48 protein-coding genes (1 of these 48 running past the window's edge) are annotated in these 57,671 nt (G+C 62.1%); 21 read left to right on the plus strand and 27 right to left on the minus strand.

Annotated elements, in window-relative coordinates; translation table 11 throughout:
* Positions 1 to 149: 149 nt before the first annotated feature.
* From VGL22_RS09240 to VGL22_RS09275, 8 genes are all read right to left on the minus strand, one after another.
* Complete coding sequence (locus VGL22_RS09240) at positions 150 to 581, minus strand: MerR family transcriptional regulator (RefSeq protein WP_465266619.1); 432 nt, start codon at positions 579 to 581, stop codon at positions 150 to 152.
* A gap of 46 nt (positions 582 to 627) precedes the next feature.
* Positions 628 to 1,809 (minus strand): DnaJ C-terminal domain-containing protein, encoded by a 1,182-nt coding sequence (locus VGL22_RS09245; RefSeq protein WP_465266620.1) that lies wholly within the window; start codon positions 1,807 to 1,809, stop codon positions 628 to 630.
* Between the two features lie 32 nt (positions 1,810 to 1,841).
* Positions 1,842 to 2,192 (minus strand): HigA family addiction module antitoxin, encoded by a 351-nt coding sequence (locus tag VGL22_RS09250; protein ID WP_465266621.1) that lies wholly within the window; start codon positions 2,190 to 2,192, stop codon positions 1,842 to 1,844.
* A gap of 12 nt (positions 2,193 to 2,204) precedes the next feature.
* On the minus strand, positions 2,205 to 2,483 hold the full coding sequence (locus tag VGL22_RS09255) for a type II toxin-antitoxin system RelE/ParE family toxin (RefSeq protein ID WP_465266622.1): 279 nt from the start codon (positions 2,481 to 2,483) through the stop codon (positions 2,205 to 2,207).
* Between the two features lie 132 nt (positions 2,484 to 2,615).
* Positions 2,616 to 4,529 carry a molecular chaperone DnaK gene (dnaK, locus tag VGL22_RS09260; protein WP_465266623.1) on the minus strand — a complete coding sequence of 638 codons (1,914 nt, stop codon included), beginning with the start codon at positions 4,527 to 4,529 and terminating at the stop codon, positions 2,616 to 2,618.
* Between the two features lie 200 nt (positions 4,530 to 4,729).
* Positions 4,730 to 7,030 (minus strand): DUF6600 domain-containing protein, encoded by a 2,301-nt coding sequence (locus VGL22_RS09265; protein WP_465266624.1) that lies wholly within the window; start codon positions 7,028 to 7,030, stop codon positions 4,730 to 4,732.
* A 391-nt stretch (positions 7,031 to 7,421) separates the two neighbouring features.
* A complete protein-coding gene (locus VGL22_RS09270; RefSeq protein ID WP_465266625.1) occupies positions 7,422 to 7,796 on the minus strand; it encodes a c-type cytochrome in 375 nt (124 codons plus the stop codon).
* A complete protein-coding gene (locus tag VGL22_RS09275; RefSeq protein ID WP_465266626.1) occupies positions 7,793 to 8,686 on the minus strand; it encodes a hypothetical protein in 894 nt (297 codons plus the stop codon). The genes VGL22_RS09270 and VGL22_RS09275 overlap by 4 nt, the downstream gene beginning before the upstream one ends.
* Positions 8,687 to 9,054: 368 nt before the next feature.
* On the opposite strand from VGL22_RS09275, the gene VGL22_RS09280 reads away from it, so the two are divergent.
* Positions 9,055 to 10,677, plus strand: a complete 1,623-nt coding sequence (locus tag VGL22_RS09280; RefSeq protein WP_465266627.1) for a DHA2 family efflux MFS transporter permease subunit — start codon at positions 9,055 to 9,057, stop codon at positions 10,675 to 10,677.
* A 120-nt stretch (positions 10,678 to 10,797) separates the two neighbouring features.
* On the opposite strand, the gene VGL22_RS09285 is transcribed toward VGL22_RS09280, so the two are convergent.
* Both VGL22_RS09285 and VGL22_RS09290 read right to left on the minus strand, forming a co-directional pair.
* Positions 10,798 to 11,148: a hypothetical protein gene (locus tag VGL22_RS09285; RefSeq protein WP_465266628.1), complete on the minus strand. Its 351-nt coding sequence runs from the start codon at positions 11,146 to 11,148 to the stop codon at positions 10,798 to 10,800.
* Positions 11,149 to 11,239: 91 nt separating this feature from the next.
* Positions 11,240 to 11,560, minus strand: a complete 321-nt coding sequence (locus VGL22_RS09290; protein ID WP_465266629.1) for a hypothetical protein — start codon at positions 11,558 to 11,560, stop codon at positions 11,240 to 11,242.
* Between the two features lie 324 nt (positions 11,561 to 11,884).
* Between VGL22_RS09290 and VGL22_RS09295 the strand changes: the two genes are divergently transcribed.
* Positions 11,885 to 12,340: a PA2169 family four-helix-bundle protein gene (locus VGL22_RS09295; protein ID WP_465266630.1), complete on the plus strand. Its 456-nt coding sequence runs from the start codon at positions 11,885 to 11,887 to the stop codon at positions 12,338 to 12,340.
* Between the two features lie 13 nt (positions 12,341 to 12,353).
* Here the strand turns inward: VGL22_RS09295 and VGL22_RS09300 are convergent, their stop codons facing one another.
* Positions 12,354 to 13,973, minus strand: coding sequence for an IPT/TIG domain-containing protein (locus tag VGL22_RS09300; RefSeq protein ID WP_465266631.1), 1,620 nt, complete (start codon positions 13,971 to 13,973; stop codon positions 12,354 to 12,356).
* The gene (locus VGL22_RS09305; RefSeq protein ID WP_465266632.1) at positions 13,960 to 15,261 is read right to left on the minus strand and encodes a hypothetical protein; all 1,302 of its coding nucleotides are present in this window, start codon (positions 15,259 to 15,261) and stop codon (positions 13,960 to 13,962) included. The genes VGL22_RS09300 and VGL22_RS09305 overlap by 14 nt, the downstream gene beginning before the upstream one ends.
* Positions 15,262 to 15,601: 340 nt before the next feature.
* Here VGL22_RS09305 and VGL22_RS09310 point away from each other — a divergent pair, with 340 nt between their 5' ends.
* Complete coding sequence (locus VGL22_RS09310) at positions 15,602 to 17,089, plus strand: ATP-binding protein (RefSeq protein ID WP_465266633.1); 1,488 nt, start codon at positions 15,602 to 15,604, stop codon at positions 17,087 to 17,089.
* Between the two features lie 66 nt (positions 17,090 to 17,155).
* Here VGL22_RS09310 and VGL22_RS09315 read toward each other — a convergent pair whose 3' ends face one another.
* Positions 17,156 to 17,356, minus strand: coding sequence for an allantoinase (locus tag VGL22_RS09315; RefSeq protein WP_465266634.1), 201 nt, complete (start codon positions 17,354 to 17,356; stop codon positions 17,156 to 17,158).
* 187 nt (positions 17,357 to 17,543) lie between these two features.
* Here VGL22_RS09315 and trxB point away from each other — a divergent pair, with 187 nt between their 5' ends.
* From trxB to VGL22_RS09330, 3 genes are all read left to right on the plus strand, one after another.
* The gene (gene trxB / locus VGL22_RS09320) at positions 17,544 to 18,491 is read left to right on the plus strand and encodes a thioredoxin-disulfide reductase (protein ID WP_465266635.1); all 948 of its coding nucleotides are present in this window, start codon (positions 17,544 to 17,546) and stop codon (positions 18,489 to 18,491) included.
* Between the two features lie 276 nt (positions 18,492 to 18,767).
* Positions 18,768 to 19,532, plus strand: coding sequence for a YggS family pyridoxal phosphate-dependent enzyme (locus tag VGL22_RS09325; protein ID WP_465266636.1), 765 nt, complete (start codon positions 18,768 to 18,770; stop codon positions 19,530 to 19,532).
* Positions 19,529 to 19,840, plus strand: a complete 312-nt coding sequence (locus VGL22_RS09330; protein ID WP_465266637.1) for a DUF167 domain-containing protein — start codon at positions 19,529 to 19,531, stop codon at positions 19,838 to 19,840. Before VGL22_RS09325 ends, VGL22_RS09330 begins: the two co-directional genes overlap by 4 nt.
* Here the strand turns inward: VGL22_RS09330 and VGL22_RS09335 are convergent.
* From VGL22_RS09335 to ffh, 3 genes are all read right to left on the minus strand, one after another.
* Positions 19,820 to 20,002, minus strand: coding sequence for a hypothetical protein (locus VGL22_RS09335; protein WP_465266638.1), 183 nt, complete (start codon positions 20,000 to 20,002; stop codon positions 19,820 to 19,822). The two genes, VGL22_RS09330 and VGL22_RS09335, sit on opposite strands and share 21 nt — an antisense overlap.
* Positions 20,003 to 20,128: 126 nt before the next feature.
* Positions 20,129 to 20,791, minus strand: a complete 663-nt coding sequence (locus tag VGL22_RS09340) for a peroxiredoxin-like family protein (protein ID WP_465266639.1) — start codon at positions 20,789 to 20,791, stop codon at positions 20,129 to 20,131.
* Between the two features lie 11 nt (positions 20,792 to 20,802).
* Positions 20,803 to 22,194 (minus strand): signal recognition particle protein, encoded by a 1,392-nt coding sequence (ffh, locus tag VGL22_RS09345; RefSeq protein ID WP_465266640.1) that lies wholly within the window; start codon positions 22,192 to 22,194, stop codon positions 20,803 to 20,805.
* 155 nt (positions 22,195 to 22,349) lie between these two features.
* On the opposite strand from ffh, the gene VGL22_RS09350 reads away from it, so the two are divergent.
* A complete protein-coding gene (locus VGL22_RS09350; RefSeq protein ID WP_465266641.1) occupies positions 22,350 to 23,870 on the plus strand; it encodes an FG-GAP repeat domain-containing protein in 1,521 nt (506 codons plus the stop codon).
* A 108-nt stretch (positions 23,871 to 23,978) separates the two neighbouring features.
* Here VGL22_RS09350 and VGL22_RS09355 read toward each other — a convergent pair whose 3' ends face one another.
* On the minus strand, positions 23,979 to 25,385 hold the full coding sequence (locus tag VGL22_RS09355) for a serine hydrolase domain-containing protein (protein ID WP_465266642.1): 1,407 nt from the start codon (positions 25,383 to 25,385) through the stop codon (positions 23,979 to 23,981).
* A gap of 219 nt (positions 25,386 to 25,604) precedes the next feature.
* On the opposite strand from VGL22_RS09355, the gene VGL22_RS09360 reads away from it, so the two are divergent.
* Positions 25,605 to 26,231, plus strand: a complete 627-nt coding sequence (locus VGL22_RS09360; protein ID WP_465266643.1) for a carbonic anhydrase — start codon at positions 25,605 to 25,607, stop codon at positions 26,229 to 26,231.
* Between the two features lie 19 nt (positions 26,232 to 26,250).
* On the opposite strand, the gene VGL22_RS09365 is transcribed toward VGL22_RS09360, so the two are convergent.
* Complete coding sequence (locus VGL22_RS09365; protein ID WP_465266644.1) at positions 26,251 to 27,882, minus strand: DHA2 family efflux MFS transporter permease subunit; 1,632 nt, start codon at positions 27,880 to 27,882, stop codon at positions 26,251 to 26,253.
* A 109-nt stretch (positions 27,883 to 27,991) separates the two neighbouring features.
* On the opposite strand from VGL22_RS09365, the gene VGL22_RS09370 reads away from it, so the two are divergent.
* The 7 genes from VGL22_RS09370 to VGL22_RS09400 all read left to right on the plus strand — a co-directional run bounded on the left by VGL22_RS09370 (position 27,992) and on the right by VGL22_RS09400 (position 38,730).
* Entirely contained in the window at positions 27,992 to 28,591 is a 600-nt protein-coding gene (locus VGL22_RS09370; RefSeq protein WP_465266645.1) for a TetR/AcrR family transcriptional regulator, read from the plus strand.
* Between the two features lie 127 nt (positions 28,592 to 28,718).
* Positions 28,719 to 30,329, plus strand: a complete 1,611-nt coding sequence (locus tag VGL22_RS09375) for a hypothetical protein (protein ID WP_465266646.1) — start codon at positions 28,719 to 28,721, stop codon at positions 30,327 to 30,329.
* A gap of 891 nt (positions 30,330 to 31,220) precedes the next feature.
* On the plus strand, positions 31,221 to 32,615 hold the full coding sequence (locus VGL22_RS09380) for an NAD(P)/FAD-dependent oxidoreductase (protein ID WP_465266647.1): 1,395 nt from the start codon (positions 31,221 to 31,223) through the stop codon (positions 32,613 to 32,615).
* A gap of 609 nt (positions 32,616 to 33,224) precedes the next feature.
* Positions 33,225 to 34,571, plus strand: a complete 1,347-nt coding sequence (gene serS / locus VGL22_RS09385; protein WP_465266648.1) for a serine--tRNA ligase — start codon at positions 33,225 to 33,227, stop codon at positions 34,569 to 34,571.
* 41 nt (positions 34,572 to 34,612) lie between these two features.
* Complete coding sequence (locus VGL22_RS09390; RefSeq protein WP_465266649.1) at positions 34,613 to 34,987, plus strand: hypothetical protein; 375 nt, start codon at positions 34,613 to 34,615, stop codon at positions 34,985 to 34,987.
* A gap of 303 nt (positions 34,988 to 35,290) precedes the next feature.
* Positions 35,291 to 37,174, plus strand: coding sequence for a 1-deoxy-D-xylulose-5-phosphate synthase (gene dxs, locus VGL22_RS09395; RefSeq protein ID WP_465266650.1), 1,884 nt, complete (start codon positions 35,291 to 35,293; stop codon positions 37,172 to 37,174).
* Positions 37,175 to 37,287: 113 nt separating this feature from the next.
* Entirely contained in the window at positions 37,288 to 38,730 is a 1,443-nt protein-coding gene (locus VGL22_RS09400; RefSeq protein WP_465266651.1) for an amidohydrolase family protein, read from the plus strand.
* Positions 38,731 to 38,742: 12 nt separating this feature from the next.
* Here VGL22_RS09400 and VGL22_RS09405 read toward each other — a convergent pair whose 3' ends face one another.
* Entirely contained in the window at positions 38,743 to 39,291 is a 549-nt protein-coding gene (locus tag VGL22_RS09405; RefSeq protein WP_465266652.1) for an SRPBCC family protein, read from the minus strand.
* A 186-nt stretch (positions 39,292 to 39,477) separates the two neighbouring features.
* Here VGL22_RS09405 and VGL22_RS09410 point away from each other — a divergent pair, with 186 nt between their 5' ends.
* Positions 39,478 to 41,775 carry a chymotrypsin family serine protease gene (locus tag VGL22_RS09410; RefSeq protein ID WP_465266653.1) on the plus strand — a complete coding sequence of 766 codons (2,298 nt, stop codon included), beginning with the start codon at positions 39,478 to 39,480 and terminating at the stop codon, positions 41,773 to 41,775.
* An 8-nt stretch (positions 41,776 to 41,783) separates the two neighbouring features.
* Here the strand turns inward: VGL22_RS09410 and VGL22_RS09415 are convergent, their stop codons facing one another.
* Both VGL22_RS09415 and VGL22_RS09420 read right to left on the minus strand, forming a co-directional pair.
* Positions 41,784 to 42,785: a type I phosphomannose isomerase catalytic subunit gene (locus VGL22_RS09415; protein WP_465266654.1), complete on the minus strand. Its 1,002-nt coding sequence runs from the start codon at positions 42,783 to 42,785 to the stop codon at positions 41,784 to 41,786.
* Positions 42,786 to 42,965: 180 nt separating this feature from the next.
* Positions 42,966 to 43,466: a hypothetical protein gene (locus tag VGL22_RS09420; RefSeq protein ID WP_465266655.1), complete on the minus strand. Its 501-nt coding sequence runs from the start codon at positions 43,464 to 43,466 to the stop codon at positions 42,966 to 42,968.
* Between VGL22_RS09420 and VGL22_RS09425 the strand changes: the two genes are divergently transcribed.
* From VGL22_RS09425 to VGL22_RS09435, 3 genes are all read left to right on the plus strand, one after another.
* Positions 43,432 to 45,420 (plus strand): glycoside hydrolase family 44 protein, encoded by a 1,989-nt coding sequence (locus tag VGL22_RS09425; protein ID WP_465266656.1) that lies wholly within the window; start codon positions 43,432 to 43,434, stop codon positions 45,418 to 45,420. The genes VGL22_RS09420 and VGL22_RS09425 overlap by 35 nt on opposite strands.
* A 164-nt stretch (positions 45,421 to 45,584) precedes the next feature.
* Complete coding sequence (locus tag VGL22_RS09430; protein WP_465266657.1) at positions 45,585 to 46,628, plus strand: galactitol-1-phosphate 5-dehydrogenase; 1,044 nt, start codon at positions 45,585 to 45,587, stop codon at positions 46,626 to 46,628.
* Positions 46,625 to 47,419: an SDR family NAD(P)-dependent oxidoreductase gene (locus VGL22_RS09435; RefSeq protein ID WP_465266658.1), complete on the plus strand. Its 795-nt coding sequence runs from the start codon at positions 46,625 to 46,627 to the stop codon at positions 47,417 to 47,419. The genes VGL22_RS09430 and VGL22_RS09435 overlap by 4 nt, the downstream gene beginning before the upstream one ends.
* Positions 47,420 to 47,441: 22 nt before the next feature.
* On the opposite strand, the gene VGL22_RS09440 is transcribed toward VGL22_RS09435, so the two are convergent.
* Positions 47,442 to 48,749 carry an MFS transporter gene (locus tag VGL22_RS09440; protein WP_465266659.1) on the minus strand — a complete coding sequence of 436 codons (1,308 nt, stop codon included), beginning with the start codon at positions 48,747 to 48,749 and terminating at the stop codon, positions 47,442 to 47,444.
* Between the two features lie 189 nt (positions 48,750 to 48,938).
* On the opposite strand from VGL22_RS09440, the gene VGL22_RS09445 reads away from it, so the two are divergent.
* Entirely contained in the window at positions 48,939 to 49,874 is a 936-nt protein-coding gene (locus VGL22_RS09445; RefSeq protein ID WP_465266660.1) for a sugar phosphate isomerase/epimerase family protein, read from the plus strand.
* A gap of 50 nt (positions 49,875 to 49,924) precedes the next feature.
* Positions 49,925 to 51,196 carry a Gfo/Idh/MocA family protein gene (locus tag VGL22_RS09450; RefSeq protein WP_465266661.1) on the plus strand — a complete coding sequence of 424 codons (1,272 nt, stop codon included), beginning with the start codon at positions 49,925 to 49,927 and terminating at the stop codon, positions 51,194 to 51,196.
* A 6-nt stretch (positions 51,197 to 51,202) separates the two neighbouring features.
* On the opposite strand, the gene VGL22_RS09455 is transcribed toward VGL22_RS09450, so the two are convergent.
* The 5 genes from VGL22_RS09455 to VGL22_RS09475 all read right to left on the minus strand — a co-directional run.
* Positions 51,203 to 51,745 carry a hypothetical protein gene (locus VGL22_RS09455; RefSeq protein ID WP_465266662.1) on the minus strand — a complete coding sequence of 181 codons (543 nt, stop codon included), beginning with the start codon at positions 51,743 to 51,745 and terminating at the stop codon, positions 51,203 to 51,205.
* Positions 51,735 to 52,781 carry a YheT family hydrolase gene (locus tag VGL22_RS09460; RefSeq protein ID WP_465266663.1) on the minus strand — a complete coding sequence of 349 codons (1,047 nt, stop codon included), beginning with the start codon at positions 52,779 to 52,781 and terminating at the stop codon, positions 51,735 to 51,737. The genes VGL22_RS09455 and VGL22_RS09460 overlap by 11 nt, the downstream gene beginning before the upstream one ends.
* Positions 52,782 to 53,008: 227 nt before the next feature.
* Positions 53,009 to 54,061 (minus strand): LacI family DNA-binding transcriptional regulator, encoded by a 1,053-nt coding sequence (locus VGL22_RS09465; RefSeq protein ID WP_465266664.1) that lies wholly within the window; start codon positions 54,059 to 54,061, stop codon positions 53,009 to 53,011.
* A gap of 248 nt (positions 54,062 to 54,309) precedes the next feature.
* Complete coding sequence (locus tag VGL22_RS09470) at positions 54,310 to 55,269, minus strand: tetratricopeptide repeat protein (protein WP_465266665.1); 960 nt, start codon at positions 55,267 to 55,269, stop codon at positions 54,310 to 54,312.
* A 147-nt stretch (positions 55,270 to 55,416) separates the two neighbouring features.
* Positions 55,417 to 57,671, minus strand: partial view of a TonB-dependent receptor gene (locus VGL22_RS09475; protein WP_465266666.1) — the 3' portion only. Its footprint extends 1,576 nt past the window's final position; only the last 2,255 of its 3,831 coding nucleotides appear in the window; the start codon falls outside the window, past its right edge; its stop codon occupies positions 55,417 to 55,419.

Genomic DNA, 57,671 nt, shown 5'->3' on the forward strand with positions numbered 1-57,671 from the left:
ACAGCGGCAGGTGCGCATGTAGTGGCGCATGCCACCGAACACCATGACGGCAAAGACGGTGGACGTAACGAGGCCAAAGCAGGCCAAAAACATAAGGATAAGCAATGCCAGAGACATCCGAGTTCCGCTCTTTCAGAATAACCGGGCTCTTATGACCTGGGGCCGCCGCGCGGCTTCGAGGGGGCAGGGGCGACCGGCCGCGGAACGATCATGGGCTTGCGCATCGGCACGATGGCCGACTTGGAGGCTGAGCCGGCGGCCTGGGTGATGTGGGTGAGCATCTCGGAGCGCACGTATTCGACAAAGCTGTGCATCTGGCGGTTCATCTCCTCCATGCGCTCGCGCATCTGCAGGATGATGGCGATGCCGGCGATATTCACGCCCAGGTCGCGCGCCAAATTGAGGATGAACTCCAGCCGCTCCAGGTCCTCATCGGTATAGAGCCGCGTATTGCCCTCGGTGCGCGACGGCTTCAGCAGACCCTCGCGCTCATAGAGGCGCAGCGTCTGCGGATGAATCTCGTACATCTCGGCCACCGCCGAGATCATGTAAGCACCCTTCGACTTGCGTTTCGCAGGCATCGCTCACCAATCCGGTCTTCCAATCCCTAATGCCTAATCCCTGCCCTTAAATCTTCTCGAACAACTGCTCGCGCGGATCCTGCGGGTTGAGCTTGCCCAGCTCGCGCATGATTTCGCGGCTGCGCTCGTCCTGCAGGTGCGGCGTGACCACCTGGATGGTGACGATCTGGTCGCCGCGCATCCCCGCGTGCTGCGCGCTCTCTACCCCGCGCTCCCGCATGCGCAGCTTTTGCCCCGGCTGCGTGCCGGGCGGAATCTTCAACTGCGCCCGGCCGTCAATCGTCGGCACTTCCACCTTCGCGCCCAGGCTGGCTTCGGGCACCGTCACGGGCACGGTCATGTGAATATCGTCGCCGGTGCGTGTGAAGATCGGGTGCGCGCCCACGCGCACAATCAGAAACAGATCGCCCGCCGCTCCCCCGCTGGTACCGGCATTTCCCTTCCCTTGCAATCGGATCCGCTGCCCGTCGCGCGTGCCCGCCTTGATGCGGAACTCCACGGTCTCGGTACGGTCCACCACCCCCTGGCCGTGACACGTAGCACAATCGCTCGCGGCGCGTCCGGTCCCTCCGCAGCGCGGGCACTGGATGTTGAACTTCATGCGGCCGCCCATCTGCGTCACCTGCCCGGTGCCGTTGCACTCGGGGCAGCTCATGGGGTTGCCTGTGGTGGACTGGCCGTGGCAGGTGGGGCAGGTGTCCTGCCGGTGCACCTGGAGCCGCGCCTGGCCGCCGCGGATCGCGGTCCAGAAATCCACCGTGGCCTGGTATTCGAGATCGCTGCCGGGCTGAGGACCGCGCGTACGCTGCCGCTCCTGCTGCTGGCCTGAAAAGATTCCGGAGAAAATGTCCTTGAAGCTTGACCACCCGGTTCCGCCCTGTTGCGCGCCCGCGCCGCCGCCCTGAAATCCCGAAAAATCGAAGCCGCCAAAGTCCACAGGACCGCCGCCGTGCCCCTGCTGGCGCGCGTAAGCCTCAGCCTGCGCCGGATCGATCTGGTCAGAGTAGAAACCAAGCTGGTCATACACCTTCCGCTTCTTCTCGTCGCTCAGAATGTCGTTGGCTTCGGAGATCTCTTTGAACTTCTCCTCAGACTTTTTGTCGTTGGGGTTCACATCGGGGTGATATTTGCGCGCGAGCTTGCGGAAAGCCTTCCGGATCTCTTCCGGCGTGGCCGTCTTCTTCACGCCAAGCGTCGCGTAGTAGTCCTTGTTCTGGGTCGTGGGCATGGTCTATTTGAACTCGTAATTCAGCCTGTTCTCTAGGCGATCTGTCTTGCTCTCAGTGCTCCCGAATCTGTTCGCGGAGCGGGAAAAATCTCAACCTCGATCCGTTTCTTCGATTCTTTGCTCGCTACCGCCAAATCGTATGCCATTTGCATCTTCATCCAGAAATCCGGCGTGGTCCCAAAATAGCGCGCCAGACGAAGCGCGGTGTCAGCGGTAATGCCTCTGCGTTCTCTCACAATTTCAGAGATGCGCGTTACCGGTACTCGCAACGCAAGTGCCAGAGCATTGGCCGAGAGACCCAGCGGGGCAAGAAAATCCTCGCGCAGAAACTCCCCCGGGTGAATCGGAACGCTGCGCTCGTCGGGTTTTCGGGGAATACTCATCTGCCAATCTCCTCAGTGATAGTCCACAATCTCCACGTCCCAAGCATCCTTGCCTTCCCAGCGAAAGCAAAATCGAAACTGCTCGTTGATCCGAATGCTCCACTGGCCTTTCCGGTCGCCCTTCAGGCGTTCAAGCCGGTTGCCAGGCGGATTCTTCAAGTCTTCCATGGCGCCAGCAAAGTCAAGTGCCTGCATTCGGCGCACCGCCGTCCGCGCTATGCTCTTCCATTGGCGGCTCTTTCCTGTTCGGAAGAGCGCCTCGGTTTCCGTGTCCGCGAACGTCTGGATCATGCTTAGCGCTTATCGTAACACGTTAAACGTTAGACGTCCCGACTGTCCGTACCGCCTGAAACGAAACGGGGTGAACGACCTTCGCCGCTCACCCCGTCCTGTTGCTCCTTCCGCCTGGAGGGCGGGGTTGGCTTACTTCTTGTCTTCGACGTCCACGTACTCGGCGTCGATTACACCTTCGTCCTTCTTCTGCTCGGCCGCGGGCTGGCCGGCTTCGCCTGCCGGAGCACCAGGCTGAGCCGAACCGGCCTTGTACATCGCCTCGGCCAGCTTGTGGCTCGACTGCGTGAGCTTCTCGAGCGCAGCCTTCAGATCGGCGGCCTGGGCGTTCTCTGCCAGTGCCTTCTTTGCGTCGGCCAAGGCAGCTTCCACATCGCCCTTATCGGAGGCCTGCACCTTGTCGCCCGAGTCCTTCAGCATCTTCTCGATGTTGTAGACCATCGAGTCAAGCGAGTTGCGCGCTTCAATCTCATCGCGCTTCTCCTTGTCCTCGGCCGCATGCGCCTCGGCTTCCTTGGCCATCTTCTCCACTTCGTCCTTGCTGAGGCCGGAGCTGGAAGTGATCTGGATCCGCGTGTCCTTGCCTGTCGCGTTGTCCTTGGCCGTCACGTTCAAAATGCCGTTGGCGTCGATGTCGAAAGTGACCTCGATCTGCGGCACTCCGCGCGGCGCCGGGGGAATACCCGCCAGCTTGAACTTGCCCAGCGTGCGGTTCTGCGCCGCCATGGGGCGCTCGCCCTGCAAGACGTGCACTTCCACTTCGGTCTGCGAATCCGCCGCCGTCGAGAAGGTTTCCGTCTTCTTCGTCGGAATCGTGGTGTTGCGCGGAATCATCGGCGTGGCCACCCCGCCCAGCGTCTCAATCGCCAGGGTCAGCGGCGTCACGTCCAGCAAAAGCAGATCCTTCACTTCACCAGCCAGCACCCCGGCCTGCACCGCTGCGCCCACAGCAACCACTTCGTCGGGGTTCACGCCGCGATGGGGCTCCCTGCCGAAGAGCTGCTTCACCATCTCCTGGATCTTGGGCATGCGGGTCTGGCCGCCAACCAGCACCACCTCGTCGATGTCGCTCGTCTTCACGCCCGCATCCGACATGGCCTTCTTGCACGGCTCCAGCGACCGCTCCAGCAGGTCTTGCACCATCTGCTCCAGCTTCGCGCGCGTCAGCTTGCGCACCAGGTGCTTGGGGCCGGTCGCGTCCGCCGTGATAAACGGCAGATTGATCTCCGTCTCCAGCGTAGTCGAGAGCTCGATCTTGGCCTTTTCCGCGGCATCCTTCAGCCGCTGCAGGGCCATCTCGTTCCCCTTCGAACTGAGGTCAAGGCCTTCTTCGCTCTTGAACTCGGAGATGAGCCAGTCCACGATGCGCTGGTCAAGGTTGTCGCCGCCCAGGTGCGTATCACCGTTGGTCGACTTCACTTCGATGACGCCTTCGCCCACTTCCAAAATCGAAATGTCGAACGTGCCGCCGCCAAAGTCGTACACGGCGATGGTTTCGTCCTTCTTCTTGTCGAGCCCGTAGGCCAGCGCGGCCGCGGTGGGCTCGTTCACAATGCGCTTCACATCCAGCCCGGCAATCTTGCCGGCATCCTTGGTGGCCTGGCGCTGCGCGTCGTTAAAGTAGGCCGGCACCGTGATTACGGCCGCCGAGACGGTCTCGCCCAGGTAGGCTTCGGCGCTCTTCTTCAGCTTTTGAAGGATCATGGCTGAAATTTCGGGCGGCGTGTACTCCTTGCCCTGCGCCACAACCGCGACATGATCACCCTGCTGCGCCACCTTGTAGGGCACCATCTTCATCTCGTCGTTCACTTCATTGAAGCGGCGGCCCATAAAGCGCTTGATGGAGAAAACTGTGTTCTCAGGGTTGGTGATGGCTTGCCGTTTGGCGACCTGACCAACCAGCCGCTCGCCGTTCTTGGCGAACGCTACGATCGAGGGCGTCGTGCGCGCACCCTCTTCATTGGGGATAACTTTGGGCTCTCCGCCCTCCAGAACCGCCACACACGAGTTGGTGGTTCCAAGATCGATTCCGATGATTTTTGCCATTGTCCGGCTCCCGCTCCAAAAGTACTGACATCGTTAAGATGCAGCATTGAGTGTATTAGTGTCAACTTTTGTTGAGCGGGTGTTTGTGAGTCGCCGCACAAAAGCGGGACGGGAAGTAGAGCTCCCAAGCCCTGAGAAACACGGCCCCGGACGGGCGGCCGCACATCTGCTGCGCAACCGCCCGACAGGGTTGATCGGATTTACTGAGGTGGAATTTGCTCCGGCTTCTTCGGTTTGTTCTTGTCCGGCTGCGGTTCGGCCTTGGGATGATTCTCCGGTTGAGCACCGGGCCGGGCTGCCGGCTGTTGAGGCCGTTGCTGCGGCCGGTTTTCAGGCCGTGCCGCTGGCTGGGCAGGCCGCTCTGCAGGAGGGCTCTGGCGCGATTCCGGCGTCTGATGCTGCGGCGCGGGCTCCGGCCGTTCCGGTGGCCTTGCCGGCCGCTGCTGCGGTGCCGGTCGTGCGGATGGCGGTGCAGTCGGGTGGGGTTGCGCGTTCGGCTGAGGCTCTGCCCCCGGACGCTGCGGAGTCACTCCCGGGTGCTCGGGCCGGGATTGATCCTGCGGCGGTCTCGCCGCCGGTGGCCCCGGACGCTGCTCCGGTCCCGCGGCAGGAGGTTGCCCTGGCCGCTGCGGCGTGACACCCGGACGCTGCGGCTCCTGAGGACCGGGTCGTGCCGTTTGCGGAGGGATAGCCGGACGCTGCCCGGGCTGCACTCCGGGTTGCGGCTGCGTTCCCGGACGCTGTTGAGCGCCTGGTTGAGTCCCGGGTCGGGCGCCCGGTTCTGCGCCAGGCTGATTCCCCGGCCGCGCGTTTGGCTGATTTTTCGGTTGGTTCCCGGGCTTCGCACCCGGCTGATTGACGCCAGGCTGACTCCCCGGGCGCGCGATGTTTGGGTTACCTTGATTGCCAGGCTGATTCCCGGGCCGATTGCCGGGCTGGTTTCCCGGCTGCGGCCGACCCTGCGCGTTTGGCTGCTGTCCCTGACCGCCCGCTACACCCTGCGCGGGGCGTGCCTTCGCAGCCTGCCGCGCCGCCGGCGTCATCTTGGCATTGGCAGGCGGAGCTACCGTTTTGCGGCCCGGAATCGGCCGTGGCGCCGCCGCCCGTTGCCGCACCGGGGGAGCCTCAGGTTGCGCGTGCGGCTTGGCCGCCACCGCCTGGCCTTTGGCGTTGATCAATACCGGACGAGCCTTCACCGGCACCGGCTTTACTACGGGCCGGGCGATCATGGCTGCCCGGTTCGGCTGCACCGCGGGACGCTCCTCCACCCGCGCCTGCTGCAACTGCTGCGGCGTTACCCGAACCACCGCCTGCCGTATCGGTCTGCCCGTGGCAAACGCCTCACGCGGAACCGCCGTGGTTCCCACCGTGCGATTGACATAGGTAATGTTGGTCACATTGGTGATGTTCACGTACGTGGTCCGCACATGCACCCGGGGAGCCGGTTGGATGTTGGTGATGTTTACGCGGTCCACATACCGAGGGCTGCATGGATACCAGGGGCGATAGGGTTCGCCCGGTCCCAGCGGGATCCATGCGGAGAGGTCCCCGCCTCCAGCCTGGATTCCTCCAGCAAACACCACCAGCGCCGGAGACCAAACCGGATGCTCCTGCGCCGGTCCCGGAATCCATCCCCAGCGGCCTTGATAGTTCACCCAGCGGCCATAGTGGAAGGGCGCATAGCCCCAGGACTCGTCTTCCACCCATACCCAGCCCCAGGGGTCGCGATCAATCCAGTGACCGTTACGATAGGGCGCCCAGTCCTGATCGACACGGGGAAACCAGACGTTCCCGTATTCCGTGCCCGTCTGCCACTGGCCTGCCTGGTCCAGTTCGTACCCGCCGGGTATGCCGCGGCTCACATACTGGTAAGACCGGGCTTGCGACACCTGCCTGTCCCGCATGCGGCTCCACTGATCCAGATCATCGGGCGCAGGCGGCTCCAGCCACTGCGGATCCACCGGGTTCGTTCCCGCCAATGCGAAGGACTGTCCGGCCTGCACCGTAGCCCCGACACCGTCGGCGCCAGAGACATCCACGCTGCCGTTGACCGGAGTGAAGGCCGCTGATGGTTCCTGATTCTCTTGGTCGTTCGGCGCGTACACGTCTGCACGAAAATCCGTCGGCCCATACACGGTCCCGGTCCCGCTAGGCGTTTGAATCTGGAGCTGCTGGTTCTGCCACAGTCCGAAAGTATGCACATCGAGCGATCCCGCGCCTACCCCCACGGTGATCGCCTCGTTGGTCGCATCCACCAGCGTCACGTCGCTGTTCGGCCCCAGCCGTATATAGGTCTGCCCGACTTGGATTTCGGCGCGGCTGCTCGCGTCGGTATAGATTCGGTCACCGGGTCCAAGGGGCAGGTTGGCATAGGCCTGACCCCAGTCCTGCGCGCCGGCTGGCTGCACGCTGACATTTCCGGTAATGGCGGATAATCGCCCGGCTTCCGGTGGAGGATCCTGATCGTCCTGCGCCACGGCCGCTACGCATCCGAGGAACAAGATACTCAGTGCTGCCCAACGGCTTGGGGCTGCCCAACGGCCTGGGGCTGCCCAGCGCATCGGGGTGACCCGGCGAATGAGCTGTTTTCTCCGTGAGGGATTGTCAACAACGTCCATGGGGAAAGTCCTTTCGTTCTGCGGAGTTCGGCTACGGTAGTTGATCTGCCGCTTTCAGACTGTCCGTAAATTCGTGCCGCCCCTCGAAGCGAGGCCATCTCTGCTAAGAATCATTTCGCGGCCGGAAGGTGATCCGGAGGCTCGGAATCGCACCCGCCGAGCAGAAAGGCAGGAGCATAGGCCGGAACGTTATGGGAGGAGAGGATGGCGCCTCGACGGGTGATCGCTCCGGGGGTTTCGGGCGAACGTCGAGGCGCAATTTGCTGCTGCCCTGCTACTGAAGAGATCGCAGATAAGAGATGATGGCCCAGCGCTGCGCCTGGGGAATCCCCGACCAGGAGGGCATCCCGTGGCGGAGATCGCCCTGGCGCAGAAACCACTCAAGGTCGCCGTCGGTCGCCGACTTCACCTGGGGCGTGCGCAGCGAAGGTTTCTTCTTCCCGTCGCCGCTGGCATCTGCCTGATGGCACTCCGCGCAGTGGGCTTTGAAGAGCGAAGCGCCCGCGGTTGCGGCGTCCGGCTTGTCTGCCATGGGATTGACGCGGGCATGGTCTTTGGCTGGCACGCCTGCGAAGTGCGACGGTTCAATGGCCGCTGCGACGCCGAGGACCAGCGCAAAAAGAGATGTCAGAATCAGCCAGCGCCTCACCGCACCACCTCCTTTTTGTGGCTGCGGAACAGCGATCCAATCTGCGGCATTTCGTATGCCCATCCCACGCGGTAAACACGGTCGAGGCTGCTACCCGTCAAGCCGAAGCCGGGCGAAAAGGTCACGCGCATCCGTGCCGGAAGATACCACCCCATTACCGGCGCAATGTAATGCGAGGTGTCATGCAGGGACAGATCCCACGTGTCACCCAGCCCACCGTAGGCTTCGGCGCCCGCGGTCACCTTCTCCAGGCAGAACGTGCATTCGCGCAGGCTGAGGGACGTCTTGAGGGGCCGCGAGACCGCCACCGCATAGCCAAACTCCCACGGCTCGTGCGCGAAGTTCTTTTCAGCGATGAAATTTTCGGAGATGTTCCAGTCGTGGACATTGGAGGAAAGGATCAGTTTGAACTCGCCCTCGTGCTCATGGTCTTCGCGCGCGTCCCCGTTGTGCTCGGCCAGGTCGGCCTGACCATCGTGGCCAACCACTTCAAGGATGGTTTTGTCGGCGCCGTTGATGTTCTCGAACTCGATGTAGAGAACCGGGTTGATCGCGTGTTCCTTCATCAAGGGGCGAAAGCGGTTCTCAAAGCGGAAGCCGGTGGGGATGGTCGATTCGTTGGCCGTGGTTTGACCGTCAAGATAAAACTCCGTGGTCCACCAGGCGCGGGCGCCGTATTCAAATTCAGTGGAGAGGGCGCCGAAGTGATTGCCTCCCTGCGGACGGCCCAGCGAGGTCTTGGTCTCGATCTCCAGGTTGCCTGGTTCTTCGAGGTCGTGGGTGTAGGTGACAAAGTAAGGCTTGTCCTGGGCGACGGCTGGCCTGCCGGCCACAAGGGAAAGGGCGCAAGTGGCGCCAAGCAGGACATGGGCGAGAAAAATACGGTACAAGGAAGCCTCCGTTTTGCATATGCGACTCTTTTGGTCGCATATCCGAACTAAACGAAGACTAAATTAGTCCGAGTTTCAGTGCAATGCCATCCGTCACTCATTGTGGGACTGATTTTCGTTTGCTGGCAGGTTGCTGGGGCGAAGAAGGGAGATCCCACGGGGGAGGGTGTCCGAGTTTCTCCTGAATGTTCTTCACCCCGGCGGGAGGCTGTCCCGGAGGAGGGCACTGAGAAGATTGTGCAGCTTCCCTTTCCGGGACTGCTGTGACGGCCCTCACACGTGTTCGCGCAACAGAATGCAGGAATCCTCACCTGCCGCTGCGCGGGTCCCAATGACAAGTGGTTTACCCTGAGTAGTCCCGCGTTCCAATGACCACCACCACCCTACAACCCGGCCAGCCACTCGGGCGCACGACAATTTCGCCTGCCATGCAGCGCTATCCCCTGACGCAGGGCGTGAATCCCTGGCTGGTGACCTTGTCGGTCATGCTGCCCACATTCATGGAGGTGCTCGACACCGCGATTGCTTCGGTAGCGCTGCCTTACATTGCCGGCAGCCTGTCGGCTTCGAACTCCGAGGCTACATGGGTGCTGACCAGCTACCTGGTGGCGAACGCCGTGATTCTGCCTGCGTCGAACTGGTTTGCACGGCGGTTTGGGCGAAAGAACTTCCTGCTCTTCTGCGTGGTGATATTTACCATTGCCAGCTTCTTCTGCGGGGCAGCCCCCTCGCTCGCGGTCATTCTGCTGGCTCGGGTGCTGCAGGGCGCCGGAGGCGGGGCGCTCCAGCCCCTATCGCAGTCCATCCTGCTGGAAAGCTTTCCAGTGCACAAGCGGTCGCAGGCCATGGCGGCCTACGCGCTGGGCATTGTCGTGGCGCCGGTGGTGGGGCCCACTCTGGGCGGCTGGCTGACCGATACATTCAGTTGGCGCTACGCGTTCTACATCAACATCCCCGTAGGCATCCTCGCCGTCATCATGATCACCCGCTTTGTCCACGACCCGCCCTATATCAAGAACGCCAAGGTGGGCCCCTTCGACAATATCGGCTTCGGGCTGCTGATCGTCTGGACCGGGTGCCTGCAGATCGTCCTCGACAAAGGGCAGGAAGACGACTGGTTCGGCGCCGTGTGGGTACGCTGGGCCGTGGCGGCGCTCATTCTGGCATTTGTGGCCTGGGTGTGGCGATCGTGGTTCCGCAGCCGCGGGCTTTTGGATTTGCACGTACTGAAAGATCGCAACTTCCGCACCGGCTGTTTCCTGATTGCGCTGCTGGGAATGTGTATTTACATCACCATTGCGATTCTGCCCCTGTATTACCAGGAAATTCTCGGCTACACGGCCTTCTCCGCGGGGCTGGTGGTGGGCCCGCGCGGCATTGGATCATTTGTCGGGTCGCCCATTATCGGATTTCTGGGGAACAAGATCGATCCGCGCAAGTTGCTCAGCGTCGGGTTTGTGGGGTTCGGGGTCTGCTCCATGATCTTCGGCTCCGTCAACCTGAACATTGGGCCCACCACGCTGCTCTGGCCGATCATGTTCACAGGCTTCGCGCTGAGTTTTGTGTTCGTGCCGCTGGCCACCATGTCCACCTCGACCATTCCGCGCGAGGAGATGGGGAACGCCACCGGCCTGTTCAACATGCTCAGGAATATCGGCGGTTCCATCGGCATCGCCATGGCGTCGACGGCCCTCGTCCGCCGGGCGGCCTTTTACCAGACCGAGATCGGCGCACACCTGTCGCCGTCCGACCCGGCCTTGCAACACAAAGCCACCATGATCGGCGGCTATCTCTCGCACCAGCTGGGCCGCGGAGCCGCACGCCCCGGCGCCTTGGGCCTGATGTATGGCGAGCTCATGCAGCAGGCCGCCCTCCGCGCCTACGTGGACATCTTCCGCTGGACCGCCCTGCTGGCCTTCTTCTGCGCGGTGGCGGTGTGGCTGTTCAAGAAACCTGAAAAGTATGTGGCGCCCCCGCCGGGAGCGCATTAATTCGAGCAGCGGTCACCCGGCCCAGGCTTTTCCGGGCAACGCGGCGGCTCCTTGAATACGTTGCGCAATCGGGCGCGCGATGCGCAGAAAGAGAGCGGCAGCCAGTAGAGCGCCAGAAAGTCATATCCGCAGGATCAACCGGTCGACCGGTTCGCCGCGGCGAATGCGGCGCAGTTGCCGCCCCAGGTGCTTATTGAGCTTGTCAGGATCGCCGCTGTCGTCCTCGTCTTCGTCCTCCTCCAGCTTCGCCTTGACCACATAGGCCACCGATGGGCGGTAAGCCACCTGCAGGAACTGCAAAGCGATTCCCAACGCGGCGGCGGACGGGCAGAACCCGGGCTTCCGGCCTAGTCTCCGGTAGAGCCGGTAACGGCCCCGCAGCAGGCTGTAATACAGAAGAATAAGAACCACGGTCAGGAATGGCACGCTGAACGCAGCCATACACAAGGCGTCAAGAGCACTGGCGTGCATAAGCCCTCTCAGGATTTCCGGCGAAGCTTTGAAAAAACAGACGGGCACACGGCAAGGCGGACGTGCCTTGCCGCATCCGTTATTTCTGGAGCTAAGCGAACAGGAAGGGTGGGGGGCGCTGGAAGAGCTGAGGAAGCACAGGTGCATGCGGCAAATCGGCGCCGTCGCAAGACGCCAGCGCCTTCCTTGGGCCGGGAAGCGCGAGAACTCCTGCGAAAAGAACAGGGAGGATGGCCAGCCAGTCAGCGGCGTGCCCGGGGACGCCATGGGGAACCAGCATGAGCAGGAGGGCCGCCACAATTGCGATCGAGGCAATCATCAGCCAGACGCGGGTGTGGCGGGTCTTCACTTTGCCGGCCTCCTTACGGGCTTCAAGGATAGCACCGCCGCAGTTCCAAAGGCTTGGGGGCATCGCTCTGCGGCACCGCCCACGCGGGCGAAAGAAGCGGAAGCAACACCCTGAGCGGCCCCTGCGTCCTACTCAAACGAACGCCGGGCCGGCCAGTTTGCCGGCTGGATGTTCAGAACGACCTTGACAACTCGGTTAAACCCAGTGCCCCGGAGTGCAAAGCAACGCCTCCGGGGCTGTTGTAAGGGCAGTTGCAGTACCAGGGCGAGAGGAGAAGGGTTTTCGCGATTTCTCCTTCTTGCCGGCGGCGAAGGAGAATCGCACTGGCAGCCGCCGGACTCTCGCCCAGCAGTTTTCTCCCACTATTTGTTTACCCAGAGGGAATGCATGCCGTCGAAAGACCAGATGGAAGCCGAAGGAATTCTGCGCGTCGTAGTGGAGAACCTGATTGATGCGCAGAACAACTTGAAGAGCATCGGCGAAGACACGAAAAGTGAGACGCTGCGTCGGTGGTTTCTGGCCGAGAGCCTGAAGCGTGCCGAGTTTCGCGGAGAGATCGAAGGCTTTCTGCACCGCGAGGGTGCGCGCGATATCGATCAGGACGGAACCGCGTCGGCCGCCGTGGTGCGGGCGTGGGCCGGCCTCAAGGCGAAGCTGGGCGGCAGTGACCAGGGCCTTCTCGAGATTGCGGAAGAAGGCGAGCGGTCCATGCTGACAGCCTATGCCGATGCCCTGGAGATGGACCTCCCACAGCCGGTGCGGGAGATGCTGGCCACCCAGGCCGCGCGGGTGCGGGAATCGCACCAGTATGTGGCGGCCGCAGTCGCGGGTGCTGCAAACTAACGCTTCCGGCGTATCACGGCCTTCGTTCGATAACAATTCCCACGGTACTGGAGCCCCCGGCAGCGGCAATCCCCAGGGTGTTGGTCGCAACGCCCGCCACGGTCGCTGGAGCAAAGCTGACCGTGCCGTCCACACCTGATGTGGCGGTAGCCGTCTGGTTGGCAAGCAGCTCCGCCTGATCGCAGCGGCCATGCGGCGGGCAGGGCGCCGCCCAGGCGTAAACCGCCTGCGAAAAAGTGACGGTGGCGCCCGCCAGCGGATTTCCCGCAGCATCCCGGACTCGCAGCACGATCTCGCCGGGGGTGCCGGTCTGGGGCAGGCTCTGTGTTGTGCCGGAAACGGCTTCCACTTGCGCGCTTTCAGGGGCAACCCCCGTAGCAGTAAAACTCACACAGTCTGTAGTTCCGTTGAGGCAGGCGCTGGCAGTGGCGGTACTGCCCGCAGTCACTGCGGCCACCGTGATGGCTTTGGTGGCCACGCCGTTCTCGGCGGAGGAAACCGGCTTGGTGGAATCGGTTTTCATGGGCAGAGCGGTTTGCCACCGGACCAGTTGGCCCGATTGCGGCGCGCCGTCTTTGAGCACGAGGGCCTGGGTGGTCCAGATCACGGTGGCGCCGGCGACAACGGAGAGCGACGGCGTGAGAGAGGCCACCGTCGGTGGAGTGCCACCGTTGAAGCTGGCCAGCAGGCTCGCGCCATCACACAGGCTGGCCATCACAACGGAGGCAGTCGCGTCCACAGCCGTCACATTCATACTGGCACTGCCGTCGCCCGCGGTAGTCACGGTACAAGCGGCCGCGCCGCACCCGAGTTTGGCGGTGCCGCTCTTCACGCGCCACGTGACCGTGACAGCGCCGGCGGGCTTGAGGTCCCCACCCATGGCGTTGACGGTAAACGGCGCTGGTACACCGATGGGAATGGTGTTGCCGGGGGCGCTGACCAGAATAAGAGCGTCGCCACTTCCGGCGTCATAGCTCAGGGCGCCACCGATCATCGCAGCGGCATAGAACTGCGCGGCGTCATCGACTTCCACATCTACCGTGCCGGTTCCGTTTTTCGCAGCTGCGGGAGCGATGGCGGTGATCTCGTTGGGGGAGATGCTGGTGACCTGCGCGGAGTGTCCTCCTACCAGGACGGTGTCGTTGGCGCGGAACCCCATGCCATGGATGACGATGGGACCGCCCGAGGAGGGCAGGTGCGAGGGCTCCACAGAGTCGGCGTAGAGTACCCAGCCGTTGTAGGCGTAGTCAGGCCGGCCGTCGCCGCGCTGGTCGGCAATGCCCACGCGCAGCACGTCGTCTCCCTGGGTCGCGACGCGCAGCCACGTTTCGCCCGTGGCGTAGCCGTTGAAGGCAGGCCCATAGCCCACGGACGCCGCACCCACGGCATCGAAGCCGTCCCACACTCCTACTGCGGGCATAGCCTTCACGAAACTTGCCAGCCCGTGCTCGTCCACCGACTGCGTCACGATGGTGAGCAGACGGTTGCCCTGCACGGGGAAGTTGAACCAGTCCGCCTGGCCCACCTGGCTTAGCCGACCGGACCAGAAACCGCTGGTGGGCAGCAGCCGTGGCGCTTCCTCCGTCGAGATCGCATCGCTATAACCGGTAGCTGCGGAGTCAGCGACGTTCACGGTGAGGAGTTTCGTGTCGCCCTGCTGGAGGTCCGCGGTGACAGGGCTCAGCGTACCGGAAGGATCGGGCTCCCCAGTAGTAGGGGCCTACCGTCTCTTTCATCATGTAGAGCGGGTTGATTTTTTCGAAGGTGATCTGCCAGGTCGCCGAGGTCATACCGGGCGGGAGGGGCATGTAACTCAGATCGAAGGCCCCCTGCCGGGCTGGGTCAATAGAGCCGTACTGCGAGAGCGGGGTTCCGTTGAGGTCGTTCCACCCGGTGACGGGGTTGCCGTGATTGCCGCTGAACAGCGCGCCCGAAACCGCGGTCACGGTGTACTGAACCAGTGGTTTTCCGTTAGCGTCGAGCGGAACCGCCACCACATTGACGCCCTGCATACCCGTGCCGCCGCGGAACGCGACGGTTCCCTGGATGGACACGGTGTGGGCGGCCGTGAGGATCTTCCCCGGCAGCGCGCCCTGATTGTCGGATGTGACTGGATAGAGCCGATTGAGTTCGGCGATGTCGTCCGGCTGCAGGGCCTGCAGGTTCGGGATACAGCGGCCGCCGCTCTGTCCACAGGCGCCGGAGAGGGGCTGCATCACGGGCCAGGCCTGCGCCTGGTCGGAGCGCATCTGCTTGAGGGCGTCAGGATAGACCTGCGAGGGTCCCAGACCCAGCGCCAGCCCAAAGGCGCGCTCCAGCAGAAAAGTCATCATCTGCAGCCGGTTGGGCGTGTCGGTGCAGCGGCCATTCAGCACCATCGCCGCGTGGGCGAGCGTCGCGTCGGCGTTGATGATGTTGTCAGTCCAGACCACGACGCCGGTGGTGTTGCAGCTTAGAGGATCGCTGGCGTAGGCGCCCAGGACGCTGTCAATCACCGTTCCGTCTGCATCGAAGATCACCGCAATCGGATAGCCCGCGGCCGTGGAGGCCACATCGTTCGGCGCAATGAGGTTGCCGTGCCCCGCCACGGCGTTGAAGCCGCTCACGTCCTCTGCCAGCATGCCCTTATCGACGAGCGAAACGGCTGCGGTCGGCACGGCGCTCCACAGCGCAGCGGCAGCATCCACCATCGCGACCGCCTGATCGTGGGTGACGGAGGCACTGAGCGGGCCCTGGTCGACATAGTAGTTAACCTGGCCGGCGCCCCAGTGAATGGGGCGTCCCATCGCCGAAGGGTCAAAATACGTGGTCCCCGCGACCAGGCGGGGTCCGCCGGCAAACAGCGCGCAGGGCAACGTAAGCACGATCAGGACAGCAAGGCGAACAATCAGGCGGGCGGCAAGGCGGACAGAAGAATGCATGGAAGCGTGCTCCGTCCGCAAAGGTGCATTTCTGAGACCCTCCTCAGGTTAAGGGGATTGGAAACGTCTAATGTTGGGCCGCGCGAACTGAGCCAGCGAAACAGCCAAAGGAACAAAGTCGTATGGAGCAGATCGCAGATGAGCAATAACCCGTTCGTGACATGCGGCTCACCAAGGATGCGGTTGCGCGGCGGCCTTCATTCGCTAGAATGAAAGCCATTCCTCCGAGTCAACACATGCGGGCCCCCCTTACAACGTGTACCGGGCTGCGGGCGCGCCGGGGCGGAACAGATTCAGGGATTGATGGAGCAGGATTGGCGTTTCGAGCGGGAAGGGTGCCATGGGAACCGTAATGCGATTGGGCGATCTGCTGATTCAGGCGCGGCGGGTGACGCCGAACGATGTGGAGCGCGCGCTGGAGCGCGGCCGGCAGTTCGGCGGAAGGCTCGGAGAGAACCTGGTAGCCATCGGCGCCATCGACCAGCGTACCCTGTCGAGTTTCATCAACCGCATCCCGGTAGAGCCGCAGAGCATCGCCTCCACGGGCATTGATGAGACCGAACTGGTGGAACTGCTGCTCAAAAACATCTACGTGGGCCGGCTGGAGACGGTGCGGCAGTTCATGTCGGAGATCAAGCTCCCCTACCACATGGTCGCGGAGCTGGTGCAGAAGGCGGTAGACCGTCTGTATCTCCAGACACTGGGCCGCCGCGCCAGCGACAACCTGCTGGATATGGCCTACATGTTCACCGAGGTTGGCCGCAAAACCGCTCTGGAAGCCATGGAACGCTCGCGCTACGCGGGCGCGGCCCCCGTGACCATGGAGGTGTATACCGAGCAGGTGAATGCGCAAAAACCTACCAACGAAGTCATCACCATGGCGCGCATCAACGAGGCTCTGGGCTCGCTCGAAATGGGGCCCGACGTCATTGAGCAGGCCGGGCCCGCGCTGAACTCAGGCCGCGCAATCCTGATGTATGGGCCGCCCGGCAATGGCAAGACCACGGTCTCGGTCCGCTTTGCGTCGGTGTTTCAGGACGTCATCTATATTCCCTACGCGGTCGCGATTGAAGGACAGATCATCCGCCTGTTCGACCCCAGCATTCACATTGAGGTCGCGCCCGTGGGCGTAGGCCAGGAGGACGTCTCCTTCATCCGGCAGAGCGAGCCGGACCTGCGCTGGGTCCCGTGCAAGCGGCCATTCGTGATCGTCGGCGGCGAACTCACGCTGGAAATGCTGGACCTGCGCTGGGATCCCACCGGCAAATACTACGAAGCTCCGCTGCACATGAAGGCCCTCGGCGGGTGCTTCCTCATCGACGACTTCGGGCGCCAGCTGGTGAGCCCCACCAACCTGCTGAACCGCTGGATTGTGCCTCTCGAAAGCCGCTTCGATTTCCTCAAGCTCAACTCCGGCAAAAGCTTCAAGATCCCCTTCGAGGAATTGGTGATCTTCTCCACCAACCTCGATCCCGAAGACCTGATGGACCCCGCATTCCTGCGGCGCTTGCCCTACAAAATTGAGGTGGGCGGCCCGGATGCGGGGCGCTATCGCCGTATCTTCCAGAGCGAGTGCGACCGCGCCGGCGTCCCCATGCCCGATGATGTCTTCAACTACATCGTGGACCGCATCACCATCGACAAGGGGCTGGAGCTGGCCGCCTACCAACCGCGTTTCATCATGGACCAGATCGTGGCCACCTGCCGCTTTATGGAGCAGCCGCCGCACCTGCAAAAGCGCTACATCGACTACGCGCTCGACAACCTCCGGGTAAAGCGGCCCAGCGACGCCCCGCGCGAGCATCGGACGGCAGCCCAGGTGCACTGAAGCCACAACGCGTTCCAGCCATGCAGGCACTCACCGGGTCACCTGGCCACTGGATCACCTGCCCACCTAGATCTCAGGATAAAAGTCGAAGAACGCATCGAGGCTCTGCTTGAGCTGCGCCTCGATCTCCTCGCGCGAACCCTCGAGGACGTGCATGGTGACGTGGGCCTCGTTGCCGTTGGCCAGAGTAAGGGTGGCGTCGTTGACCTGTTTCACTTCGCCTTCCGGGAGCAGCCGCAATCCGTATACAAGAGTCAGATTCGCCATGAAGTTCATCTTAATTGCATAAGCAGATTAGAAAATCCTCACAGATGAGCGTTTTCTGATCTGCGCCGGAGCGCTTAGGCCCGGCTGCAGTGTCCGGCCTGCGAGCGTTGCGCTCGTTTGGCGGCAGGCCGGTTCAGCGCCGCTTCGCCCGGCTACAATCGAACAGGAACTATCGGGAAAATCCGCAATGATCGAAACTCGCGATACGGTAATTATCGGCTCGGGCTGCTCGGGCCTGACGGCGGCCATCTACGCGGCGCGCGCCAACCTCAAGCCCCTTGTTCTGGAAGGCCATGAGCCCGGCGGCCAGCTCTCCATCACCACCCTGGTGGAAAACTTTCCCGGCTGGCCGGAGGGCATTCAAGGCCCTGAGCTGATCGACAATATGAAGAAGCAGGCGCAGCGCTTCGGAGCCGAGTTCCAGGTGGCGCACCTGAACTCCGTCGACCTGAACGCCTACCCGCACAAGCTCAAAACCTCCATCGGCGAAATCCACACGCGGTCCCTGATCATCGCCTCCGGCGCCAGCGCGCGCTGGCTGGGGCTGCAGAGCGAGCAGGCGCTGATCGGGCACGGCGTGTCGAGCTGCGCCACCTGCGACGGCTTCTTCTTCCGCGGGCTTGAGATTGCGGTAATCGGCGGCGGCGACTCGGCCATGGAGGAAGCGCTGTTCCTCACCCGCTTTGCCAGCAAGGTATACCTCTTGCACCGCCGCGAAAGCTTCCGCGCCAGCAAAATCATGCTGGAGCGCGCCATGGCGCACCCCAACATCGAGCTGCGCACCAACGTGGTGGTCGAAGAAGTGCTCGGCGTGGGCGACAACGAGGTCAAGGGCCTGCTGCTCAAGGACATTCTCACCGCCGTCAAGACCGTCCTTCCCGTAAGCGGCATGTTCCTCGGCATTGGCCACGAGCCCAATGCGAAAGCGTTCCACGGCCAGATCGACCTCGACCCCGAGGGCTACGTGCTTACCAAAGACAACGTGTTCACCACGCACAAGGGCGTGGTCGTGCCAGGCGTGTACGCCTGCGGCGACGTGCAGGACCGCCGCTACCGCCAGGCCATTACTGCCGCCGGCACCGGCTGCATGGCCGCCCTCGAGGTGGAAAAGTATCTGGAAGAGCACGGCCGCTGAGGAGCCCAGTGCCGCCCGCCTCCCAACCGTGTGTCGCGCCGCTGTCCCCACCCGCACCCCTGATCCCGCCCCTTCGTGATCTTGGGTGACGAAGGCGCCATGACTGACTGCTGTTCTCCACCGCCAACCTCGGCCGTGCTGGCTTTGTAACATGGGCACGGCTTCAGCCGGGCCGATTGCTCCGCTAAAATGAGGAGGGCTTTTGCCCCTGAGGGATGGTTCCCAACCACACGCCTTGAGTCACTCCTGGCGATCCCATCTCCAAAGGATTTACGGTTGGCCGAACAAGCCACAACGCAACTCCGCGAAAATCTCGCCCGCGTAGAAGCCGCGATCGCCGACGCCTGCCGCCGTGCCGGCCGTCCACGCAGCGGAGTGGAACTGATGGCGGTTTCGAAAACCTATCCTGCCGCCATCCTCGACGAGGCCGCGAAGCTCGGCCTGCGCCTCTTCGGCGAAAATCGCGTCCAGGAGTTTGCCGCCAAAGCCGAGCACTTGGCTCCGTGGCGTGCCACCGGCGCCATCGCCGCTTCCGGCGAGCCGATGCGCGTCCACCTCATCGGCCACCTGCAATCGAACAAAGCCGCCAAAGCCGCCGAGGTCTTTGACGCCATCGACTCCCTCGATTCCCTCCGCCTCGCCGAACGCCTCCACGAAGCCGCCGCCAAACTCGGCAAACGCCTCCCCGTCCTCATCGAAGTGAAACTCAGCGACGAAGAAACCAAAGCCGGCATCGATCCCGGATCCGGCGAAACCGCTCAGTTACTCGAACGCCTGCCCGAACTTCCGCATCTCCACGCTCGCGGACTCATGACCATCGCACCGTGGGGCGTGGCGGAAGACGTCACCCGCGCCTGCTTCCGCTCCCTTCGCCAGTGGCGCGACCGCTGGGCTGCAGCCTATCCGCGCCTCAACCTGGAAGTCCTCTCCATGGGCATGAGCGGAGACTTCCGCATCGCCATCGAAGAAGGCGCGACCCGCGTCCGCATCGGCACCGCGCTGTTCGGCAGGCGCGCACCCTACACAGGCCCGGCGGAATGAGCGCCTATCTCCGCGAGACCGCCGAAGGCGTGACCCTGGCCATACGCGCGCAGCCCGGCGCAAAGAAGACCGCGATCATGGGCGTCTACGGCGAAGGCGCCGCGGTGCAGCTCAAGATCGCCGTGCATGCCCCACCCATCGAAGGCCGCGCCAACGACGCGCTGATCGCTTTTCTGGCTGACCTGTTCTCATTGCCGCGCCGCGACGTCACACTCATCTCCGGCGAAACAAACCGCAGCAAGGTGTTTCTCGTGAGGGGTGTCACTGGAGATAAAGCCGCAGCATCCCTAAGTCATCCAATGAAATAGGCGGGGGCTGGGTTTCGCGTCTCCGTTCGCCTCGGCGTTCAGCTCACGAGCCAGCGTGTGCAGTTCGAGGCGCCAGTCCCGCAGTTCGTTCGTCGCGACGGTCCGGCCCGCAATGTATCCGATGATCCAATCGCCGGCTGCTGCGAACTCAAATGAGAGCATCCCGCTCCACACGAGACAGAACACGTAGTTTCCAAACCGGTTCAGGTATTCCAATTCACAAAACGACCTCGTTGCCGAGGTTCTGTCTAAATGGAAACGCTCCGCAATTGCAATGGCAAATCGGAACTAGCGTCCCAACGCCGCCGTTACCGCCGCCAGCACTTCCTCCGGCTCGGGCCGCACCCTGAAATCCGCATGCGCCTCCGCGAACAGCACCTTGCCGTCTTTGCCGATCACATACGTCGCCGGCAGCGGCAGCCGCCAGCTCTGGTCGCCGTTCACAAACGGAATGTTGACCAGAATGGAGCGGTAGTACTCGCGCATCGACTCGGGCAGCGTGTACACCAGGCCGAACTGCTCCGCGACTTTGTTGCCCATGTCCGTGAGAATGGGGAACGGCAGCCCGTGCTGTCCGGCCATAAAGTCGCTCTGCCGCTCGACCTGTGGTCCAATCGCCACCAGCAGCGCGCCCCGCTCACGCAGTTGCCCGTAGAGATCGCGCCACGTCTCCAGCTCCGTCATGCAGTAAGGGCACCAGCGGCCACGAAAAAACTTCACCACCAGCGGCCCCAGACCTAGCAGGTCCGCCGAACCCACCCACTTCGAGTTTGCGTCCTTCAGCTTGAACTCCGGCGCAGTGGCGCCCACGGGGAGAATCCGCTCCTCGATGCCCGTGAGCATCAGCCCCTCAACGGCACGCTCGCTGATCGCCAGCCGCTCCTCCTGCACCAGGTGGCGCGTGTTGGAGGTGATCTCGTCGAGTTGATCCTGCAAGCTGGTCGTGGTCATGCGCACCCTGCTTACCGTCCGAACTTCTGCCGGCCCATGCCCAGGGCGCCCATGCCCCCGCGCATCATCTGCTTGGCCAGCCCGCCCTTGCCCATGGACTTGAACATCTTGGACATCTGCGCATACTGCCGCAGCAATTGGTTCACTTCCTGCACGCTGGTCCCCGAGCCCGCGGCAATGCGCTTGCGGCGCGTACCGGAGATGATCTCGTGGTTTCGCCGCTCCAGCGGCGTCATCGAATTGATCATCGCCTCCAGCCGCACAAACTGCTTCTCATCCACCTGGCTGGCGGCCTGCTGCATGCCCGCGAAGGGGCCAACCGATGGCAGCATCTTCAGAATGCTCTCCATCGACCCGAGCTTCTTGATCTGCTTCAACTGGTCGCGAAAATCCTCAAGCGTAAACCCGTCGCCCAACAGCGCCTTCTTGGCAAACTCCTCTGACTTCTTGCGATCGAGCGTCGCCTCCGCCTTTTCGACCAGCGAGAGAATGTCGCCCATGCCAAGAATCCGCCCCACGATGCGGTCGGGATGGAACGCCTCGAAGGCATCAGCCTTTTCACCCGTGCCGATAAACTTGATCGGCTGCCCCGTCACATGACGTATCGACAGCGCCGCACCGCCGCGCGCGTCACCGTCCATCTTGGTGAGCACAACGCCCGTCAACCCCAGGCGGTCGTGGAACTGCTTGGCGGAGTTGACCGCATCCTGTCCGGTCATCGAATCGGCGACAAACAGGATCTCCTGCGGGTTGAGCAGCTTCTTGAGCTCCTCCATCTCCGTCATCAACTCGTCGTCAATGTGCAGGCGGCCGGCGGTATCCACAATCAGCGTGTCAAAGCCGAAATTGCGCGCCTCGCGCCGCGCCTCGTTGGCCAGCCTCTCCACAAGCTTCGACCCCGGCTGCTCCCCCTTCAGGTCGCCCTCGTAGATCTTGGCGTCAATCTGTTTCGCCACAACCTTCAACTGCTCGCGGGCCGCGGGACGATACACGTCGACGGAGACCAAAATGGGGCGATGTCCACCCTTCTTCAGCCACGCAGCCAGCTTGCCCGAGGTGGTCGTCTTACCCGAACCCTGCAGGCCCGCCATCAGGATCACGGTGGGCGGCTGCGAAGCAAACTTGAACCGCGCCGTATCTTTCCCCAGCAGGCCTACCAGTTCATCGCGGACAATCTTGATCACCTGCTCAGAGGGCGAGAGCGCCGTCATCACTTCCGCGCCCACCGCCTTCTCGCGGATGTGATCGATCAACTCCTTGACCACGTTCAGGTTGACGTCAGCCTCCAGGAGCGCCACGCGGATCTCCCGCAGCGCTTCCTGGATGTTCTCTTCACTCAGCGTGCCCTGCCCCCGAAGGTGCTTGAATGCCCGCTGCAGCTTCTCTGTAAGGTTCTCAAACATAGGTTTCTTCAGTCCTGTTGACTCTTCAGTGTATCGTGACCGGCATTCGCTTTTTGGGTCTCGGGGCAACCACGCCCCAATCCCCCGTGCATCTCACGGCTGTACGGATCTGTACCCTCTTAGCACTTAAATCTAAAGACCCTGGAGTTGTAACCATGCGGTTAGCGATGTCGTGTGCCCGCCTGGCGGTGTTTCTTGCCCTTCCCGCCGCAGCTTTCCCAGCTACCCTCAGCTTCCAGAACCACACGCAACCCAACAGTCAGAATTTCGGGGGCGGCGCCCCCATGTACATTCATGCCGATCTGAACGGCGACGGCTATGAAGACATCGCGTTTGGATACCACCCCGAGGCCGGGGATCAAAACACCTTCGCCGTGCAGCTTGCCAACGGAAACGGAACTTACGCCGCACCCGTGACCTACACCGTTCCCGCGAACGATACGCAGGTCGGCAACCTCGTGTTTGGCGACTTCACCAACGACGGCTTTATCGACATAGCAGCCTATGGCTTCTACGGTATCTACATCTACGCCAACAACGGAAAGGGAACATTTACGCTGCACAACACAGTCAGCATCAACAGCAGCGAAGGCAGCGCGGAAGGTGCTGTGGCCGCAGACTTCAACCACGACAATCTCACCGACCTGGCCTGGACCTCCCAAGGCCGGCTCTACGTCTATTTCGGAAAGGGGAACGGCACATTTACGGCCGGACCCACCATGGGAGTGCTCGGCGTCTGGGCTAAACTCGGCGACTTCGACGGAGATGGCAAAGCCGACCTGATGCTCACCGATAACACGACCTACAGCAAGGCCTACATCCTCTACGGCGACGGCGCGGGTAATTTCCCGGTGACCAGGACAATCAACCTGACTTCCTCGACCGACACCACGCCCTCCGACAACTATGTCGCCTTTACCGTGGGCGACGCCAACAGTGACGGTAGGTCGGATGTGCTCGCCGTTCAGCCCCAGATTTACAAGAATCGCGTCCTGATCTATTACGGCGACACGGGGCGCACTTTCGCCAATCACACTTCTGTGCTCGTCGGTCGTTACATCGCGGGCGCCGCCCAGGTGGCCGATCTAGACGGCAACGGCTACAACGACCTCATCGTCCAGGAAGCGGATAGCAGCAACGCGTACTTCGGCCCGCCCTATGTCGATGTTCTCACCCGCAATGCCAACGCCTCTTACAATGCCGATCAGACCGTCTACTGGGCACAAAAATCCAGCGACGGCATGACATACGGCATACCCTATCCGCCCATGGTGGTGCGCGGCAATCTCGACACCAAACCGGACCTCGTGATCCAGCAGTGTGCTGATTCCCGTTGCGACGGCTACACCACTACCACGCAGATCAACACCACCTCCGGCAGCTTCCCCACGTGCAATGCCCCTGCAGCCGCAAAAGGCATCAACGTCTGCTCTCCCGCGTCCTCAGCCGCTTCTCCTGTTCCCTTCGCCATCGGCGCATCAGGCACCGAGCCCATGCGCGATGTCGAAATCTGGATCGACGGCAGCAAACGTGCCGTGCAGATCGACGGCTTCTCCAATTACACCTTCCTCAACAAGAGCGTGAGCCTCACCCCCGGCAGCCACAATGTCACCGTCTTTGCCGCCGGATGGGACCAGTCTCTGGTCAAGAAATCCTTCACCGTCACCGTTCCGTAACGCAACGCCAAACAGAGCGGGTGTCAGGCAAATGCCTGACCCCCGCTGTTCTATCTCCTGCTCCCTGCTGCCTGCTCCCTGTTGCCTGTTGCCTGTTGCCTGCCTCTATCAATCCATCGGATCCACCAGGTACTGCTCCAGCTTGCCGTCAGGATACGTATACGTGCTCAGGCTCAACCGCCGAGTGGGATAGACGATGCGAAAGGCGCGCATGGTCATGCCGCCGCGCAGACTCTCGCGCACCTGCTGGAAACTTAACGGCTCGCCCAGCGGCCCCAGGCTGCTTTTGAAATCAGCCACCGTCTGCGCGTCAAAATAGTCGTTGAGATTGGGAGCCAGCAGGCTCCGATCGATCTCGCCCTTCTGCAATCCCTGATAGATCGCCAGCGCCTGCTCTTCGGCGGCGGAGCGTTTCGTCCCCGCCACGGTGTCGGCCGCCAGGCTGGCGATCTGCCCCGCGCCGCCCGCCATGTGATTCGTCAGAACGACCACAGCCACGCCATCGTCGGGAAGCACGATGTTGTCCGCCACAAAGCCCGTCACCTCGCCGCTGTGCTCAATCTCCAGCTTGCCGTCATGCTCCCCCACTTCCACGCCCAGGCCGTAATGCGTACCCTTGCCATCCTTGAGCTTCACCTCGGTAAACATCTCCTTGTAGCTCTCCGCCTTCAGCACGCTGCGCGCGATCATGCTCTCGTCCCACAGCGCCAGGTCGTGCGCCGTCATGGCCAGCTCGCCGGCCGCGAACATCCAGTTGCGGCCCTCTTTGGGCGCCGGGCGCAGCGGCCCCAGCGCGGCGCGGATGTACGCCGTCGCGTCCGTCTGCGTCAGCTTCTCCTGGTCCGTGTCCCACACGCTCTTCATGCCAAGCGGGTGAAAGATATGCTCGCCCAGAAACTCCATCAGCTTCTGCCCGCTCACCTTTTCGACAATCATGCCTGCCACCACGTAGTTGGTATTCGAGTACTGCCACTGCGTGCCCGGCTCAAAATCAAGCGGCTTCTTCGCCCAGGTGTCGAGAATGGATTGCGCCGTGGTCGGCTTCATCATCGGCGTCATCAGGTAGTCCTCGGGCCAGTAGTCCTGATAGCCCGACGTGTGCGAAAGAATCTGCCGAACCGTCACCTCATCGCCGCGCGTCAGGCCCGGCACGTACTTGCCCACCGCATCATCCAGCTTCAGCTTGCCCTGCTCCTGCAGGATTAAAATCGCCGACGCCGTGAACTGCTTCGAGATCGACCCGATGGAGTAGCGCATGTCCGGCGTAGCAGCCTTGTCGGGATCAATATGGGCCTTGCCGTAGGCACGCGTGTACACCAGCTTCCCGCCCTGCACCACGGCAACCGAGGCCGATGGCACCCCCCGCTGCTCCATCACTCCCGCGGCAATGCGGTCTATGCGCGACTTGATCGCAGGATCGAGCGTGTCGACCGTTTGCGAGGAAGCCTGCGCGGAACAAACAAAAGAAGCGGAACACACAATCACTGCGGCGGCACCAAGGCCAATCTTCAGCATGAAAATCACTATACAAGTGGACAGGTAGTCAAGTGATTGGACAGGTGGTCAAGTGATCAGGTGGTCAAGTGATCATGTGGTCAGGTGGCCGATGCCGCGATTCAGCGATCAGCAGATCAAGCGCGCACCGGACAGCCTGCTGACCTGACCACCTGGCCACTTGCAAACCTGACCCCTGACCCCTGAATACGCTACCCTGAATCCAGAGGTCACACGCACGTGCACCGCATCCTCGAAGGCCATCGCAAGTTCCTGAAAGACGTCTTCCCCGCTCGCCGCAATCAATTTCATCTCCTGGCGGAAAGCCAGGCGCCCGAATGGCTCTTCATCACCTGTTCCGACTCCCGCATCGTTCCCGACCTCATCCTCGGCACCGGCCCCGGCGACCTGTTCATCAGCCGCAGCATCGGCAACGTGGTGCCCATCACCATGAACGACGTAGACGGCGTGTCCGCAACCATCGAGTATGCCGTAGACGTTCTCAAAGTTCCCTACATCATCAACTGCGGTCACTCCGACTGCGGCGCCATCAAAGCTGCCCTCAACCGCACCTCGCTCGACAAACTCCCCCGCGCCCGGCGCTGGCTCGATCACGTCGAAGGCGCCTTCAGCCATCGCCAGCCGCTCAATCCCGCCGATGGCGAGCACGCCGAGCTTTGCTCCCTGATTCGCGGCAACGTCGTCGCGCAGTTGATGAACCTGCGTGCGCAGCCCTCGGTCGCCAAAGCCAGCGCCAACGGCAAGCTGCAGACCTTCGGCTGGTATTACGACATCCTCTCCGGCCGCATCGAGCAATACGACGAACAGGACCGCAAGTTTGTGCCGCTGCTCGAACCCCATTCCTGATCCGCCCCCTCGGGACAAGTCAATGTCCCGCGGGCGCCTTGCCGCCAACCGAAAATGGCTTAGTCAGCAACACAATGGGAGCCGCAACCAGCGTCAGCACCCCAATCACCCAGAAGCAATCCATGAAGGCCAGAAAATGCGCCTGCGCCTGCAGGTGCGAATACACATACCCATACGCCGCCTTCACCGCATCCGTTTTCACCATTCCGCGCTCCGCAAGATAATTCGCCACGCCGCCCACCTGCCCTTGCACCGCCTGCGAACTCCCCGGCAGATTGCTTCCAAGCGTCGCTTGATGAAACTCCAGCCGGCGGTCCGACACCGCATTGACGAACGCAATCCCGAAGCTCCCTCCCCAGTTGCGGAAAAAATTCGTCAGCGACGAAGCCTTGTTGTTCTGGTCTGGCTTCAACTGCGAATAAGCAATCATCGTCAGCGGCACAAAGAAGAATGCATAGCCAAGACCCTGCAGCGCCCGCGCCCACGCATAATGCGCATAGTCCGTCTCCAGGTTGAACCTGCCGTAATGCAGAAACGACACTCCCACCACCAGCAGCGCACCCAGCAGTAGATACTGCGGGCGGATCACGCCTCGCTGCAAAATCTGCGCTCCCACCGGCGCCAGCAGCGTGATCACAAACGCGCCCGGCCCCAGCACCAGCCCCGCATCAATCGCCCGATAGCCGTAGAGTGTCTGCAGAATCTGCGGAATCATCGTCGTCGACGCAAACAGCCCAAACCCGAAAATAAAGTAGAAGAGATTCGCAATCGCAAAATTGCGTATCCTCAGCAGCCGGAACTCAATCACCGGATCCCGCTGCTTCAGCTCCCACACCACCGCCGCCGTCAGGCACAGCAGCCCCAGCACGCTCGCACCTTGGATAAATCCAGATCCAAACCAGTCATCGATCTCGCCGCGATCCAGCACCACCTCCAGCGCGCCCGATCCCAACCCGATCAACGTAATCCCAATCCCGTCAATCTTCAGCTTCCCCGCCGCCGTCCTTATCGATTTGCGCTCTTCCGCGAACGAGGCCGGATCCTGCACAAACCGGCTCGTCAGCACCATCGACAGAATGCCGACCGGGATGTTAATGAAAAACACCCACCGCCAGTTGTAGTTGTCCGTGATCCAACCGCCCAGTACCGGCCCAATGGCAGGCGCGGTCACAATCGCCATCGTGTACAGCGCAAATGCCGCCGCCCGCTTGTGCGGCGGAAAGGTGTCCACCAGAATCGCCTGCTCCACCGGCGCCAGACCGCCCCCTCCAATGCCCTGCAGAACACGCGCAAACAGCATCACCCCAAGACTCGGCGCGATGCCGCACAAAAATGACGTGACCGTAAACAGCGCCACGCACAGCAGGTAGTAATTCTTGCGTCCCAGAACCCGCGAAAGCCACGCCGACAAAGGCAAGACCACCGCATTGGCCACAAGGTACGTGGTCAGAATCCACGTCACCTCGTCGTACGAACGGCCCAGTCCACCCGCGATGTAAGGCAGCGACACATTCGCGATCGAAGTATCCAGCAGCTCCATGAAAGTCGCCAGCGTCACCGTCAACGCAATGACCCATGGATTCACCTGCGGACGCGTCCTGGTCAGATCCACCCGGCGGGAAGAAGGAGCGGGAACGGCAATCGTAGCCAAATACAACCTCGACAGGCGTAGAATTGAGACCGAACGGTCTCGCGAGGTTGGATTCAGCTGGATTTGAGACCGATGCGTCTTTTTTTGCCAGCCTCGACCGGAGGGCGCCGTGAGCAAGGGAACAACCACTCGTCAGCGAATCATCGAAAACGCAGCCCCGCTGTTCAATCAGCTCGGGTTCGCAGGCTGCTCCATGCAGGACATCCTCGAGGCCACCGGCCTTCAGAAGGGCGGCCTCTACCGCCACTTCAGCGGCAAGGAGGAACTCGCCGCCGAGGCCTTCCGTTACGCATTGTCGCGGGCAATGACCAGCCGGATGCCCGCCGCTGACCCTTCCCTCAACGCAGTCGAACATCTGCGCAAACTGATCGAGCAGTTCGTTGAGGCGCCTTCAGCCATCCCCGGCGGTTGCCCCCTCCTCAATACAGCCGTTGACGCCGACGACGGGAACTCCGTCCTCCGCGACCTCGCCCGGAATGGCTTGAACGAATGGCGTGCCCGCATCGCGCAGATCGTAAGCCGCGGACTGCGCCGAAAGGAGATTCGCGCCGGGGCCCGCCCCCAGGCCCTCGCCAACATCATCATCGCCACGCTCGAAGGCGCGTTGATGATCAGCCGCCTTGAAGAATCGAAAGCCGCCCTCTACGACGCGCGGAGCTTCCTTGAGGACTTCGTAAGTCGGCTGGCCTCGCCCCCGCCCCCCCGCTGATGCGTCTCCTCGCGGATGCATCTCCTGATGAGCGGCGCCTGCATCACGCCCGCCCCCGTTTGCTTTAACCCCATCCTCCGCAGCCCCTGATATATCATTCCCCGCATAGTTCCCTGAGGATTTTTGAATGCCACGAGTGTTGGCTTTACTCAACTCCTGCGGCGCGCGCCTGCGCCCGGTCTTCGTTCTGGGGCTCTTCGGGCTCGCGGCTCAGGGCCTCTTTGCCGTGAGCTGCAAAGTGATTCACCATCCTCCGCCCTCCACCGCCGACACCGCCTACCTCGCCGGCGATTTCGCCAAAGCAGCCGATCTCTACAAAGCCGCCCTGGCTCAAAATCCGGCGCAAACGGACGCGGCCATCGGACGCGTCCACTCCCTCTTGCGCCAGCAGAGAGTCATCGACGCCGCCGGCGAACTCCATGCACTCCTCGGCGACAAGTCCCCCGCGCCCGAGTTGTTGACGCTGCGTGGCGAACTGGAACTCCGCCAGGGAGAGCCCTGGGCAGCGCAGGAAACCGCATCCGCCTCCGCCAGGCTGGACCCCTGCAATCCGCGGACACTGTTCCTCGTTTCAAGGCTGGCGAAACTGAATGCGCGCAACGCCGCCGCAAGCAAGTTCCTGGCCACCGCTCATACGCTGGACCCCGAAGATCCTGAGATTCGCGCCGCCTGGATGGATACCCTGCCTACCGCCCGGCGACTCCCGGAGTTGGAGGCCTATGTTGCCGCTCCCCGCGGAGACGATGCCGAGGCTGTGACCGAGCGCCGCTTGCAACTGGAACAGTTGAAGAAGCTGCCGCCGGACCTCCAACCCACCTGCACCCTCGCTTCCACTCCCGCCGCCACCATGGTTCCCTTCTCCAGCGTCACCGGCGTGCGCACCGGCGGGCCCGCATGGTCTGCCCTCCAGGCAAGCGTCAATACACACAACATTCAGCTCGCCATCGACACCGGCTACAACCCGCGTCTTCCCATCGACGGCGTAAGCGGACTGCTGATCCTAAGTTCAACAGCCAAACACTTGGGCCTTAAGCCCCTCTACCAGCTTCAGGTGCCCGGCATCGGCCCCCAGGACGCAAGAGGCGGCTATATCGCATTCGCCGATTCCATCTCCATCGGCGGCATCGAATTTCATAACTGCGCCGTGCAGGTGATCGATGCCAAGTTCTCGGGCGATGTGGACGGCATCATTTCCATGACCCTGATGTCGGATTTCCTCGTGACCATCGACTATCCGTCTCACAAGTTCGCCTTCGATCCCCTTCCCGCCCTGCCCGCAGGAACACCCGCAAACGGCCTGAGCGACCGATATGTCGCGCCCGCAATGAGTGACTACACCGAGATGTATCGCTCCGGCAGTGACCTGATTCTGCCCGTTCTGGTCAACAACAAATTCCCCAGCGTGTTTCTGCTCGACACCTCCTTCGGCGAAACCGTCCTCTCTCCCGAAGCCGGGCACGAAATCGCCGACGGCCACAAAGACAGTAAATACGAGGTGAGGGACACCAGCGGCAAAGTGGACTATCAATTTACCGCTTGCGGCGTCTCGCTCTCCTTCGCCCGCACAACCCAGAAATTCAATTGCCTGTCGACCTTTGATACCTCGCGCTTCACGAGAGACTCGGGGATGGCCATCGCGGGGTTCCTCGGCCAGGAGTCCCTCCAATCGATGAAGGTGCACATCGACTACCGGGATGGACTCATCAAGTTCGACTCCGACACCAAACACTCCAAGTGACAAAACACGGCTCGAGAAAGGCGCGTCGAGATAGCTGCGGCATGTGAGTGTCTCCTGGTCCAGGTGACTTATCGGCGGGTTCGTCAACCACTTAAGAAACGGATTTCACGAACTTCATCCGCTAACGAACCTTTCATCGTTTGTGCTCAGAGGTCTAGGTTCGACCGATTCTACGATCGGCTTCATATCGGGCGCTCTGTCGCCCACCCGTCACTACGCTTTCTGTTCGCCTGACCGCGCTGCCCGTACGTCCGGGTTGGGGGTCACTCGCCCGGAATGTGTGCCACGAACCTCGTTTTTTACTACTCATTCACCCATCCGGTCCCAAGTTCCGATGAAAGTTCAGGTTTGCCGCATCTAAACTTAGTGAACAGGAGAATGATGCCGACCCAAGTAAAGCCGTGTGATAGCCAGTTCAGCGATGACTTGCAAGTAGTTCTTACCCGAAACAGAAATCGAGAGCAATGGGCTATGCATGCCTGCGAGCTTTGCGGCGCACAGGTCGGAGCTGTACAGGTGCATGGGAAATGGGTTCCGGAACAGCATTGGCCATCCGTGCCCTACCCACCTCGAACCGCGGTTCCAAAAGGCGCGAGTCGCTCAGCCGCACCAAATCTCTAAACACCCATGTGGACCGCTACTGTGCCAGCGCAGCGCATTGGCACAGTAGCGGTCGAGTTGTCGGCAATTCGGAAGGAACGCCGCAGTCAACCGCGCTCAGGCGGCGGCACATCCGTCTACTCCGCTGCGCTATGGGTGAACGACCGCATGCATGCCCGCGGATTACAGGCACTTCATCGGAAAAGCTCCTTCAGGCACCCCCCAAACCACAGGGATTTTGAACCAATCGTCGCCTCGCCGCATCTCCCCTAATAGAAAGCGAGGCGTGCTTTGACCCAACTAGCTGCACCGCTTCAACAGGTTCCGGGCCATCCGCCACGGGTGGTCATCATCGGCGGCGGCTTCGCCGGCATCCACGCGGCCAAGGCCCTTGGCGATCTGCCTGTCGACGTAACCCTCATCGATCGCCGCAATCACCACACCTTTCAGCCCCTGCTCTACCAGGTGGCTCTGGCGGTTTTGTCGCCAGCCGATATCGCGTCCCCCATCCGCAGCATCGTGCGCCACCAGGCCAACACGCAAGTGCTGATGGATGAGGTGATTGGATTCGACACGCAGGCACAGCAGGTGAACCTCAAAAGCGGCGCCCGCATCGCCTACGACTACCTGGTGGTGGCTGCAGGATCGACCCATTCCTACTTCGGGCACGACGAGTGGGCCGCGGCCGCGCCGGGGCTCAAAACCATCGAGGACGCCACCGAAATTCGCCGCCGCGTCCTGCTGGCCTTCGAGCTGGCCGAGCGCCACATGCAGGAGCATGGCTGGCACCCCCCGCTCAACTTCGTGGTCATCGGCGGCGGTCCCACCGGGGTGGAACTCGCCGGGGCCATCCGCGACATCGCGCAGTACTACATGAAACACGACTTCCGCCACATCATCCCGCAGAAAGCAAAGGTGTTGCTGCTGGATGGCGGGGAGCGCCTGCTGGCCGCCTATCCGCCCGACCTGAGCGCCAGGGCGCAGAAGGAATTGGAGGCACTGGGGGTGGAGGTTCACCTGGGGTGCCACGTGACCGGCATCCAGCCCGGCTTTGTTGAGACAGGCGGCCCCCACCCCATCGGCAAAGTGGAGGCGGCGGTCATTCTCTGGGCCGCCGGCGTGCAGGCTTCGCCGCTGGGCAAAATGCTGGGTCTTGCCACGGACAGACGCGGCTGCGTGACGGTCGATGACCAGCTCAATCCGGCCGGCCTCGCCAACGTGTTTGTGCTGGGCGACCTGGCCCACTTCGAGCAGGACGGCAAGCAGGTGCCCGGCGTGGCGCAGCCCGCCATGCAGATGGGCGACCACATCGGCAAGATCGTCGCGGCAGACCTCAAAGGCGCAGCCCGCCCGGCTTTCCGATACTTCGACAAGGGCGACATGGCCACCATCGGACGCATGTCGGCCGTGGCCGACGTAAAGTGGCCGTTCAAGGGGCACCTCAGCGGCTGGCCCGCGTGGCTCACCTGGCTGGTCGTGCACATCTTCTTCCTCATCGGGTTCAGGAACCGGGTGGCTGTGCTGTTCTCCTGGTTCTGGAGCTACATCAGCTTTACCCGCGGCGCGCGCCTGATCACCGGCGATCAGCGGCTGCCGGGTTGGGAAGACCAGATCAAGGCCGGGCCGACAGGCGCTGCGGCACCGCCACCGGCCGCGCCGCCCGGCTCGGCGCAGGCAGCCGATTGAGCCCAACGGGATCGAAGGCCGACGATCAGAAAATAGCTTAGGGGGGTGGCGGTGGGGGTCGGGGTCGGGGTCGGGGTGGCGGCGTGCTCTTCCCAGACACAAACCACCTACCCCCCCGCCCCCCCCCGCCTGCCTCCCTGGTTTGCGATCCGCTCACAGCCGCCTGTGACCGCGCACAGCCGCCTGTGACCGCGCGCACAGCCCTCCCGGCAGAACCGGCGCATACTCATCTCCTGCCGCTCCGCAGCGGGGAGGAGAACTTGTGCCCGAATCAGCCATCCCGAACCCGAAATACTGGGGGATGCCTTCTGCGCAGAAAATCCGAAATTGTTTACTAGAAAATTATGAGCTTATTTTTTATCCCTTACCGGCACCTCGGTCATAAACCGCTGAGCAGTAAAGGCTTGATCCTTTTCTTATTGTGATCTATATTACAAATCCACCCATCTAAGGACTTGAATACATCCCCGCCGCGCAAGCCCGCTTGTAGCCAACTATTAACGCATTGATTAACCCCCACCCCCCCCTTTCGCGCCCATCCGGGCGCCGCTTTCACCGCCCAAAGCGCCGCCCCTTCCACAGCACCCCCCACTGCTAAACTAGTGAGTCATGCTCGATCTGAATTTTGTCCGGGGCAACCTGGCCCTGGTGGAAGAAAAACTGCGCGCCCGCGGTGCCGATCCGGCGGCGCTGCTGGGCAATTTCCGCACCCTGGATCAGGAACGCCGGCAGGCCATCACCCAGGCTGAAACCCTCAAAGCGAAGCGCAACGATCTGAGCCAGCAGGTAGGCCAGTTGAAGCGCCAGGGCCAGGACGCTACGGCATTGATGGAGGAGACCCGCACGCTCAAGGAGACGCTGGACGAGCTCGACAGGACCGCCACAAGGCTCGATGACGAATTGCGATTCTCCCTGGCCAGCGTTCCCAATCTCACCCGTGACGAGGTTCCAGCCGGACGCTCCGAAGAGGACAACGTCGTCGTCAAAACGTGGGGCGAGAAGCGCCAGTTCGACTTCGCGCCCAGGCCGCACTGGGAACTCGGCGAAAGCCTTGGAATTCTGGATCTCGAGCGAGCCGCCAAGCTGAGCGGCGCCCGCTTCGCGGTCTACATGGGCGCCGGCGCCAGGCTGGAGCGCGCGCTGATCGGCTTCATGCTCGATCGGCACACAGCCTCAAAGGAGTCCGGCGGACACGGCTACACCGAGGTTCTGCCGCCATTCATGGTGAACAGCCGCAGCCTGTTCGGGACCGGCCAGTTGCCCAAGTTCGCCGAAGACCTGTTCCGGTGTTCCGATTCCGACGCGGAGGCCGCCGCTCGCGGCGAGTTCCGCGATGCCGACCACTGGCTGATTCCGACGGCCGAAGTGCCTGTCACAAATCTGTACCGCGACGAGGTTCTCGATGAAGCACGCCTGCCCATAGCGCTCACCGCCTACACTCCCTGTTTCCGGGCCGAGGCGGGAGCCGCAGGCAAAGACACGCGCGGAATCATCCGGCAGCATCAGTTTCAAAAGGTGGAGCTGGTGAAGTTTGTGAAGCCGGAGGACTCCGACACCGAGCACGAACGCCTCACGCGGGATGCCGAGGAGATTCTCGAAGCCTTGGAACTACCCTATCGCCGCATGCTGCTGTGCGCGGGCGATACGGGTTTCTCGTCCGCCAAGACATTTGATCTGGAAGTGTGGCTGCCCGGGCAGCAGTTGTACCGGGAGATTTCGTCCTGCTCGAACTTCGAGGCATTCCAGGCGCGGCGCGCGAACATCCGTTTCAAGGCCGCGGGCGGCAAAAGCAAGAGCGAGTTTGTGCATACCCTGAACGGCAGCGGCCTTGCCGTGGGGCGCACGTGGCTGGCGGTTCTCGAGAACTATCAGCAGGCCGATGGCTCGATCGTCGTACCGGATGCGTTGCGGCCCTCTATGGGCGGACTTGAGAAAATTGAAAGGCAGTGGAGTTAGCGGAAGCTGGGAATCCGCACCTTGCCTGAGATTGGAAGAAGATGAATCGGATTTTGAAGAGCTACTTCTACTGGACCTACCCGCGCGGAAACTTCCATTACGACGTGATGGTGACGCTGATTCTGCTGTTCATCTTTGTCACGCCGCATCTGTGGAACTACGGCGACAAGCCGTCTGTGCTTCAGTTTCCGAAGCATCCCATGTCGGTGACCAGCGATGGCCGGCGCGGCATGATCATTACCCTGCAGGCCGGCGATGTGAACGTGGCGCCGGGAGATCCGGATCAGACCGTGAGGAAAGTTCTGCGCGTGGCACTCGAGCCTCTGGCGGGCGACTCAGTGTTTGTGGAGCGCTGGGAACTGAGCCGGGACGCCAACGGAAATCCGCAGGAATGGAAGGTCTGGGCGCACCGGTAAGTTCGCCCGGCAACTCTGCCCAGCTCTGTGCCAGGTCCGGTGAAGATGCGCGGCAACTCGTAGATTGGTATACTTCACAGTGGCAGAACCTGCGAGAAAGTCCCCGCGTCGCGGGGCTTTTTTCTTGCCGTATCGGGCTGGTAATACAGCGGATCGGCATACACTGATCGGCAGGTGCCACGCGAGTGGTTTGAGTCGATTCGCAGCTCACGGGTGAACCTTGCGTCGCGAATCAGAGTCAAATCACTTTTGAAGACAGCCGGAGACGGCGCGCGATCCGGCGCCCCCGGCGAAAAGGATTCCATGGCAGCACTGCTGGATTCAATTCAATCACCCGCCGACATCAAAAGCCTGAACCCCGCAGAACTGGCGGTACTCGCGGAAGAGATCCGCGCATTCCTTATTCAAAGCCTGGCAAAGACGGGCGGCCATCTCGGACCCAACCTGGGCGTGGTGGAGCTGACGCTGGCCATGCACTACGTGTTTGACTCGCCCCGCGACAAGTTCCTGTTCGACGTAAGCCACCAGGTGTATACGCACAAGCTCCTCACGGGGCGCAGAGAGCGATTCGGCACCATTCGCCAGCCGGGCGGGTTGAACGGCTTCATGCTGCGCACGGAATGCGAGCACGACTGCTACGGCGCGGGGCACGCGGGCACGGCCCTGTCCGCCGCGCTCGGCATGGCCGTAGCGCGAGACCTGGCAGGCGGCACGGAGAACGTCATCGCGGTGGCCGGCGATGCGGCGTTTACGAATGGCATCTCGTTCGAGGCGCTCAACAACATTGCCGACCAGACCAAGCGCCTCATCATCGTGCTGAATGACAACGAGTGGTCCATCGACCGCAACGTGGGCGCGATTGCGCGCTACTTCCACAAAGTGGTGACCAATGATCACTACCAGCAACTGCATAACCTCTCGAAGCGCGTGGTGGAGAAGATTGGCGGCAAGACGGCGGTGAACGTGATGCGACGGGCTGAAGAAGCTGCTAAAGGCATGCTGTGGCCGTCGATGCTGTTCGAGGAGTTTGGCCTCGACTACTACGGGCCGGTGGACGGGCACAACCTGCCGCTGCTGCTTGAGACGTTCAAGTTTTTGAAGAATGCCGACCGGCCGGTGCTGCTGCACGTCCTGACGCAGAAAGGGCGCGGCTTCCAGCCGGCGATGGATCTGACAAAAAAATTCCACGGACTGGGTCCGTACGATCCTGAAACCGGCAAGACGGCGGCGGGTCAGCAGACGTGGTCAGAGGCGTTTGCCACCTCCCTGGCGGAGTTGGCCAATCAGGATTCGCGCGTAGTAGCAATTACGGCGGCCATGCCAAACGGAACCGGGCTGGATCTGTTCCGCCCAATCCATCCAAAGCGTTATTTCGATGTGGGGATTGCCGAGGAGCATGCGGTAATCTTTGCGGCGGGTATGGCGACGCGCGGCTTCCGGCCGGTGTGTGCCATCTATTCGACCTTTCTGCAGCGGGCGTTCGACCCCATCGTGCATGATGTCGCGCTGCAGAAGCTGCCGGTGCTGTTCTGCATGGACCGCGCCGGCCTCAGCGGCGATGACGGGCCCACCCATCATGGTCTCTTCGACATTGCGTATCTGCGCGGGATTCCCGACATGACCCTGATGGCGCCGAAGGATGAGGCCGAACTGGCCGACATGATGAAGACCGCGATGACGCTGGAGGGTCCGAGCGCGATCCGCTATCCACGCGGCCCGGTGATCGGCGTGCCCAAGCGGCCTCCGCAGGTGTTGCCGTTGGGCAAGGCGGAGGTGCTGGCGGACGGATCGGATGTGGCGATTCTCGGCCTCGGTCACATGATGCCGCTGGCAATGGATCTTGCGGCACGGCTCGAGGGCGAGGGCTACTCGGCTGCGCTGATCAATCCGCGGTTCATCAAGCCGGTGGATCGCGAGATGATTGCGCGCTACGCGGAGCGGGTAGCGGCGTTTGTGACGTTTGAGGATCACGTGAAGATGAGCGGGTTCGGGTCGACCGTGCTGGAGACCTTGGAGGAGATCGGGAGCAAGGTTCCCCTGGTGCGGATTGGGTGGCCGGATCAGTTCATCGAGCACGGAAAAATAGACGCGCTGCGGCAGAAATACGGGCTGACCGTGGAGGCGGCACACGACCAGGTGGTGCCGCTGCTAACGGCACGGAGACCAAGGACACTCGTGGGTCGATAGCGGGTTCCCTGCGCCGATGGCGTGCCAACCGGCGAGGCAAGCAGGTATCGTAATCGGGTGGGGACGCAACTTGGGCGATTGGGCGTGCGACAATTCCAGACAGACCTTTACTCATGCGACTTGACCGTAGTTTGCTGCTGGCGATAGCTGGGTGGTTCTTGGGCTCTGTTCTGGGCTGGGCGCAGGCTGCTGCTCCGCTGGTCCTGGCGGGCGGAACGGTCATTGACGTTTCGAACTGGGGCCGCTCCGCGAGCGATCTGCACGATGCCGTGGTGATCATTCAAAACGGCAAAGTGGCGGAGGTCGGACCCGCGTCGACTCTGCAGGTGCCAAAAGGTGCGCGGGTTATCGACTGCACCGGTAAATACATCCTCCCCGGACTGGTGGACGGCTACGTGGGGATGACGGATCAGAGCCAGGCTTCCGCCAGTCTCTACATGGGCGTGACCACCGCGGTTGTTCGTTCCGACAGCCGGCGTGGGCACGTGGATCAAAGCGTGACCCCGGCGCCGCATCTCTATTTGATTGACTCCGTGGGCGCAACCGACGACTGGAGCCTGCTGATTGGCCATGAAAGCTGGGGCGCTCGGCTGAGACAGTATGGCCGCGCCTCCGAACTGCCTCCGGATGAGACGCTCAAGCAGCTTGCGGCGACCAAGGCACTGGGGACGCGGGTCGTCTACATAGGGCCGCACGTCACGGCGGCCAATACGCAGTCACTGATTGCGCGTGCACATCAGATGGGCATCATCGCCTACGGAGAGTTTGTGGCCACGCCGTTCCGGGTTGGCATTGAGGCCGGGGTGGACGCGCTGGTGCACATGGGCAGCTATGAGCTGGGTGCGATTCCCGATGAGCTGCAGCAGCCTCTAGCCGCGGACCCTGAAGGAGCGCCGGCGACCACTGCCTTTGACTATGCCGAGCGCGTACCGCCAAGCGACCTGCGGGTGCGCAGCTATGCGAAATTCATCGCTTCGCACCATGCGGCGCTGATGCCCACGTTCGCGATGTACTTCTCGAGGCTGCCGGATCATCGCAACCTGTGGGAAGAACCAGCGGCGGCTCTGCTCGATCCGTCACACTTGTCCAACGCGCCGGATCGTAAGACGGGTGAGATCAACTATCCGCTGCCCTCGTGGGCGAAGCATCTGCCGGGAATTGGGCAGCGCTACGTGGAAGCCAATCTGGAGAAGAAGGCCGACCAGTCCGCGCTGCGGCTGTGGCACATCAACCAGGCGCTGTTTGCGGCGTTCCCGCATTACCTGGCAGCGTCGGGTGCGCCGGTGGACGGTTCGTTTCCGGGCATCTCGCTGCAGGTGGAACTGGAGTTGCTGGTGCGCATGGGACTGACGCCGCGGGAGGCGCTGGCAGCGGCCACCAATAATTACGCGTTGGAGTTTAACTGGAACGAGTTGGGCGCGGTGGCGGCGGGGCGGCGAGCGGATGTGCTGGTGCTGGATGCGGACCCTACGGCCAATATCTGGAATGCGCGGAAGATCAGCACGCTGATTCTGGAAGGGAATGTGATGGATCGCGAGGGGCTGCTGAAGAAGTAATGCAGGTAGCGGTTATTGACTGCGGGTGGCCTGCCGGGCAGCTATGGCGAGGATTTCGGGAAGGCGCTTCTGACGGAAGGCAAAGGACTGCTGTAGCTGGTTCCAAACCTTGCGGGCGGCCAGCACTCCGACAATGCCGCCGGGCAATTCGAAGTCGATTGAGTCCGTGACGCAGGTGCCTGCCTCCCGATTTCGAACTTCGGGCGCGATGCCGTGGCGGTGGCGGAAGGTCTTGAAGGGCCCGCGGATCATCTCGTCCAGGAAGTGGCTGTTCCACTCGAATTCCTCAATGTGGGCAGTCCAGCTGACGCGGGGCAGGAACTTGGCAGGTTTAAAGCTGATGAGGAGTTCCGAGCCGGCCCCCGCGGCAAGGCTCTGGAAGCGGCGCGATGGGTCAGCGGGAACGGGCCGAGGCGGGGGCGGGGTGATGCGCATGTCTTCGATGCGAGCCTCGACCTCCGGCGGCATGAGCGGTGGCAGGTTGTGTGGATTGGCGAAGAAGGCGAAGACGAGTTCGACCGGATAGGGCACCCACTGGCTGGTTTCGAAGTGCTTGACCATCGTAGGGCTATGTTAACGGCGAAAGTGGGGTTCCGCTTTCCGACTATTCAGTTTCCCCCGAAGCTGATCGTCTTTGACGCAGTTTGTAGATTCGGGTCGGAGACGCGAGTAAACTGAGGTCTGCCCTTTATGCCGGCATACGCGTTGGTGTGCCTTCGCAAGCCCTCATGGAGCGGCTTGATTTCTGTGCGGGAACCTTCCTACATTTCGAAGCGGCAGCTGAAGGCTGCCCGCTGGACTGGCGCGAGCGGAATAGGCCGCAGGGTGGTCTCGGCCCTGTTGGCCGCCGCGCTGGCTTTTGTGCTGCCGGTGCTGGCAGGGTGCGGAGCTGCTGCGGGAACAACCGCAACGGCTAGTTCCGCCTTGTCAATTACTCCCGGAATTTCGAGTCTTGACACGAGTTGCAACGGCTGCAATGCCTTGAACGCGCACGGCGAAGCGGTCCATCAGTTTGCGGCTCTGCTGGCCGACGGAACGTCCGCCCAGGTGACGTGGTCCGTTGCTGGCGGCGACCGCGTGGCCGGACCGGGCGCCATCGATACCCAGGGGCGGTATACGCCGCCGGGTTATCTGACGGCGGATCACGCCGAAGTGACGGTTACAGCGCATCTGGAGGGTTCAACCGGCTCCATCGCGAGGGCGCGGCTGACCATTACGCCGGGGTTCCTGCAGCCGCTGGCGCCGGAGAATGCCGCCGTAGGGCCGGGCGGCAGCGTGACGATCTCCGGCAAGCTGGCGGTGGCTGGGGGACAGGCGGGCATCCACTTCGCATTGGCCGGTGCTGCTTCAGGCTCCGGCAGCGGAGCAGGCACGCTGGGTCCGACGCTGTGCGACCGGGGCGCGAAGGCCTTTACGACGTGCTCGGTGACGTATACGGCTCCGGCGACGCTGGGCGCAACGGCGGCCGCCTATGTTGTGGCAATGGTGAGCGGGGCGGCCGGCAAGGCCTCGCGCACCGCGACCGAACTACTACTGAACACGGCCGGGGTGACGAGCAATCCCATCGGCCACCAGGAAATGCTGGCCACGATGATGCCGCTGGGAAGTTCGGGGGGCAACAACACGGATTACGACGCGCGTGGGAACACGATTGCCGATTGCTGTAGCGGCACACTCGGCGCGCTGGTGCAGGACTCGGGGGGTCGGCAGTATGTGCTGAGCAACAACCACGTGTTGGCCAAGAGCGACCACGCAGCGGTGGGCGATGCAATCGTGCAGCCGGGGTTGATTGACAACAACTGCACGCCCAACGGGGCGGGGCCGGGCACCGTGCCGGTGGCAAGTCTGAGCGCGTGGGTACCGCTGAAGTCGCCGCAGACGAATGTGGATGCCGCGATTGCGCAGGTGGCGAGCCGGACGATGGACAGCGCGGGCAGCATTTTGGAATTGGGTGCGCGGGGAGCGGACGGAGCTTTAAGTGCGGCGCCCCCGGGAGTTTCGTCGAGCGGTGGGCGCGGCGAGGCCGCCAACCTGGAGATGAGGGTGGCGAAGAGCGGACGCACCACCGGGCTGACGTGCGGCGGGGTGTCCGCAATCGACCTCGATGTGGCCGTGGATTACTTCTCCGATTGCGCGGAGACCCGGCCTTATACGACAAAAATCTTTACGCACCAGGTGGGCGTGAGCGGAGACCGCTTCAGCGACGCAGGGGACTCGGGCTCTCTGGTGGTGAACGCGTCGAATGCAGAGCCGGTGGGCCTGTTCTTTGCGGGCGGGACGGATGCTGCTGGCGTGGGCCAGGGCGTGGCGAATCCCGCGGGAGATGTGCTGAACGCGCTGGCGGCTGTGACGAATGGCGCCGGCTTCACGTTCGTGGGCGGCGCGGATCACCCTGTGAGCTGCCTGAACTACGGCAACAGCACGGTGGAGAAGGCACAGGGGCTGGTGCTGCGCGATGAGGAGATCACACGCGGGCAGCAGGCCTTGTTTGCCGCACGCAACATGGTGAATCCGGCAGCGGGGATTCGGGGTGTGAGCGTGGGCAAAAGCACCGATCACGCCGGGGAGTCCGCGGTTGTGGTGTACGTGGACGACCGCGCGGAGCCAACCGTCCCCGCGATCATCGATGGGGTGCGGACGGTGGTGGTTTCCGCGACGGCGGAGGCAGTGGCTCTGGGAACTGCGCCCACCGACAACAGCGGCGCCCCCCCTGTGGCGCTGGCGCCCGCTGTGCTCAGCCATGCGATGCGCGCCAAGGATCAGATGGGCCGCAGCCTGATGCGGGTGAACAAGGGGTTCTTCGGGGTAGGCGTGGGGCAAAGCCTCGATAACCCGCGCGACGCGGCGCTAGTGATCTTTGTGGATCGCAACCACATGCCTGCCACGCTGCCGCAGGTTCTCGGTGGAGTACGGACGCGGTTTGTGGTGATGGACCGGCTGCACGTGACGCGATCGTATGCTGCGGGAACGAGTTCAACACGGCACTGCACGGGGTCGAGCGATGCACCAATGGCATCGCGGCCGCTGGCTCTGAAGCTGCGCTGAGATTTAGATCAAATGGCTGCGGGCCAGCGCGGCGACATACGGACGAGATCGAGTCCCCCAAGATCTTCAAGGACAAAAGCGGAACCAACGGCGGGCACGCAGACGAGGCCGCGTGCGGGGATTTCGATCGGCTCGAATCCTTCGCCGGTGAGCCGCGCCGAGCCAGCAGCCGCAAACAGATAAGACAATCCGGGACCCGGCTCGTCGCTGGCGGCAAGGCTGGCTGAACTGCGTTGACTGCGGACGGGCAGGCGTTCGACGCGGAAATATTCGACATCGACGAGTATGGTGCGGTCAGGGCGGCTGACGGGCAGGACCTTGCCGGCGCGAGTGGTGAGGCGGGTAGCTTCGAGCGATTTCTCGATGTGCAGCTCGCGGGGGCGGCCGTAGTCGTACATGCGGTAAGTAAGGGCGCAGTTCTGCTGGGTTTCAAGCAGGATGGAGCCGGGCCAGATGGCGTGAACGGTGCCCGCATCGACAAAGATCATGTCGCCCCGTTCGACAGGGAGCACGTTGAGACTATCTTCCAGGGTGCCATTCTGGATGCCGGCGCGGACCTGGTCCATGGTGACCCCGGGCTTGAGTCCGGCGGCGACCTGCGCGTCAGGCTGGGAATCCAGGGCATACCAGCACTCCGTTTTCCCGCGGGGGTCGCCATATTTCTGCGCCAGCTTATCGTCGGGGTGGACCTGCACGCTCAGCTTCTCGCGCGCGAAGATGACCTTGATGAGCAGGGGCGACTCGACGCGCGGAGCGACGGGGCCGAGGATCGCACGGGGCTCCTGGGCGATGACATCTGCCAGGATTTTGCCGCTGTAAGGGCCTGTGGCGATGTGGCAATCATCGCCGGTAAGCCACACTTCGCCAAGGGGATCGCCGGCTTCCCTGCCCTTCTCAAACCTGCTCCAGTCGAACCAGGGACGCAGATCGTCGAAGCCCCACACGCGGGGGACGAAGCGCGGTTCGATTAGGAACGGGGCGAGTGTCTGGGGAGAGGCTTGAACGGCCATTGAGCGAGGTCCTTCCTATACGGGATATGCCGTTGACCGCTGGGCAAGCGCGAGCAGGTCTCAAGTCCATATTGCCATGTTGAGCGGCGAGGACCGAGCCTAACACTCCCGTTTCGCCTTTTTGGAATTCCGCCAGCGCATCGGCGAATTCAGAATGTAAGATGGTACCGATCTCATAACCTAGTACCTGGCTCGCTCCACGTATCGCTCTTGGGGGAGATTCGTGTCCCGGTGCTGATAGAGGATGCATATCATGTGCTCATTGAGCCGTTTTGCTGCTTTTTTGCTGGTATTGGCCTGCGCCTGCACAGCGGGATGCGGAGGTGGCGGAAGCAGCCAGCAACCGCCTCCGACGCTGGTTACGCCCACGGTGACCGTGACCCCGGGAGCGGCAACCATCACAACTGCACAAGACCTCACAGTCGCCGTGACGGTGAGCGGGAGCTCAGGCCATGCAACGCCGACCGGCTCCGTGACGCTCACGAGCGGCACGTACTCTTCTTCTGCAACGACGCTGAGCAGCGGCGCAGCGAGCATCAAGGTGACGGCGGGAGTTCTGACTGCGGGGACTGCAACACTCAGCGCGAAGTACACGCCCGACACCGCAGGCGCGAGCACGTACAATTCGGCGTCAGGGACGGCGAGCGTGACGGTAAAGACAGCTTCGCCGATCACGTCCATTACAGTGACTCCCAACACGGCCACGATCGGGACGCAGCAGCAGTTCGCGGCCGATGTGAAGGGCACGGGAACGTTCAGCTCCACCGTGACGTGGACCGTAAAGTGCTCTGGGTGCGCAGGGATGAGCGCGGGCACGATCAGCTCGAGCGGGGTTTATGACACGCCCTTTCCAGCGCCGGCGACTGTTGTGGTGACCGCAACGAGCACGCAGGATGCGACTGCGAGCGGGAGCGTGACAGTTACGCTGACGCCGCCCGCGACTTCAGCCGGGCCAGCGCTCACGGTGGACGCGGCGAAGAAGACGCATGCCATCAGCCCATACATCTATGGGATGAACGCGTTCACGCTAAGTTCAGACGCGGAGAAGGCGGTGAATCTGTCGGTGGATCGATGGGGCGGCGATGCGACGTCGCGCTATAACTACAAGCTGGACGTGACGAACTCCGCGAGCGACTGGTATTACGAAAACAACCAGTGGGCGACCGGGCAACAGGATACGAGCGGCTTCAATCAGCAGGTGCAGAACGATCTGGCGGTCGGCGCAAAAACCATGGGTACGGTCCCGGTGCTGGGTTGGATTGCGAAGGACAGCAGGACGTGCAGCTTTACTTCCACAGACTTCCCCAGTCAGGCTGCGTTCGATCCTTACCGGTCCAGTTGCGGAAATGGGGTGTATCCGCAGGGCGTGAACGGATGCACAGACGCGAACGGCTGCGCCATCACCGGGGTCGATCCGACCAAGAACAGTCTGAAGGTGGACTCAAGCTGGAGCTACGACTGGGTGAAGTACCTGGTGGGCAAATTTGGCACCGCCGCAAAGGGTGGCGTAGCCATCTATGACCTGGACAACGAGCCGGCGTGGTGGGATGCCGTGCATCGCGATGTGCACCCATCGCCATCGACTTACGACGAAGTGACCAATAACGGGATCGCGACGGCCGAGCAGATCAAGAACGCGGATTCGACCGCCGAAGTGAGCGGGCCCGTGGTGGACAACTGGTGGAACTACTTCTACTCGAAGAAGGACATGGAGAGCGGGTGGGGCAGCGGGCCGTGCTATTCGCCGTGGAGCAATCCCGTGGATCGCGCCGCCCACGGTGGCGTTCCATTCATCGAGTATTATCTGCAGCAGTTCAAGGCGGCGGAAACGGGTTACGGCGGACGGCTGCTGGACTATCTGGACCTGCACACGTATTTTGCCGGCACGTACAACGGGCAGGGCGTGGGCCTGGCGAGCGTAGGCGACACAGCGGAGCAGAAAATACGCATCAATTCGACGCGCGTGTTCTGGGATCCGACCTATACGGATCCCTACTATCCGCAGCCGAATTACACCACGGATGCGAACTACACGGCAGGTTGCAACACGCCGCTGCAGGCGCCGCAACTGATTCCGATGGCGCAGAAGTGGGTGGCGAACAACTATCCGGGCACGAAGGTTGCCTTCACGGAATACAACTGGGGCGGCCAGGAGAGTATCAGCGGCGCGATTGCGCAGGCGGACGTGCTGGGCATCTTTGGCGAGTACGGGTTAGACCTGGCGACGCTGTGGGGTGCGCCTGATCCGAAGACGCAGTTGCCGGGGCTGATTGCGTTCGAGATGTATCGCAACTATGACGGCAAGAACTCGATGTTCGGCGACACCGCTTTGAACGCGACGAGCGCGGACCAGGGAAAGCTGGCCGTGTATAGCGCCGAGAGGGCGTCCGACGGGGCGCTGACGATTGTGGTTATCAACAAGACCTACGGACCGCTGACGTCGACGCTGGCGCTGGATAATTTCGCGTCTTCGGGGGCTACGGCGCAGGTGTACCAGTACAGCGCGGCCGACTTGACGAAGATTGTTGCGGGGCCGGCGGCCGCGATTACGGCACCAGGCGGGGGCGGGACCACAAGCACAATCGCCGGGAGTTACCCGGCCCAGTCAATTACGTTACTGGTGGTGCCGAAATAGACCAGGCCATGCGCCGGCCTCCGCACCGCGTCCCCGGGGGCAAACGACAGCTGGCCCCGTTCGTGGTTTCCAGGTTTCAGAATCGAGGCCTGGGGCGCCCAGCCCAGAGTGGGTGAGTGCGGTGCGGGCGAACAAGGCTGCGCCGCTGTGACACAATGCGGTGTATGAATGCGCTGGTTCTTTCGGAATATAACCACCTGGAATATCTCGATCATCCGCAGCCTGTAGCCGGGCGGGGCGAACTGCTGGTACGCGTGGCCGCGTGCGGCATATGCGGCAGTGATGTGCATGGATTCGATGGCTCGTCAGGAAGGCGCATTCCGCCGCTCGTGATGGGGCATGAGGCCGCAGGCATGGTGGCGGAGGTCGGGCCGGGGGTGCAGCGGTTCGCGGTGGGCGATCGCGTCACGTTTGATTCGACCATCTATTGCGGCGAGTGCCCCTTCTGCCGGCGCGGCGAGGTAAATCTCTGCGACAGGCGCGAGGTGCTGGGCGTGTCATGTGGCGACTATCGGCGCGACGGGGCGTTTGCGGAGTACGTGCGGGTTCCGGAGCGCATCACGTACAAGCTGCCCGATGCGCTGCCGTTTGAAGAGGCGGCGATGCTGGAGGCTGTCTCCGTGGCGCTGCATGCGGTAGCGGTGAGCGATCTGCGCGGCGGCGAGACAGCGCTGGTGATTGGCGCCGGGATGATCGGGCTGCTGACGCTGCAGGCGGCGCGGGCCGCTGGATGCAGCCGCGTGTTTATCGCCGATGTGGATCCGACCCGGCTGGCGCTGGCCAAGAAGCTCGGGGCCACGGAAACATTGCTTATGTCGGGGAGCGAACTGGTGCGGAAGTGCCAGGATCTGACCGACGGATCGGGGGTGGATGTGGTTCTCGAGGCCGTGGGACGCGACGAAACCGTACAGACCGCGATTGATGCGGTGCGCAAGGGCGGGACCGTGACGCTCATTGGAAACGTGACGCCGGAGGTGCGGCTTCCGCTGCAGAAGGTGGTAAGCCGGCAGTTGCGGCTGCAGGGCACCGCGGCCTCCTGCGGGGAGTATCCGCAGGCCATTGAGATGATCACCAACGGGACCGTGCGGGTGAAGCCGCTGATTACAGCGGTGGCTCCGCTGAGCGAGGGCGCGGAGTGGTTCCGGCGTCTGTATGCGCACGAGCCGGGGCTGATGAAGATTGTGCTGAGCCCGGAGGCCGCGCGATGACGAATGAGCTGTTCGACCTGACTGGACAGGTGGCACTGGTAACCGGGACTAGCCGCGGGCTGGGGCAGTATTTTGCGCGCGCGCTGGCGAAGGCGGGAGCGGACTTGGTTCTTACGAGCCGCAAACGGGAGACGCTCGCGGGACTCGAAGAAGAGATCCGCGGGATGGGTCGGCGGGCTGTGTCGCTGGATTTGGACGTGCGCGACCAGGAGAGTATTCAGCGCATGGCGGCGGAGGCGGCGGAGGCGGTCGGGCAGATACACGTGCTGGTGAACAACGCCGGATGCAACGTGCGTAAACCGGCTCTCGATGTGACCTGGGACGACTGGAACCTGGTACTGGACACGAATCTGCGCGGGAGTTTCTTTGTTGCGCAGGCCATTGCGCGCGGTATGGTGGCGCACGGATATGGGCGGATCATCAATATCGGCTCGGTGACAAGCGTGTTCGGCTATGCGGGATTGGCGCCCTATGGCGCGAGTCGCGGCGGGATTCGGCAGCTCACGATGAGCTTGGCGGACGATTGGAGTCCGCATGGAGTGACGGTGAACTGCCTTGCTCCCGGCTGGTTCAAGACCAGCCAAAATCGCGTGATGTACGAGGATCCGAAGTGGGTGGAGTACCTGGTGGAGCGCATTCCGGCAAAGCGACCGGGAATGCCGAATGACCTGGATGGGGCAATTGTGTTTCTGGCGTCTGAGGCAAGCCGCTACGTGACCGGGCAGACGTTGCTGGTGGACGGCGGGATTTCAGTTGGTCGCACGCGGGCGATGGTGAAGCCGAAGGCCTGATTTTGATTGCGCGTAGGACTCGCTAGGCGGTGATGCTGTCCATGTTGCGCAGGAGAAACAGATAGGCACAGATGCCGATGGCGAGGTAGGATCCCGCGACGATGAAGGCGCCGGTGAAAGAATGGCGGGCGCTGACGAGATAGCCGGTGACGATGGGCGCGGCGATGCCTGAGAGTTGGTTGGAGAAGTTGAGGATTCCACTGACGCGCCCCACACTGGTGCGGGGCGCGATGAGCGATGGGACCGACCAGCCGACGGGTGCGGCTGCGGAGAGGCCACCAATGGAGATGCTGATCCAGGTGATGGCGGCGACCGGCGTGTGCGACCACCCGGCGCCGAGAATGCCGAGACCGCAGGCTGTCCCGAGCACAAGAATGGTCATGCGCACCCGGTTGGCGTTCCAGCCGCGCTGCACGAGGCGATCGACGAGCAGGCCCCCGATGAGCAGGTCTGTCGCTGTGGCGACAAGCCACGGAACGCCGGTATAGAGGAACGAGTGCATCAAGTCAGTGTGCAGCGCGACCGAGAGGTAGCGCGGCAGCCAGGTAAGCAGAAGGTAGAAGACATAGTTGTAAGAGCCGAAGCCGATGGCGAGGCCAATGACCTTGCGCTTGCCGAGCAGAGTACCCAGGGTGAAGACCGGAGTTTCACGCTCATGTGCTTCGTGATCGGCCCGAATGTAACCGAGTTCTTCAGGAGTGAGCCCGCGATCTTCTTCCGGCTCGCGATACATGACGTAGAACAGCGCGAAGTAGGCGAGGCTGATGAAGCCCGTCGCGGCAAAGCTCATGCGCCAGCCGACGCGTAGGAACAGCGCGCCGATGAGCGGAACTCCGATGGCGGAGGCAAATTTTGCCGCGGAATCGAAGAAGCTGGTGGAGAAGCTGCGCTCATGGCGCGGGAACCATGCGCCGACCGCTTTAGCATTGGCGGGGAACGTGGGTGCCTCGCCAACACCGAGCAGGAAACGCGCGCCGAACAGGGCGTTGATGCCGGGAGCCACAGCGCCTGCGAACGATGCCGCGCTCCACACGAGAATGCTGATGCGCCCGACCAACTTGACGCCGAGGCGATCGAGGAAGACGCCGATGGGCAGCTGGCACAACGCGTACGTCCAGTTGTAAGCGCCAAGCAGATACCCGAAGGTGATGTCGGAGATGCCGAAGTCAGAGTGCAGGCCGTTGAAGGATACAGACAGGTTGACGCGATCGAAGTAGTTCACGAGCACGCCGATGCCGAGGAGCATGGCGATGCGCCAGCGGCGGCGCGGAATATCGGGACGCGGTCGGAGTGGTGCGGCGGCAGATTCTGGTGTCGCGTTGCGGGGCATGGACTGGTTTCTCGAACGCTCACCAATTCTGTCACAGGCGCGTGCACATTGGGCAATCAACCGAAAATGGGTGGGCGCCGCGGGGCGAGCGCTTGTCCAATGCGCGTTTCATGTTTTAGAGTTACCAGTCAGTGCGGAGCAGATCACGGGAGGCCTTGAACACGCTTCAAGGTTCGAGAGGAACGAGGGATGGATCGACGTGCTTTTCTTGCAGCAGCTTCTTCCGCGATTGTAGCGGATCTGTTTTTGCCGAGCTTGAGCGGTGCGCAGTCGAGTGAGAGCAAGCTGAAGCCGATGGCGGTGGGGCTGCTGATCAGCCCGTATGGATCGCCGGATGCGACAATCAAGCGCGTGCACGACCTGGGTTTCTCGAATTGCTTTCTTTCCCTCGATGGGTACATCGGGAAGTTCATCCCCGATGCGGCGAAGGAAATCAAGGACCTGCTGGCGAAATATGACGTGGCGGCCACAACAGTTGAGGTGGTTGGGCCGGCACCGCTGGAGTGGAACTTCCTGAAGGGGCCGTCTACGATCGGGCTGGTGCCCCCGTCCATGCGCGCGGCGCGCATCGATGCTCTGCGCCAGACATCTGACTTTGCGAAGCTGCTGGGTCTCAATCAGGTGCAGACGCACTGCGGATTCATTCCTGAGGACCCGGGGGATGCTTTATATCCGGGCACCGTGGAGGCGATCAAGACCGTTGCGCAGCACTGCCATGGCAACGGACAGCACTTTTTAATGGAGACGGGGCAGGAGACGCCAACCACTATGTCGCGCGTGATCCGCGATGTGAATCTGCCGAATCTCGGAGTGGGTCTGGACACCGCGAACCTGATTCTCTACGGAAAAGCTAACCCGGTAGACGCGGTGGACATTCTGGGGCCGCACGTTCGCAGTATTCACGCCAAGGACGGGCGGTGGCCCACGGATCCGAGCAAGTTGGGTGAAGAGGTGCTGATCGGCAAGGGCCTGGTGGATTTCCGTACGGTTTTCGCCAAGCTGCACAAGATCGGCTACGCGGGCGCGGTAACGATTGAGCGCGAGACTTCAGGGCCGCAGCAGGTTGAAGATGTGCGCAACGAGAAGATGTACCTCGAGAACATTCTGCGCGAAGTTGTGGGATGAACGGCACGATTGGCGAAGTTTTGAAAATCTCTAAAAGGAATCCAGTGAAGATGAACCGTCGGCGCTTTCTTCAAACCGGGGCACAGGCGGCCTCGGCGATGCTATTGCTGAAGTCGAAAACTGCGTTCGGATATGAAGCCAATTCAGTGGTGCGGCACGGGCTGCTGGGCTGCGGAAACCGCGGTACTGCGGTGGCAGTGTCGTTCTCGCAGAACACGCAGGCGCAGGTGGTTGCGCTGGCCGATATCTTTGCCGATCAGCTCGACGCGGGCAAGAAGCACTTCGACAAGGTGAATTCCGATCTGGGCCGTGCGGCCATCGATAGCAGGCTGTTGTTCCGGGGTTCGCAGGCGTTTGAGCAGCTTGCCAACTCAAAGGACGTGGACCTGATTCAGATTTCGACGCCGCCGTTTTTCCACGTGCAGCACCTTGGCGCAGCGGTGGCGTCTGGCAAGCATGTGTATTGCGAGAAGCCTGTAGGCATCGATGTACAGCAGGCGAAGCAGGCGCTGGAGATTGCCAAGCGCGTGCAGCCGAGCCAGAGCGTGGATGTGGGATTCCAATGTCGCAATGCGCCCCCCATCGCGGCGATTGCGCAGAAGATCAAGGCGGGCGACCTGGGAAAGGTTGCTACGGTGAGCGGCAACTACAACGCGCCAGCGTCGACCGAGAAGAATCGGCCGGGCGCAGGGAAGGACGAGTACCGGCTACGCAATTGGCTGTGGGATCGCGCCCTCTCGGGCGACATCCTCGTCGAGCAAAACATTCACATTATCGACTTGTGCAACTGGATGGTGGGTGCGCGGCCCTTGAAGGCGACGGCCACAGGCGGACGCAATATCTTGAAGCACTATGGTGACTGCTGGGATAACTACCAGGTGGACTACACGTATCCCGACAATGTGCACTTCTCGTTCGCGTCCACACAGTTTGGAAGTGACGGGGCTTTCGATGCAGGGCTGAAGCTGTTTGGGGAGCAGGGTTCGGCGACAGTTCCCTACTCGGGGCCGATTCAGATTACGGGTGCGCATGCATGGTCGTGGAAGGATTCGCAGGCGACGGCGGCGGGATCAGGGCAGTTCGCTGCGAACGGCAGCTTCGCGGATAACTTAGCGTTCGCTGATCGCGAGAAGGAACGCACGTTCATTGACAGCATCGTTTCAGGCCCCAGACACAATCAGATTGAAGAAGGCGTGCAGACGGCGCTGAGCTGCATGCTGGGACGCATGGCGGGCTTGAAGAAGACCGAGATCACGTGGGAAGAACTGCTGCAGCACGGCGAAAACTACGAGTTGGGGTTCAGCCTGCAGCAGTTCGCGTGACGCTAGCTATGCGTCGGCGCTGGTGATGGTGCGCGCAAGCAGGTTGAGAGCGGACGAAAGCGCTTCAGCCGCGGCTGCGTCTGTGGCGCCGCAGCCGGTTACGTAGAGGGTAATCCCAAGTGCGGTTTGCGCCGGTGTGAGGAAGGCGCTGCGAACAACGAGATCGGCGCGGCACTGGCGCAGCGGAGTTCCGCGAAGCACGACGCAGAGTCTGCTGCACCAGTCGGCGAGGTGGTCAAGGGTGGACCACGCATCCGAGGACGGAATCAGGTCGATGTAGCAGGAGAGTGCGTGCGCCGCGGCTTCGGGCGTCGTTTCGAGTTCATCCGGATCCACGGCCCCGGGGTTCCATATATCGCATTTGGCGGTCCATACGGGCGATGCGTCGGCGTTGAGGGATGTGAGGGTGCCGGCGAGCGCGGGCAGCGTCGATGCTTCAGGCAAGCGCGATGCGCCTTCAGGATGCGCGCGCAGGTCGACGAGGCCGGACCATGCACCATCGATTACGGGCGCCTCCGGAGCGATTTCGAACTCCCAGTCAGCTTCCATGGCTGCGACTGTGTTCGAGCAGGTAACGGATCACCGTGGCCTCAGCCCAGTGGATCTCATCGCCCGGCTGGACACCAAGATAGGCGCAATGGCCGCCGTGGTCTGTCTCAATGAAAGAGATGCTGGGATTGGCGATGATCTTGGCACGGGTCTCAGGCGTGAGGCGGATAAACGGGTCGTCAAGCGCGTGGAGGATAAGGGAAGGGACGGCAATGCGGTCGATGACGCGGGCAGCCGCTGCGCGGTAATAGTAGTCATCGGCGTTTTTAAAGCCGCAATAGCGGGCGACGATCTTGTCGTCGAAGTCGCGCAGGGAGCGCACGGGGCCGATTCCGGTTTTGGTGTAGATGGCGGGGAACAACTCCGCTTTGCGGCGGTAGCGCTTCATGAGGCGGCGGAGAAAATGCCACTCATAAATGCGGTTGGCAGGCTCGTGCAAGGCGTCGGCTCCGGCGGCGAGGTCAACGGCAGGGCAGACGGCGGCGACGCCGCAGAGCGGTTCACGGCGACCCCACTCACCGGCCAGTTTGAGGACAAGATTCCCACCCATGGAGTAGCCGACCAGCCCGACGCGCTGCAGGCCGAAACGCTCGCGGTAATGGTCGACGATCGCACCCACATCGTTGGACAAGGCCGAGTGATAGAGAGTGGGCGTGAGGGCGTCGGTGTCTCCGCAGTTGCGCATGTTCATCCGAACGACGTTGCAGCCGGCATTCCAGGCACGAGCGGCAAGCCCAAGCATATAGCGCGATTCGGAAGAGCCTTCAAGACCATGTACGAGGATGACGGTAAGCCTGAGCCTCAGATCGTGACCGCGATGCCAATGTCCGTAGCACATGACACGGCTGCCATCGGAAGGATCGACCTCGACGGTTTCGGCTGTCGAATCGAGGGTGAAACGCGGGCGCGGCAGATAGTTGCCAACGATGGTTTGCAGGTGACCGTTGGAGAGCCAGCGGCGCGGAGCGAATCCTTGGAGCCACGGAAATAGATCGGATGCCGCCAGAGAGCCGGAATTCAGAGACTGATCAGGCATCGCGGGGGCGGCGGAGGGGGGATTAGAGGAAGACGAAGTCACAGGGATCAAACAAGGCAAAGTGCGCGCCGGACGGTCGCAAAGCGGCTGTATCGAAGACGATGCCCCGGGGATTGCGTCCATCAGGTTCAGACCTCAGGTTACCACAGCAGCGATGCCCATCTTCACCGCGTTGTGGGGAGCGTACGGCGCTCGCTTCCTGTGATTCTTGATGCGACGGCAATCACTCAGCGGCCGTTGCCATACCAGGGGGCTGTGGCCGCGGATTTCAGGTCTTGCAGGGTGCCGGGAGGGAAGCTGGTGGATTCGCGGACAACGAGTTGAGTATCGATTTTGTACTCGCGCTGATGGCTAGTGCCTTCAACGCGCGCGCGCAACGCGGACACGGCGGCGCGCGCCAGTTCCACGCGCGACATTTGGATCGAGGTCAATGGGGGAATCATGATGCGCGCCATGTGAATGTCGTCGAAGCCGATCACCGATAGATCATGCGGTATGCGCAGGCCGGCGCGATAGGCCTTGTGCACCACCCCAAGCGCGGTCATGTCATTGGAGCACATGACAGCGGTGGGCTGACGCGGACCGGCAAGGATCTTCTCCATGGCCGCGATGCCGCCTTCCATGGTGTGGTCGCCGGGAACAATCCAATCATTGTCGAGAGCGATGCCGCATTCCGCAATGGATTTGGTGAAGGCGTGGACACGGGAGTCCGCGGAGTGGAGGCCGGGCGGCCCGGTGACAAAGCCGATCTTTCTGTGTCCCAGCGCTGCTAGGTGCTGCACGCCCTGACGGATTCCGTGGTAGTAGTCGACCTTGAGAAGGCTTATCCCAGGCCGGTCGGGTCCGACGTCGACCAGCACGAGTGGAATGTTGCGCTGAGCTAGCTGCTCAAAGAGCGGCTGCTCGATGCCGAAGGTCATCACGGCGACGCCTTCGACCTTGCGCTCGATCATACGGCGGATGCACTGCTCCATGCGCTTGGGATCGTAGTTGGTGGAGCTGACTAGGATTTCGTAGCGGTTTTCGACGGCTACGTCTTCGAATCCTTGAATGAGTTCAGGGAAGAAGGGGTTAGTAATCTCCGATACGATGAGACCGAGGATTCCGCTGCGGCCGGAGCCTAGGGCACGAGCCTGCGTATTAGGGAAATAGCCAAGCTCCTGGATGGCATCCCAGACCCGCTTGGCAAGTTTGGGATTGACCGTCGGGACGCGGTTCACGGTTCTGGAGACAGTTGCGATCGAGACGTTGGCTCGCTTAGCCACCGTATGGATGTCCATCTGAGATTTCGGTTTCGGCGCACGTCTAGTAACTCGGGGCATCATCCACCGTTTTCATTCAGGGCTGTCCAGAAGGCGTTTACATCATACCGTAACTGCAAGGAAGTTCAAGTATCGTGAACTTTACAGCGCTGCCTTCGCTACAGTACAGGAGGAATGGGAAACGTTTGCTGAAATATGAGATGCGAGTACCGAGTGAAAGAACCACCTTCCGTTCCAGCTTCGGCTTTGGATGTTGACTCTTCAAGCTACCGTTTTGGTGGTGCCGTTGATTGCTGCAGTCGAAGTGGGGCAGCGGCATTTTGTTGTTCGGACATCTTGGAAGCTGTTTCCAGTTCGCGCTGCGAGGCTTCTTTCTGGCCGAGCCGCGCAAGCGTGAGCCCGAGGTAGTAGTGGCACGGGGGGTAGCCAGGGGCGGCATCTACGGCTCGCTCAAGGTACTGCCGGGCATCATCGTAGCGCTTGAGTTTGTAGTTGGTTTCGCCGGCACCTTCCAGAGCGCCCCCGTGGCGCGGATCGCGCTCAAGGGTTTTGCCAAACTGCACGAGCGCATCTTGAAACTGCCCCTGCTTGAGCGCGATATCACCGAGTTCGTAATAGGCTTCAGTCTGCACCGGCTTCAATTCGATGGAACGGGCGAATTCGCTGCGCGCTTTGTCGAACTGCAGAGCGATCTGGTAGATGCGGCCGAGCCCGTAATGGGCGCTGGCATCTTCCGGGCGGAGTTTTAGGTAGGCCTGCATCTCTTCTTCGGCCGGACCGAGTAGGCCGAGGTCCATCTTCACGCGGGCGATTGCGTAGAGCAGGTTAGGATCGTTACCCATGCTTTCCGCGGCGTGCGCGAGCGACTCGTCCGCATCGTGAAAGAGTCGCATTTCATCTTCGAGTATGCCAAGGTCGTAGTAGAGGCGGGGGGACCCAGTCACATGGTCTTTTGCGCGTAGCAGAGTGCGGAGAGCCTCGTCGCGGTTAGCGGCGGCGCGGTACTGAAGGGCGAGCTGCTCGCTAGCCTGAACCTCGCCGGATTGCGCAGCAGTTGACGCCGGATCTTTCGCGAGTACGGCTTCGAACACTTCGCGCGCCTGCTCTGGCTTGCCTGCTCGGAGTAGGGAAAATCCATCGTCTGCACCGGCAGCCGATTGCGAACGCAACACGCCCGGGAGCGCAACGGTCAGCAGGATTGCTGCGAGGATGGGGAGGGTTCGCATACACGAAAACGGGTATGGGCTGATTCTGGCACTTGCAGAATGCCCAGAAAATTCAGGCCAGGCTGACCTGGCCTGAGGAAACCGGAATGAACCGGAAGGTTGGAAAGACCCGGGGCGCGGGTGTTGACCGGCCCCGGAGGAAAAGGGTTAAAACGTGATGCGCCCCGAGATCTGCAGGTTACGCGGACCATAATCTGTAGAGGTCGGAATGCCGAAGTTTCCGCACAGGCCCGACGTGCAGCCTACGTTCGCTGGGTTGGTGTCAGGGTAGGCCTGACGGTGACGGTTGAAGACGTCCGTGGCATCGACCTTGAGGACGAATTTCCATCCTTCTGCGATGTCGATGTTCTTGAGGAGGCTCATGTCTTCCGCCAGGTACAGCGGCCCGGTAACTTCTTCTGTCACGCGCGCAATGCCGGTGCCGAAGACATATGGATCCCACGAGCAGGCCTCGGGACAGTCAGGAGCGACCTTGCGGAGCCACTGCTGACCGGTGGTGGTGTAGCCGACGCGATTCTTGTCGACGAAAGCAGCGTCGGACATAGCCACGCCAGGATCGCTGGTGTTGATGGTTCCGGCCGGGCGATAAGCCGGCTTGAACCAAGTTTCGCCATTGAAGATGTTGGCATGGTTCTTGTTCTTTTTGAAGGTCGGATTAGCAAGACCGCCCTGGCCGCCGGGACCCCGGCTAAAGCGGAAGCAGTTCTGGTAATAGGCAGCGCCGGTTGCGCAGCCAAAGTCGATGGGTTGCCCGCTCTGGTAACGCTGGATGGAGCCGATCTCCCAGCCTCCGACGACGTGATTAAGAAGGCCGTTGTTGTTGAGGAAAGGCTTGCCCTTGCCGAAGGGAAGCTGATACAGGAAGCTGATGGACAGAGTCTGCGGAATGTCCTGGATCGAATACGCTTTCTCCAGGTGAAGATTCGTGGAGCTCTGTGTCTGCGACCGGTAGTTCGACACTGTGAAGGGCAGCGCCGAATCGGCATCGGTGAGGTTCTTCGACCAAGTGTACGACAAAGTCAGGTTGAGTCCCTGATGGAAGTGACGGTTGAGCGATGCGGTCATGGCGTTGTACGACGAGTGGCCTACATTCTCAAGGCAGCAATCGCCGGCGATGTAGTCGTACTGCGGGAAAGGACGGAGCGATTGCCCAAGCGCGCCGGCAAAACCGCTGTACGGCGCCTGGTAGGTATCGCCATCAACCACGACAGATCCGCCCGGAGTGTTGATGCGGTTTTTCGAACTCCAAAGGTGATCGCCGAGCGAGAAGTACTGGTCACTGATGTTATTGGAATTGGTCAGGTACCCGGAGTGGAGGTTCTGCGACGCCTGTCCGATGTAACCCACGGTGAAGATCAGGTCGTGGGCGATCTCGTCCTGAAGTTGCAGACCCCAGCCATAGGTGGTTGAGGGACGTCCCATCTCCGGCGTGATCACTTCGCCGCCAACAGGATTGAAAACGCCGGTGGGCCCATTCAGCTGCGTGGGGTCCGTGTTGGGGGCAAAGTAGTCTGCGGTCCAGAGGTTATAGCCCGAATCAAGATCGAACGCCGGAGTAAAGCCGGCGGCCGTACCCGGACCCGTGTTGGTGGAACCGACACTGCGGTATTGGCTGTAGCCGAGTTGCATGGAACTGCCGAAGTCAGAGTACTGCAACGGGCCATAGATGATGGAACCGCTGCCGCGCAGAACAGCCTTCCCATCGGTGTGAGGAAGCACGTACGCGAAACCAACGCGTGGCGAAAGATCCTTTTTCCAGGTCTCCGCCCACCGGGCGTTGCAGTGGCAGTTGCTGCCGAATACCAGCGCACCCGGGAGGTTGTCGGCCGGGGCATCGGGAGCGGTGAAGCTGAATGCCGAAGTGTTGTTGTGATGTTCTGCGCGCGGGATATCGATGTCATAGCGAAATCCGAGGTTTAAGGTCAGGCTAGGAGTGACCTTGTAATCGTCCTGGAAAAACCCGGCCATGTACCAGGAGTTCCACTGCGGATTGCTGTTGTAGACGGTCTGGCTGGCATAGTCGACCTGACCGAGCAGCATGCTGGCGAGGCTGTTACCGCTGACGTCCTGGGCGCCATTGACAGCCGCCATGTCGGTTTGGCTGCGCTGGAAGCTCAGGTAAGGGATGTTCTCTTGGATGACGCTGTACTGCTGATAGCGCCAGTCGACACCGAACTTGAAGCTGTGGCGTCCCTTGCTCCAGCTGATGCTGTCGTTGGCACGAAGGCCGTTGTCGATGTTGTCGCCGTTGTTGCCAAGGCCCCAGCTCGAGTAGGCGTCGTATCCATCGAAGCCGACCGATGGGAAGGCATCCGAGAAGAAGCCAGGCAGACCGAGCGTGGTGGTGTTGACCGGCTGGCCGATCTGCTTCGAGAAGTTTTTGCTGTTGGTGCGGTTGTATC

Origin of the sequence: Occallatibacter sp., assembly GCF_036502485.1 — a bacterium.
GTDB lineage: Bacteria > Acidobacteriota > Terriglobia > Terriglobales > Acidobacteriaceae > Telmatobacter.

Bases quoted from the DNA above. Each gene is read 5' to 3' on its own strand.
- VGL22_RS09240 (WP_465266619.1), bottom strand. From the start codon at position 581: ATGCCTGCGAAACGCAAGTCGAAGGGTGCTTACATGATCTCGGCGGTG.
- VGL22_RS09245 (WP_465266620.1), bottom strand. From the start codon at position 1,809: ATGCCCACGACCCAGAACAAGGACTACTACGCGACGCTTGGCGTGAAG.
- VGL22_RS09250 (WP_465266621.1), bottom strand. From the start codon at position 2,192: ATGAGTATTCCCCGAAAACCCGACGAGCGCAGCGTTCCGATTCACCCG.
- VGL22_RS09255 (WP_465266622.1), bottom strand. From the start codon at position 2,483: ATGATCCAGACGTTCGCGGACACGGAAACCGAGGCGCTCTTCCGAACA.
- dnaK (WP_465266623.1), bottom strand. From the start codon at position 4,529: ATGGCAAAAATCATCGGAATCGATCTTGGAACCACCAACTCGTGTGTG.
- VGL22_RS09280 (WP_465266627.1), top strand. From the start codon at position 9,055: ATGACCACCACCACCCTACAACCCGGCCAGCCACTCGGGCGCACGACA.
- VGL22_RS09285 (WP_465266628.1), bottom strand. From the start codon at position 11,148: ATGCACGCCAGTGCTCTTGACGCCTTGTGTATGGCTGCGTTCAGCGTG.
- VGL22_RS09290 (WP_465266629.1), bottom strand. From the start codon at position 11,560: ATGCCCCCAAGCCTTTGGAACTGCGGCGGTGCTATCCTTGAAGCCCGT.
- VGL22_RS09295 (WP_465266630.1), top strand. From the start codon at position 11,885: ATGCCGTCGAAAGACCAGATGGAAGCCGAAGGAATTCTGCGCGTCGTA.
- VGL22_RS09305 (WP_465266632.1), bottom strand. From the start codon at position 15,261: ATGCATTCTTCTGTCCGCCTTGCCGCCCGCCTGATTGTTCGCCTTGCT.
- VGL22_RS09310 (WP_465266633.1), top strand. From the start codon at position 15,602: ATGGGAACCGTAATGCGATTGGGCGATCTGCTGATTCAGGCGCGGCGG.
- VGL22_RS09315 (WP_465266634.1), bottom strand. From the start codon at position 17,356: ATGGCGAATCTGACTCTTGTATACGGATTGCGGCTGCTCCCGGAAGGC.
- trxB (WP_465266635.1), top strand. From the start codon at position 17,544: ATGATCGAAACTCGCGATACGGTAATTATCGGCTCGGGCTGCTCGGGC.
- VGL22_RS09330 (WP_465266637.1), top strand. From the start codon at position 19,529: ATGAGCGCCTATCTCCGCGAGACCGCCGAAGGCGTGACCCTGGCCATA.
- VGL22_RS09335 (WP_465266638.1), bottom strand. From the start codon at position 20,002: ATGCTCTCATTTGAGTTCGCAGCAGCCGGCGATTGGATCATCGGATAC.
- VGL22_RS09340 (WP_465266639.1), bottom strand. From the start codon at position 20,791: ATGACCACGACCAGCTTGCAGGATCAACTCGACGAGATCACCTCCAAC.
- ffh (WP_465266640.1), bottom strand. From the start codon at position 22,194: ATGTTTGAGAACCTTACAGAGAAGCTGCAGCGGGCATTCAAGCACCTT.
- VGL22_RS09350 (WP_465266641.1), top strand. From the start codon at position 22,350: ATGCGGTTAGCGATGTCGTGTGCCCGCCTGGCGGTGTTTCTTGCCCTT.
- VGL22_RS09355 (WP_465266642.1), bottom strand. From the start codon at position 25,385: ATGCTGAAGATTGGCCTTGGTGCCGCCGCAGTGATTGTGTGTTCCGCT.
- VGL22_RS09375 (WP_465266646.1), top strand. From the start codon at position 28,719: ATGCCACGAGTGTTGGCTTTACTCAACTCCTGCGGCGCGCGCCTGCGC.
- serS (WP_465266648.1), top strand. From the start codon at position 33,225: ATGCTCGATCTGAATTTTGTCCGGGGCAACCTGGCCCTGGTGGAAGAA.
- VGL22_RS09390 (WP_465266649.1), top strand. From the start codon at position 34,613: ATGAATCGGATTTTGAAGAGCTACTTCTACTGGACCTACCCGCGCGGA.
- dxs (WP_465266650.1), top strand. From the start codon at position 35,291: ATGGCAGCACTGCTGGATTCAATTCAATCACCCGCCGACATCAAAAGC.
- VGL22_RS09400 (WP_465266651.1), top strand. From the start codon at position 37,288: ATGCGACTTGACCGTAGTTTGCTGCTGGCGATAGCTGGGTGGTTCTTG.
- VGL22_RS09405 (WP_465266652.1), bottom strand. From the start codon at position 39,291: ATGGTCAAGCACTTCGAAACCAGCCAGTGGGTGCCCTATCCGGTCGAA.
- VGL22_RS09415 (WP_465266654.1), bottom strand. From the start codon at position 42,785: ATGGCCGTTCAAGCCTCTCCCCAGACACTCGCCCCGTTCCTAATCGAA.
- VGL22_RS09420 (WP_465266655.1), bottom strand. From the start codon at position 43,466: ATGGACGTGATCGGCGAAGCTGTCTTTACCGTCACGCTCGCCGTCCCT.
- VGL22_RS09430 (WP_465266657.1), top strand. From the start codon at position 45,585: ATGAATGCGCTGGTTCTTTCGGAATATAACCACCTGGAATATCTCGAT.
- VGL22_RS09435 (WP_465266658.1), top strand. From the start codon at position 46,625: ATGACGAATGAGCTGTTCGACCTGACTGGACAGGTGGCACTGGTAACC.
- VGL22_RS09440 (WP_465266659.1), bottom strand. From the start codon at position 48,749: ATGCCCCGCAACGCGACACCAGAATCTGCCGCCGCACCACTCCGACCG.
- VGL22_RS09445 (WP_465266660.1), top strand. From the start codon at position 48,939: ATGGATCGACGTGCTTTTCTTGCAGCAGCTTCTTCCGCGATTGTAGCG.
- VGL22_RS09450 (WP_465266661.1), top strand. From the start codon at position 49,925: ATGAACCGTCGGCGCTTTCTTCAAACCGGGGCACAGGCGGCCTCGGCG.
- VGL22_RS09455 (WP_465266662.1), bottom strand. From the start codon at position 51,745: ATGGAAGCTGACTGGGAGTTCGAAATCGCTCCGGAGGCGCCCGTAATC.
- VGL22_RS09460 (WP_465266663.1), bottom strand. From the start codon at position 52,781: ATGCCTGATCAGTCTCTGAATTCCGGCTCTCTGGCGGCATCCGATCTA.
- VGL22_RS09465 (WP_465266664.1), bottom strand. From the start codon at position 54,061: ATGGACATCCATACGGTGGCTAAGCGAGCCAACGTCTCGATCGCAACT.
- VGL22_RS09470 (WP_465266665.1), bottom strand. From the start codon at position 55,269: ATGCGAACCCTCCCCATCCTCGCAGCAATCCTGCTGACCGTTGCGCTC.